The sequence below is a fragment of the Sphingobium sp. RSMS genome, from assembly GCF_005406185.4.
Lineage (GTDB): Bacteria > Pseudomonadota > Alphaproteobacteria > Sphingomonadales > Sphingomonadaceae > Sphingobium > Sphingobium fuliginis.
In genome coordinates, this window is the sequence record NZ_CM191257.1 from 1,024,865 (window position 1) to 1,080,674 (window position 55,810).

Here is a 55,810-nt window from a genome sequence, read left to right on the forward strand (position 1 = left end):
ATCGTCCGTGTGGCGCTTCACGGAACTTCGGAGATCGCGGGTACGCTGAAGGACCGCGGGGCAGAACTCCGCGATGAGGTTCGCGCGATCGCGACATCCATCTCGCCCGATCTCTGGATCGAGAAGGTGGTCAGCGAGGTGACCCCGCCGCATGCCGCCCAAGAGCCGGAAGCTGGTCTCGACTTCGCCGAGATCATCGATGAGGCGCATTCGGATCTCGAACTCATGGCGGAGCTGAGGACTGAACTCGAACCGTTCCTCGTGTCGGCCAGGTCTTCTCTCGGAGCACCCGACGAGGACGAACTGCGTGCGCTTGCCGAAGCCGGCAGCTGGGACCGCATCCTCGAAGCGAGCGCGACCGCACTGCGGGCTCGCCTGGTGGGAGACGCCTGATGCGGTTCGCCAAGCTCAGTCTGGAGAAGTATGGCCACTTCGAGGATCGCGTGCTCGAGTTTCGATCGGGCGCCTCCGACCTCCATCTCATCTACGGCGCAAACGAGGCCGGCAAGAGCACGTCGATGGCCGCGGTGACGGATCTTCTGTTCGGCATTCCCATGCGGTCGCCCTACAACTTCCGCTTCGACTACCCGCTGCTTCGAATTGGCGCCCTGTTGGAGGAGGATGACCGACAGACCGCCGTCCGCAGACGGAAGGGCGGCAGCGGGACGCTGGTCGACGCCGACGACAAGCCGATGGACGAGGCGCCACTCCTCGGCATGCTGCGCGGTCAGACGAGAGAGACCTTCGGCCGGTCTTTCAGCCTTGATCAGAGCGCACTGCGCGAAGGCGGCGAAGCGATGGTGAAGGCGAAGGACGACGCCGGGCAGGCGCTCTTCGCCGCGGGATCAAACCTGACGGCTGTCGCCTCGGTGCTGGCCACGCTCGAGGACGATGCTGACGCCATCTGGGGCAAGCGCGCCAAGGCCAGCCGCACCTACACCGCCGCCGAGCGCAACCTAGAAGCCAGCCTCCGCACGGTTCGAGACGCGAGCCTTAAGCCGAAGGCGTGGTCGGATGCGCGCGCAGTCTCAGAAGAGGCTAACGCGGCACTGAAGAAGCTCGAGGGTGAGCGGCTGGCACTGAAGCAGGAGCTGCGCTCTCTCGATCGCCTCCGAGGCGTCGCCAGTCTGGTCGAAGCCCGCGCCCGGACGCTGCTGGAGCTTGGTGAACTCGCGGACGTTGTCGTCGTCGGCGAGCAGATCGAGGCTCAAGCACGGGAGTGCCTTGACGCACTCGAACGGGCGGAACGCGACCGCACAACGGCGAAGCGGCTCCTGTCGGAGGCCGAAGAGCGAATAGGCGTCGTCGATCTCGACGACGCGGTCATCGACGCCTCGGAACAGATCGAACGGCTCCTCGAACGGCGCGGAGCCGAGACCAAGGCCGCCGAAGATCTGCCGAGACTTGCCGCGAGGCGTGAGCAGCTCGAACTTCAGGTGAGCAACCTTCACAAGGAATTCGGATCCGCGATTGCGGTCGTGCCAACACGCACTCAGGTGACCGAGCTCCGGCAGGTTCTCAATGGCATCGTATCCGCGCGCGCAGCTGCCGACCAAGCGGAATCGGATCTTGGGGACGTCCGCTCCAGGCTCGCGCGCCTGGAGCAAAGGCTCACCGAGCTACCCGCGGACGCGGCACTGACCACGCTCGTCTCCGCGGTCGATGCGGCCCGGCAGCTTGGCGCCGATTTTGACGAGCGCTGCGACGCGGCAGCCGAAACCTTGAACCGGACCGCTGCCCGACGGGATGCTCTGCTCGCCCAACTGAAGCCTTGGAGCGGTTCGGCCGGCGAGCTGTTCGGGCTACCGTCTCTGTCGGAAGCAGAACTGCAGCAGGCGCGGGATCGCCTCGCGGAACTGGAGGCCGAGCTTAAGAAGGCGTCCACCGCTGCCACACGGCTTCGGAACGAGGCCGAGACCCTATCGCATCAGATCGAGCGCGGAAGCGCCTCGGATGGAGCGGTGACGATGGAGGCGCTCGCAGCTGCCAGGCAGGTCCGGGACGCGGATTGGGATTTCATCCGAGAGGGACTGACGGCCGGAACTGTCATTGAGGACGGTCAACGGCGTGCAGCCGCATACGGCGATCTCGTCGAGAAAGCGGACACGCTCGCCGATAGGCGCTACTCGTCGGCCGAGGCATCCGGCCGCCTTGCGGAGATGGTCGACCTGCGCGATCGGCTCTCCTTAGAGTCAGAACAAGCCGGCCGCGCCGTGACACTTGCTGAGGCAGCTCTGAGCGACTTCAGACGCGGGTGGGACGACCGTCTCGCGCGCGTAGGACTTCCGCTTCTCGCGCCGCTCGCGATGGCAGCGTGGCAAGCGGCTCGCACCGAAGCGATCGAGGTATTCGAAGCCGTAGCCGGCGCCGAAGGCGAACTTGCACGTGCTCAATCCCGCCGGCGGGACGCGTTGGCGGCTCTGTGTCGGGCTCTGGACATCGAAGCTCCGACGAATTCGATAATCTTGCCGATCCTAACAGCAGCGGAAGCCGCGCGGACGACACGCGAGGAACAGGCGCTCGCGAGGAGGGAACTCGAACAGGAGATCGCGAGGCTCGTCAACGAGGCAGACGCCCTGACCAAGTCGATGACCTCCCGCAAGGGGGAGGAGCAGAGAGGCCGAGAGGCCTGGAAGGCCGTGTCGGAGCGCGCCGGGGTCGATCTGCCGGTTGAAGGCGCCGACCTGCGCTTCGAGATCATCGACGAGCTTCGCAGCGCCTCCGAGGAACTGGCCACCCTTCGAATCCGTGTCGCCGGGATCGAGCGCGACGCGAACGGCTTCAAGTCCGCCGTGGCGGAGCTCGCGGCCAAGCTCGACTGCGCCCCAGGGGGCAGCGACCCGCTCGACGTCCTAAAAAGTCGTCTTGCGAAGGCCCGCGCTTCCGAGGCTCAGGCCTGGGAGCTCAAGGGCGAGGTGTCGCGTCGATCGGCCGAGGAGGGCGAGGCCGACGCAAAGTCACAAGCGGCCAGAAGCGGCCTCGGGGAAGTCGTGAAACAACTCGCGATCGAGGACACCGACCTCCTCCCGGATCGCCTCGACGCATCATCGCAGGTGCGCGCTTTGCGCGCCAAGGTTCGTGAACTGGAGACGGAGATCGTCGCCAAGGGTGACGGATACGGGCTTGAACAGCTGATCGAAGCACTCGCCAAGACCACGCCCGACGAGATCGCGTCGCGCAGGGAGCAGGCCAGCAGCGAGGTCGACGCGCTCGACGACACGATCTCCAATGCAGCCAGAACCTACGGCGACACGCGCCGTAGGTTCGAGGACCTCGACGTCGACGGCCACTCAGCCGCAGACGCGCAGGCGGACGCCGAGGCGGCGCGTGCCGAGATGGCGGTGCAGGCGGAGGCCTATCTGATGAAGCGCACCCAGGCCGTCATGCTGCGGTGGGCGATCGAAAAGTATCGAAAGAGGCACCAGGACCCGCTGCTCGCCCGTGCGAGCACGATCTTCGAGACGCTAACGCTGGGCCGCTACAAAGGCTTGGATGCCGACATGCAGGACTCGACACCCAGACTGATCGGCCTTTGCGAAGATCGCAAGACGGTCGTGGAAGTGGGACAGATGAGCGAAGGAACGACTGATCAGCTGTTCCTGGCGCTGCGCATCGCGGCGCTTGAACAGTCTGTGGATGCCGGCGTGCGGCTCCCCTTCCTCGCCGACGACCTCTTCGTCAACTTCGACGACGATCGCTCTCGCGCCGGATTTCGCGTGCTAGCGGACTTGTCGCGATCAACGCAGGTCCTGTTCTTCACGCACCACGAGCACTTGGCGGCAATCGCCAAGGAGGTGCTTGGCAAGGAGCGATGTTCGGAAATCAGGCTCGCCTAGAGGAGCGTCGCGCCGACCGGATTCTCGAGGGCGGAACGCGCCACGGACGTCGCCTTCCGCCGCTTGCCGAGCTCTATCCTGAAGTCGTCGAGCACCTTCAGGTCGGCTTCCATCTCGTTAGGGGACGGCTGCGGGATGTCCCGGCCGGCCGACATGTCGTGGCCTGAGCGTTCCGAGGCTCGCTTCATTGCAAAGAAGATTGTCCGATAGTCATCGTCAGTGACGGTCACCTCCTTGAGCCTGCCTGTCATGACATCCGGCACGAACCTTACGACCGTCTTCGCGAAGACGACCTCCTCGACCGCCCGTTCCCAGGATTCGCGCAGGTCCGAGTAGAAGTCCTTCGTCTGCCGCCGATATTGGTCCGTGTCAAAGTCGGTTACGCCCTTAAGCTCCTTCGCGCGCGTCCGCAGCGTCTCGATCCGCGCGTTGAGGTCGGCGACCCAGGGCTCGCAATTCTCGCGGATCACGCCGAAGCCCTCAAATTGCGTCTTGGCGACGAGTGACTTGATCAGCGGCGCGGCGTCTCCTGCCCTGGCGGCCTCCGACACAACTTCGTTGAAGAATACAAGGTTGTGCGTGAAGATGATCACCTGCCGTCCCTTCTTCGCCTCGGCGACAAGACGGTGCGCGACCTTGCGGATGCGCAGGTGGTCAAGCGAGGAGACGGGGTCGTCGACGATGATTCCGTAGCGCGCGTCGTCGCCTCCGATCTCGGCGAGGAAGCATGCGAGCGCGAGCGCCCGCTGCTCGCCCTCCGAGAGCACCTGGTTGTTCTTCACAGCGCCAGCGCCGTGCAGGCCGACCGAGAACAGGCTCTTGCCGCCTGAGCTGGAGTCGCTGACCTTGAAAGGAAGATGGGTGAGGTCGAGCGCGCCGATCTCCTCTGCGATCCTCCGTTCAAGCTCCTCGGTGACGAGCTGCTTGCGCAGGGCGGTGATCTGCGTCGAGATCGAACGTGTCGCCACCTGGGCCTGGCACCCCGTCAGCGACCGTTGCTCCGTGACGTCCCGCAGGCGCTGCAAGACCGTCTCCAGGTCATTGGCGAGCTTCGCCCGGTCCTTGAGTTCGGCAAGCCGCGTCCGCTTGGCGTCCAGCGCCTCGGTATGCGAGGCGCTTCGCTGAAGCGAAGCGGCCTCGCCCTCGAGGCGCTTGAGTTCCGCCGCGACCGTCTCGGCGAGCGCGCTTACGTCCGGCGTCGGTGCAGACGTCGCTGTGTCGTCCAGCAGTGCGGCGCGCCTCGCCTCGAACCCGGCCAGCGCCTTGAGGATGTCGGCAACGGTCATGGCCCGGGTCTCATCGAGCTGTCCGTATCCGGCCAAGGTCTCCTCGACCAAGGATGCTTCCGGCACCTTCACCTGCTCGACCTGCGTCAGGAGCGCCTTGAGGGCGTCGCGCGCACCGTCGGCGCGCTTCGTGGCCTCGCCACTGACGAAGTCGTTGAACCGGGCCAGCCGGGCGGAGCCCGTCGGGGTGAGCGGCTCGAGGCAAAGGACGCACAGGTCGCCGGTTGCCTCAGGCAGACGCGCGGGCGGGGGTTCCACTCCGGCGGCGACGAAACGGCGCGCCGCCTCGAACAGGATCCGCCAGGCCTCGCCGCCGACCTCCGCGACGGGCTCGCCTGCGAAACTGGCGGCGGCCGCGATCCTCTCCGCCTCCACCGCCTGGGCCAGCTCGCGCCGAGCCGACGCGATCGTCTCACCGACCCTGTCCGAGAGTCCGTCTCGGAGGGTGGCCAGCACCTCGCCCACGCGCTTCAACACGGTGATGGCGCGGCGGCGGGTAGCCGCAAGCGCCACCGGATCGGCGGCGAGCTCGGCTTCGAGCCGGGCGAGTTCTGCGAGCTCCGTCTCGCTCAGGTCGGACAGCCTGCGGATTTCGTCCTCGGAAGGCAGCGAGGGCGCCTTGGGATCCAGTTTGGCAAGGGTCAGCGCGACCGTGCAACCTGGGGTGTATCCGGCCGGCAGCGCGACCCGCAGCCGCGGCGCGAGGGCCTTCTCGTCCGCCGAGAACCTCGTGGCCATCCGTTGACACAACTCGCCGTGGTGCTCGAGGATCGCGAGCTCGCGCGGCAGGTAGGCGATCCGGTTACCGCTATCGACGTAGAGCCGGGCGTTGTGGCTGTCGAACACCGATATCTGACGGAGCTGCGAGGGAGGTGGCGTTGCGGGATCCCAATCGATCTCGGTCACCGCGTCGTCGCCGACTTGGTAGCGCACCTGCACCCGCATCGGCCCGCCGCCGGCGTCGAACACGTTCCCCCGCAGCTGGTCCGAGGTCAGGCTTCGGCAAAGTCGCTTGGCGATGCGGGTGTATCCGCTCTTCCCGCTCCCGTTTTCGCCGTAAACCAACGTGATGCCCACACCGGCCATGCGCAGCTTCTGGCTACCGGCGAGGCGGTCAATGTTCTGCACGGGACCGAGCTGCGCGAGCACGGTTCGCCGCGCATCGCCTGAGCCGCCACCAAGATGCGAAGCGTCAATCGCGGTTATGGGGTGGGGTGAAGAGCCGGCGCCGGCCGCGGCACGCACGTTGTCGAGGATGCAGTCGGCGTCCTCCGGCTCCAGGGAGTGATCCGGTGCGACGGCGATCCGCCGCAGGCTGTCCTTCACCCAGTTAGGCTGCTCGGCAGCCCAATCCAATAGATTCTTGACCATTTCCCATCCCCCGTCGGTCCAGAATGATTAACTCTCGTGACGGACGCAAGCGGGGTTTCGCCCGTTGCGCCGGAAAGCGCTCTCGCGTCCAGCTAAGCGCGGCCCGTCTATTGAGCGGCAGCTCGCGGAAGCGCTCCGCGTCCTCTGGAACGGCCGCTTTGGGTCGAGGACAGAGGCGATTTATAGGGAGGCTAGATGAGTTTATCGAAATAAGCTAACTTTTGCCCCTGACAGAACGGCTCGCGATCTGCTGCCTCCAGCTTGTCTGAACGTTTCTGCCGTGGCCATGATGGCCACTGGAGAAGTGTCATGGGATTATCAGAATTTGATCCCGCTGCACGCGAACGAGTGTCGTGGAATTCGGGACGCAAAGTCGGCGCGAAGCGCGCATTGAAGCCCCGCCAGATTTGGGCAATCCGGTTCTTCCTTGATCAGCATGGACGGATCCGCGACCGGGCGCTGTTCGACCTCGCCATCGACAGCAAACTGCGCGGTTGTGATCTGGTAAAGATCAAGATTGGCGACATCGTGTGTGATCGGAAGATTCGAACGCGGGCGATCGTTGTTCAGCAAAAGACGGGGCGGCCTGTCCAGTTCGAGTTGGACGACGCTCGCGCCAGCCTGCTCCGATGGCTGGAACTGCGCGGCGGTTCCCTGGAGGATTATGCCTCCCCGAGCCGCACCGATCATTCGGCCCACATGAGCACCAGGCAATATGCCCGCCTTGTGGATGAATGGGTCACAGGGATCGGCCTGCCAAGCGAGGATTACGGCACGCACTCCCTACGGAGAACGAAGGCATCAATCATCTACAAGGCGACCGGAAACCTTCGCGCGGTGCAGATCCTGCTTGGCCATACGAAAATCGAAAGTACGGTCAGATATCTCGGCGTTGATGTGGAGGACGCTCTGACTTTGGCAGAAGGGACAGAAATCTGAAATCGGCTGGCTCCTCACACTGCGGGGAGCCAGCACCCAAATCACATCTGCAAGTCGCAACCGTCATTGGTGGCAATAGGAAAGCCGACGGAAAGCGGTCAGTCGCGGTCTCCGCTGAAACGAAAATGTTGCCGAACTTCTCCGTTGAGAGACCGCCATTCGCCGACCGCCTGCCGAATTATCTCCTCGCCGCCCCACAAGCTGAGCCCGGCCATGATGACCGCGACGATAATGTCTGGGAGGCCGGAGCCGGTGCCGAAAACCCCCAGTGCCGCGAAAAGGACTGCGAGGTTTCCGATGGCATCATTACGTGAGCAGATCCAGACCGAGCGCATGTTCGCATCGCCGGTCCGGGAGCGATAGAGCATGAGAGCCACCCCGCCGTTGGCGACGAGCGCTGCAAAGCCGACAATGCCCATTACCTCGGCTTGCGGATGCGTGCCGCGCGAGAGCGCCCAGAGCGCGCTCAGCAGCACATAGAGGCCGAAGCTGAAGATCGTGACGCCCTTCACCATCGCGGCGCGCGCGCGCCAGGCAAGCGCCAAGCCTGCAACACCGAGGCTGATCGCATAATTGGCGGCATCGCCCATAAAATCGAGCGCGTCCGCCTGCAGGGCCTTCGAGCCGCCGAGAAGGCCGGCGGTCAGCTCGACCGCGAACATCAGCAAGTTCACCGCCAGCGCGATCCACAAGGCGCGGCGCCACGCAGGGCTGTTGATATGGTCGGCTTTATCGGCCGCGCAGCTGGAACAGGCCATGAGGGCGGAGCTTTCTTTTCTGCGAGTCGATATCCTATATGCACCCTGTAGCAAGTACAGGGTCAAGAGGCAGGCAGATGATCACGCGAGGCAAGCTGGCCAAGGCGACAGGCACGAAGATCGAGACCATCCGCTTCTATGAAAAGATCGGACTTCTGGCGCCGCCCGAGCGCACGGCGGGCAACTATCGCGCCTATGGCCAGGACGATGTCGACCGGCTGAGCTTTGTGCGTCGCGCGCGCGATCTTGGTTTTTCGCTGGACCAGGTCCGCACGTTGCTCGATCTCGCCGATGATCGCAGCCGGTCATGCTGCGCGGTCGACGAGATTGCGCGCGCGCAGCTCAAGGCGGTCGAAGAGAAGATCGCTGACCTGCTGGCGCTGAAGCGGGAGCTCTCGAACCTGATCGAGCAGTGCGACCAGGGTACGATCGCGGACTGCCGGATCATCGGCGCCCTCGCGCCCGCCGAGGTTTGAGCGGGCACGGGCTCAAGAGGCCCGTGCCCGGGACACTCATTTCTTGCTGATCGCGGTGACTTCGCCGCCGCGGCCTTCCAGCTTCAGGTCGAAACTGACCTCGTCTCCAACCTTCACGCTGTCGATGAGCGCGGGCGCGGCCTTGAAGGCCATTGTCATGGCCGGCCAGTTTGCCTCTGCGATGGGGCCATGATCGAGCGTGATCGTGCCCGCGGCCTTGTCGAGAGCCGTTACCTTGCCTGTTCCCTTCGCCATCTTGGCGCCAGGCGCCATCGCCATGTTGCCCATGTCGCCATCCATCGTGTTCGTGGCCGCGGCGGGTGCTGCGCTATTGGTCTCGGCGGTGACGGGCGTCTCCGCCTTCTTACCACACGCGGCGGTGAGGGCGACGAGGCCGAGGGCTATGGTCAGTCTTGCATGCTTCATGGTTTTCTCCTTCAGGGTAAAACGGTGTGTGGGGTGGACGAGACTTGTCGCCGCCGCATGAGCAGATAGGCGGCAGGAATAACGAACATCGACAGGAGCGGCGCGGTCAGCATGCCGCCGACCATGGGCGCGGCGATCCGGCTCATCACTTCCGAGCCCGCGCCCGACCCAACCAGGATCGGGAGCAGGCCGGCGATGATCACCGCCACCGTCATCGCCTTGGGCCGGACGCGCAGTAGCGCGCCCTCGCGCACGGCCTTAGCGACGACATCGGGTGGCGGATCGGCTCCTCGTTGTTCGAGCGCGTCTTTCAGGTAGATCAGCATCACGACGCCGAACTCGGCGGCGACGCCGGCAAGCGCGATGAACCCGACCCCGGTCGCCACCGACTGGTGGTAGCCGAGCAGGTAGAGGATCCAGAATCCGCCGGTGAGCGCGAAGGGTAGCGTGCCCATGATCAGCAGCGCTTCGTCGAAGCGCCCGAAGATGAGGAACAACAGCACGAAGATGATGACCAGCGTCGCTGGGATGACGATCTTCAACCGGTCGACCGCGCGCTGGAGATATTCGAACTGCCCCGAATAGGCGATGCTGACGCCGGGCGAGAGCCTAACCTTGCTCGCCACGGCGTGGCGTAGGTCGCCGACCACCGAAGCAAGATCGCGCCCGCGCACATCGACATAGACCCAGGTCGAGGGGCGGCCATTCTCGGTCTTGAGCATCGGCGGGCCGTCCGCAACGGCGATGCGCGCGACCGTGCCGAGCGTGATCTGCTGGCCCGACGGTGTCAGCACCGGCAGCGCCCGCTGGGCGTCGATGCTGTCGCGGATTTCGCGCGGATAGCGCACATTGATCGGATAGCGGGCCAGCCCCTCGACGGTCTGCCCGACATTTTCGCCACCGACTGCCCCCGAGACGATCGCGTGCACGTCGGCGATGTTCAGTCCGTAGCGGGCAGCCGTAGCGCGATCGATGTCGACATCGACATAGCGCCCGCCGGTCAGGCGTTCGGCCAGCGCCGAGCTGACGCCGGGCACGGTCTTGGCCACGCCCTCAACCGCACGTGCGATGCGGTCGAGCTCGGCAAGAGCGCTGCCAGAAACCTTGACCCCGATCGGGCTCTTGATGCCGGTCGCCAGCATGTCGAACCGGTTGCGGATCGGCGGCACCCAGATATTGGCGAGGCCCGGCACCTTCACTGCCCGGTCCAAGTCATCGACCAGCTTGTCGGGTGTCATGCCGGGTCGCCACTGATCGCGGGGCTTGAAGCGGATCGTCGTCTCGAACATCTCAAGCGGCGCCGGATCGGTGGCGGTCTCGGCGCGCCCGGCCTTGCCGAACACGCTCTGCACCTCGGGCACGGTCTTGATCATCCGGTCGGTCTGTTGGAGCAGTTCCGACGCCTTGGCGGCCGAGAGGCCCGGCAGGGCCGAAGGCATGTAGAGCAGGTCGCCCTCGTTCATCGCCGGCAGGAACTCGCCGCCGAGGCGCGAGAGCGGCCAGGCGGTGGTCGCGAAGACCAGCGCGGCGATGACGAGCGTGGTCTTCGGCTGTTCGAGCACCCAGTCGATCGCGGGGCGATAGGCGCTGGTGAGCGCCCGGTTGATCGGATTGGCCTGTTCGGAAGGGATCCTGCCCCGGATCAGCCAGCCCATCAGTACCGGCACTAGCGTCACCGACAGGATCGCAGCGGCCGCCATCGTATAGGTCTTGGTGAAAGCGAGCGGCGCGAACAGGCGGCCTTCCTGCGCCTGGAGCGTGAACACCGGAACGAAGGAGAGGGTGATGATGAGGAGGCTGAAGAACAGCGCCGGGCCGACCTCCATCGCCGCCTCGGTCACGACGATCCAGTGCTGCGCCCCATGAAGATGTTCGCCGGGATGCTCGCGTTCCCAATGCTCGGTCTTCTTGTGCGCGTTCTCGATCATGACGATCGCGGCATCGACCATCGCACCGATGGCGATCGCGATACCGCCCAGTGACATGATATTCGCATTCACCCCCTGCGCGTGCATGACGATGAAGGCGGCGAGCACGCCCAGCGGCAGAGTGACGATTGCGACCAGCGCCGAGCGGACGTGCCAGAGGAACAGGGCGCAGACGATAGCAACGACGACGAACTCCTCGATCAGCTTGTGGGTGAGGTTCTCCACCGCCTGATCGATGAGCTGTGAGCGGTCATAGGTCGGCACCACAGCAACGCCGGGCGGCAGGCTCTTCTTCAGCTCCTCCAGCTTGGTCTCGACCGCCTCGATCGTGCTGCGCGCGTCCGCGCCCTGGCGCAGGATGACGACGCCGCCCGCCACCTCGCCGTCCCCGTCGAGTTCGGCAATGCCGCGCCGCATTTCGGGGCCAATCTGGACGGTGGCGACATCGCCCAGTGTCACCGGAACGCCGCCGGCCGCGGTCCGCAGCGGGATCGCGCGGAAATCATCGAGCGTCTTTAGATAGCCCGATGCGCGGACCATATATTCGGCCTCGCCCATCTCCAGCACCGAGCCGCCAGCCTCCTGATTGGCTTGGCTGATGGCCGACACCGCCTGTTGATGCGTGATGCCGAAGGCGGCGAGCTTCACCGGGTCGAGGACAACCTGATACTGCTTGACCATGCCGCCAATACTGGCGACCTCGGCGACGCCAGGCAGGCTTTTGAGCTCATAGCGGAGGAACCAGTCCTGAAGCCCGCGAAGCTGAGCGAGATCGTGTCCGCCGGTGCGGTCGACCAGCGCATATTCATAGACCCAGCCAACCCCTGTCGCGTCGGGACCGATGGCGCTTTTCGCCTGATCGGGAAGCCGGCCCTGGACCTGATTGAGATATTCGAGCACGCGGCTGCGCGCCCAATAGAGATCGGTGCCGTCCTCAAAGATCACGTAGACGAAGCTGTCGCCGAAGAAGCTGTAGGCGCGCACTGTCTTCGCGCCGGGCACCGACAGCATGGTGGTGGCGAGCGGATAGGTGACCTGGTTCTCGACGATCTGCGGCGCCTGGCCGGGGAGCGAGGTGCGGATAATGACCTGCGTGTCGGACAGATCGGGCAAGGCATCGATCGGTGTCGAACGAACCGCCCAGAGCCCAGCGAGCACCAGCGCAAGCGCGCCGAGAACGACGAAGAAGCGGTTCTGGACCGACCAGTGGATCAGCCGCCCGATCACTGGCCAGCCTCGCGCGCCATGGTCCTGACTGTCGGGCCGGATGGCAACTGGTCGAAGCTGAACCGGACCCGATCGCCGACCTCGTAACCACGGGCTAGGGTCGGAGTCGCCAGCCGGAAGGTCATGGTCATCGCCGGCCATTGCAGCGCCGGCACCGGCTGATGGCTGAAGGTGATGCTGGCCGCCTCGATCTTGTCGATCCGGCCGACCGTTGCATAAGCGCCGGCTTTTGCCGCCGCCGCTCGAGGAGGTGAGGCAGAGGATGTCGCGATCGGCCGCGCCTGAACGCCCGACAGGCTCGCTTCGGAATCGATCAGGAACTGGCCCGAGGCGACGACTTTTTCTCCTTGAGCGAGGCCCGCGAGGATCTCGGTCTGGCCGCCGCTCGTCTGGCCCGTCTGGACCTCGGCAGGCTGATAGCGGCCCTTGTTAAGTGCGAGCATGACCAGCGTCCGCTTGCCGGTCTGGATCACCGCCTCTGAGGGCACGAGCAGCGCCGACCGCGCACTACCGCCCAAATCGACAGTGGCAAACATGCCAGGCTTCAAGCGCCCCCCGCGATTAGGAAGCTCGATCCGCACGGTCAGCGTTCGGCTGTCGGCCTGGACGGCGGGCAGGATCGCGGCGACCCTACCGGCGAAGTGCTCACCCGGATAGGCGGCGAGCGTCGCGGTCGCGCTCTGGCCCGGGCGCAATTGCCCGGCGATCGCCTCGGGCACGGCCGCATTGAGCCAGACCGTCCCTAGCCCATTCACTTCAGCGAGCGTCTCGCCGGCGGAGACGGTCATGCCCTGGCGGACGCCGAGGTTCTTGATGGTGCCCCCAATTGGCGAGGAGATGGTGACGACATTATGCGGCCTGCCGCTGCGCTCGACGGCCGCAATTGTGCCCGCTGGCATGCCCAGCAGCGCCAGGCGCTGGCGCGCGGCGCGGGTCAGGCTGGCATCACCCGTCCGCCTGACCGCAAGATATTCGGCCTGGGCGCCGGCCCATTCGGGAACGAGCAGATCGGCGAGTAGCGCACCTGCGCCGATGACGTCACCTGGCGCGCGAGCATAGACGCGTTGGACAAAGCCTGCCGCACGGCTCTGGACCACGGCCACGTCACGCTGGTTGAAATCGATGCTGCCGGTCGCGGTCAGCGCCGAACCCATCGTGCCGGTTTGCGCCGCGACCACCCGCAGCCCCAGATTCTGGGTCCGTGCGGGATCGATGGCGATGCCTGCTTCCGCCGGTCCCTCGCCGGCATATTTGGGGACGAGCTGCATATCCATGAACGGCGACTTGCCGGGCTTGTCGAAATGCTGGCTCGGCACCATCGGATCGTACCAGTAGAGGACCTTGCGGCCGGAATCGGCTCCCTTGGGAGCGGCCCCTTCGCCGTGTCCGAGGGTGGCGATGCCATAGCCGGCCCCTCCCGCGACGACCGCTATAACCGTGGCGGCAAGACCGAGCCGCATTCGTGCTGAAATCCTGTCGCTCATTTGTCGTCATCCCCATAGGTCAGCACCAGGCGCGCCGCGTCGCGCGCCACTTCCGCCTCGCGATCCAGCGTCTGCAACTTGGTATCGGCCAGCATCGACCGGGACTGGATCACATCGACGAGGCCCGCGCGCCCAGCGCCATAGCTGGCCGTCTCGAGATCGGTCTTTCGCTGCGCGAGTGGCAGCAATGTGTCTCGCGCGCGCATCCACTGCTCATGGTGCATGACATGATCGGCAAGCCCGCTTTCGAGGTCGGCGGTAAGGCTGCGCCGCATGTCCTCCTGCTCGGCCATCGCCGCGCCAGCGGTCGCGACGCTGGCGGCGATCATCGGATCCTGGCGTTTCCTGGCAAAGAGCGGCAGGCTGACGGACACACCTGCCGACACCATATCGCCATAGCGGTCGGCGCGACGCTGATAGGCAACATCGAACCCCCAGTCGGGGCGCTTTTCCGCGCGGGCGACGGTGATGTCCGCTTCCGCCTGGCGTGTGCGGGTGATGGAAACGGCGAGATCGGGATGGCGGTCGATCGCAGCGCGCAGCGCGGCGGGATCGACCGTGAATTGGGGTATATCGCCCGCGAGCTCAACACTGCTGTCACCGGTCCAGCGCGTCAGCGTCGCTCTCGCCCGTCCCAGATCGGCGGCGACCTCGCTTCTCTTGTCTTCGAGCGCCGCCAGGGCCTGTTGGATGTCCAGCGCCTGCGCCAGACGCACCGTGCCCGAGGCGACCCCTGAGCGTGTTGCCCCTACCATTGGTTGCAAGTCGGCCTTGACCCCGTCGACCGCCGCAAGTCGGCGCTCGGCATAGGCGAGGCTGATCCAGGCGAGCGCGGTTGCCACCCTGACCCGTCGTGCCTCGGAGAGATTGCTCGCCTGCGCTGCCGCGACATCGGCCTCGGCACGGCCGGTACGGGCATGGCGCTTGGCGAGGTTGGGCACGTCCTGGCTGATGCCGACGCGCCCCATCGTCATGCTGTCTCCCGCGAAGGTGCCTGCGGGCGGACCGGAGACGGGGAAATTGTCGAGCCCGACGCCCAGCTTTGGATCGGGCAGCTGCCCGGCGGCCGTTGCCGCCGATCTGCGGGCCTCGGCCTCGAGCAGGCGCGCGCGAATGGATGGCGCCTGCCCTTGTGCGCGAGCGAGGGCATCTTCGAAGCTCAGAGGCTCGGCATGAGCCGCTGCCGCGCTGAGCGCCAGCAAGGGAAAAGCAAACAGAAATCGATACATGGGGGTCTCCCGATCGGGAGCCACCCGGCCTGAGAACCGTACCGCTCAGCGACGTGCGCCGACGCAACGGATAGGGTTGCGTCGGCGCAACGCGCCTGGCCATGGTTCTGCTTATCGGCCGGGAAGCTTGCTTCAGCCGGCCGAGGGATCCGAACGGCCCTCATGCATGGACTTCATGCAGTCGGCTGTGTTCATCGCCATCATGTCGCAATCGCAATGTGCCATCTGCGCCTGATCGGGAATCCAGACGCGCTTTTGTGAAGGCACGGTTGTGCGCGGCCCATATTGCGGCGCGGCTCGCCATTCCCAATGGCCTTGGGGTGCTGGGTGGCGTTCACCGGCCCAGGCGGGCGCGGCAAGGCTGAGGGCTGCCGCAAGGGCAGTAGCTGTCATCTTGAAAGTCATCACGAATATCCATCGACTGAAAATTGCAGGGGATCGCTGCTTCGACCTGCCGATGGGCGGGCGAAGGGAGCGATCGTTCAATCAGCCAAGGATCGTGGGTGGCTCAGGATCGGGCGCGAGATTTTGGCCGGCCAGCACGGGGGTCGTGGACCAGAAATCGGGCGCGTCATAAAGCAGAGGGGTCGCAACCGCGCTGCCCTGGTCTTCTGCGATCAGCGGCACAACGCATCCCATCGCCGCGATGCACTCCAGCGTGAGGCCCTTACACGGTTTCTCGGCGGGCGCAGGTTGCTGCGTGGCCATCATCGCCATGCAGTCGGCGTCCATCGTCATCGCTTCGGGCGCGGCCATTGTGGCCGGAATGGCATGCGCATAGGCCAGCTCTGCCCCAAAAAGGCCGAGCAAGGCTCCGAATAGGAGCAGGGCGGTGAGCAGACGTTTCACGACAGTACCGATCTACAGCAGCAAACCCGGTGCGACAATCATCAAACATGTGCCGTGCAGAAATGGGCGGCTTGGCGGCGGCGAAGTGGTTCCCCGCCGGTCATCCGCTTGGCCCCAATGAACGGCGAAGCATTCAACGGGCGATCAGCCCCATTCTTATCGCTGTTGCTCGGGCGCGCGGCAACCTAGCCACCGGCACCAGCAGCAGCCGGTGAACCAATGGCCATCCAAATTGGGGGCCTTTGTGGTTCCCCCCGTCATCATCTCAGCCCCTGACCGCCTTGATGGACGGATGTTCCGCCTCTTTGATGCCTGCGGCCTTTCGTTCGGAATAGCGGCTCACAAGCTGATCGGCGTGGGGGCGCATGAGAACCGTGAGCCGTACCAATTCCTCCATCACGTCGACAATCCGGTCGTAATAGCTGGACGGCTTCATCCGGCCCGCTTCATCGAACTCCTTATAAGCCATGGCGACCGACGACTGATTGGGGATGGTGAACATCCGCATCCAGCGGCCGAGCAGGCGCAGCGTATTGACCGCATTGAAGGATTGTGAACCGCCGGACACCTGCATGACCGCCAGCGTCCGCCCCTGGGTGGGCCGCATGCCCTTCACTTCCAGCGGCAGATGATCGATCTGCGCCTTCATGATGCCAGTGATGGCGCCGTGCCGCTCCGGGCTGCACCATACCTGGCCTTCGGACCATATGGACAGTTCGCGCAGTTCATGAACCGCCGGATGATCGTCGCCCTTCACCTGGTCGGGCAATGGAAGATCGGAGGGATCGAATATCCGCGTTTCCGCCCCGAAAAGCTGAAGCAGACGCGCAGCCTCTTCCACAGCGAAGCGCGAAAAGGAGCGCTCTCGCAGAGACCCATAGAGCAGGAGGATGCGGGGCGCCGGGATTAGTTCGCCCAGGCCGAGTGCCGGGGAACGCAGCAGATATTCCTTTTGCAGCGCGGGAAGGTGATCGACGTCAGACAGTTTGCGGAGCCGGGTCATTGCGGGCCTCATGCGAAGACGGGGAGAATAGCACCTGGCTCATGGCGTTCGCCGCCAGTGCGCCGACCAGTTGGGCGACAATGAAGGCAGGCACGCTGGAGGGGGCAATGCCCGCAAAGCTGTTGCTGAGCGACCGGGCGATGGTGATGGCCGGGTTGGCGAAGCTGGTCGAGGAGGTGAACCAATAGGCAGCAGTAATGTAGAGGGCGACGGTTGCCGGAACCCACTGCGGGCGCATACGCACCGTTCCCAATATCGTGAAGATGAGGCCAAAGGTGGCGACCGCCTCGCCCGCCCATTGTCCCGGGCCGGCCCGGAGTTTTCCGGATATCTGCCATATGGGCTGGTCGAACATGAAATGAGCGATCAAGACGCCGAGAATACCGCCTGCTAGCTGTGCAAAAACATGCGCCAATGCGGCACGGGTGTCGATCTCACGCCGCAGCCGGGCGACAAGCGTGACGACTGGATTGAAATGCGCGCCTGAAATGGCCCCTAGCACCGTGATCAGGACAAACAGGATTGCGCCGGTCGCCAGCGTATTGCCCAGAAGCGCGATGGCGACGTTCCCTCCGGCAAGTCTCTCGGCCATAATGCCGGAGCCGATCACCGTCGCGAACAGGAACAGGCTGCCGATAGCCTCGGCCAGCATCGTCCTTCGCAGGGGATGTTTGTTTGTCGTCACTGGTCGGCTCGCGGTCACGCGGTCACGCGGTTGCCATCCGCGTCGATCACCAATTCCCCATCTTCCTTCGCAAAAGGACCGCGCTGGGGCGCCGGCAGAAGGTCGAGCACTTCTTCGGACGGGCGGCACAGCTTCACGCCCAGAGATGAGATAACCAAAGGCCGGTTGATCAGGTCGGGATGCGCCATCATGGCATCGACCAGTTGATCGTCAGATAGCGTTTCGTCCTCGAGGCCCAGTTCTGCGTAAGGCGTGCCCTTTTCGCGCAGCAGTTCGCGCGGGGTCATGCCGGCGCGTTCCATCATCTCGACCAGCAGGGCGCGGGCAGGCGGGGTCTTGAGGTATTCGATGACATGCGGTTCGATTCCCGCATTGCGGATCATTGCCAGAGTGTTGCGTGATGTGCCGCAGGCGGGATTGTGATAGATGATGATGTCGTGGATCATATGGATACTCCTGTCGGCGTTGTGACGCCGTCACTTTGCGTATTCCCTGATGTATCGAGGTCATAAGACTTCGTTCAGCAGCAGGCGAGCTCTGCCAGCAATGGTTCACACAGTTCCGCGCGCCCCTCGCAGCAGTCTTTGGCGAGAAAGATCATAAGGCCGCGTAGAGCATCGATGTTCACACGCTGGATTTGCTGGCGGCCGCGCTTTTCGGCCGTCACCAGTCCCGCCTTCACCAAGATGGCGAGATGGGTGGAAAAGGTACTCTGAGTGAGGCCGCTTGCGTCGACCAATTGCCCGGTCGACAAGCCGTCGGGTTCATGTCGAACCAGCAAGCGGAAGGCGGCGAGCCGGGTGGGATGGGCCAGGGCCATCAGAATCACGAGGGCATTATCAGTGTTCATGCATCGGAAATAACCGATGAAACCGGCCTGTCAATATCCATCGGAAATTTCCGATAACACGGCTGCCTCCACGGGCTGCTGCTCGCTACCCCTGAGACTTGATCGCCGCGAAATAGCTGCCGTTCCGGAAACTGAAACGTGAATATTTGCGCTGAACGACCGGGATGGGCCGATTTTACTTCATTCGGAAGGTAATGGCTGACTACCGACGGCGAACAAAAAAGGTAAATAATGGCCGAGAAAAATTCAATCGACGAGCGACGCGAACACTTCGCTTATTGCGTTCAACTGTTTGGCGGAACCACTGCCTTCTCACGGCGCCTTGGCATAGACGAGCGCGCCATCCGCCGATTTATCAATGGCGAGCGGCCTCTTGGTGACGGACTTCTGGAAGACACCGCCAAGGCATTGCACCTGCTCATCGCTGAAGCTACCACTGCCGAAGGAAAGATCGCCGCCATATTGAGCTCTCTGCCGACCGATCCGTCCTAGAGCGCCCATCAGGCCCGTAGTGGTCAGCGTGCGACGGGTCGACGCTCAGGACGTGAGGATCGGAAATTTTGGCTGTGCAACCAATACGGTTCGCGAGCTGCCATGATCTCGCTTGCTCCGTGCATCGCTAGTGGCGGCTGGTAGGAATTAGGAATTGGTCTGTATCGGCGCGGATGACCGTCGACCACAGCCTCGTTTTCGTGAACAACTTATGGATCGGGTAAGGCTCGCCGTAACGTGTTTCATCCAGCAGGCCCAACCAACAGAGCGGGCGCAGGATATGGCTATACGCCACGGCGTGGACCCGATGGTTGTCGCTATCAGCATCGAACACCGCCTTCACGAACTGGTCATCGGTCACGCCCACATGAGCCTCAACGTTCAGGACGCCTAGGAAAAGTAGCCAGTCCTCATCCAGTTGGTCGCCATAGAGGGTGTATCGGGAGTGATCGAGGACGAACAGCAGATGGTGGGCGAGCGCAATCCAAAGATTGCCAGGATGCCCGAGCAAATCCTTCCCGGCTGCCGTGATATGCAGGAAGCCCTTCCGGTGACGTGCCAGCTTGGCGCTAATCAACAGGTCGTGCAGCAGCATCAAGGGCGGGAAGTCGGGTTCGTTGAGGACCTTGTTGACAGCGTATAAGTCTTCGGCGGTGTAGTAAGGCCATTCAAACGCTTCCGCCGCCCATGTGACGAACGTCCGCTTCAAAGCTCTATTCGGTGTCAGGCCAATGGGGCCGACGTCCAGCATATATTTGAGCATCAGGCGAGCGGCGCGCAGCATGTGCGCGTTCGGCAGTGCCGGGTCGTCGTGCTGAGGGGCAAAGAATTCGATCATGAGGTGCGCAGATTGCAACCTGTCAGGCTAGCAGGCAACCGTCGATGTTCTGCGGCGCTCAGGCTGGCCAAATGATGGCCGAGCGGGAACAAGCGGAATGTGAACTTTTAGGGAAGCGATCGTGAGCGTTGAGTGACGAAAATGGATCGTGCCTGGGTCGAAAGCTGTGGAAAAAACGCAGATGCGTGTAGACATCCAGCGCAATCACGCTCTACGCGGACGCGATGAGCATCGTTGCCACCATCATGAATTCGACCACCGGCCAACCCATACAAAAGATGACTTTTGGTCGGATGCCAAAGCCTTGGGCTACTTTTCATCTGGAGAACGGAGAGCGGGTCACCGCCGATCGCGTAAATGTCGGTAAACCTGCGCCAGGCAAGTTTGTTGCCCCTGTCGAAGTCTGGGTTACCCCCAAAACCTGAGGGTTCTATCGCGCATTGACCCTTTGCCTTTGCAGTTACAAAAGCGACGAAACCCAGTCATCCAGCGCATCAAGAGCTTCGGCTTCGGAATCGGCCGAACTTCTCCCACTTTTCCTAGCCACCTTGAAGCTGTGGTCGGCTTGATCGACCATATGTAGCCTGGCGCGGTCGCCGAGGTCGGAAATGACGGGCTGTAGCAGATCCATTTCCGCGAGCGCATCGCGCGAGCCGGAAATGAACAGCATGGGTATTTTGATGCAGGTGAGGTGATCGGCCCGTTCGATCCCCGGTTTCCCTGCCGGATGTAGCGGAAAGCCGAGGAAGGCCAGGCCTTTGACCGCTGGCAGGGGCTCCTCGGCCTGGGCTTGCGACGTCATGCGCCCGCCAAAGGATCGGCCGCCGGCGAAGAGGGGGAGTTCTGGCGCCAGTTCGACCGCTCGCGCTGCGGCCGCGCAGACGACAGCATGCGCGAGCTTGGGGCCATCGGGCCGCTTCGACCCTTTCTCCATGTAAAGAAATTGATAGCGCAGCGTTGCAATTCCTCGGGCAGCGAGCCCCTCGGCATTCGATGCCATCGCCTGATGGTTCATCCCCGCGCCGGCCCCATGGGCAAAGAGAAAAAGCGCCTTTGCAGTCGGGGGACGAAGCATCAGCCCCGACACTGCTTCCATTCCAACCTCGATGCGGACGGGCTTCGGCCCCATCTGACATGGCCTTTCGGTATCGGGAGAACTTCTGCCCGCGAGGACGCTAAGCATGAGAACCATTGGATCCGGCGCTAATGACGGCGGCGGCATTTCCGGCTGCACCCGTTGGCGAATGGAAAAGGGGACGCCATTGCGCCCCCATTCACGAAACTCAGGCAGGCGTTTCGGACTTGTTGCCTGAGCCCAGATGCGCGCCGGCGGCAGAAAGGGCTGCTTTCAATGATTTGGGTTTCGTCGCGGACTTGGCCTTGGTTGGCGCCTTCTTTTCCGTCGGCTTGGCGTCGCCGGCAGCGGGTGCAGGCTTGGCGGCGGGAGCTGCAGCCTTATCCTTGGGACCTGCAATGGAAAGGCGTTTCCGCTCGTCAGCCTTCGCCTTAGGTGCCTTGGCGCCGGCCGCCTTCGGCGCGCTCTTTGCTATCACAGCCGGTTCCGCCTTTGCCGCCGAGGCGGACTTCTTCGAGGGAGCCGACTTGGTCGTGCTCGCCGCCTTGGGCGCTGCGCTATCCACGGTCGGTGCGACATTTGACGGCGCTGCCTTCGCTGCATCCGTCTTTGGAGCAGCCGCGGAAACGGTGGGCTTTTTGCCAAGGCCCAGCTTTTGGGCAACGGCACGCCGCGCCTCGGAATAGCTGGCAGCTACAAGTGGGTAATCTTTGGGCAGTTTGTAGCGTTCACGATACTGCTCGGGCGTGAGACCATTGGTCGCCAGGTGGCGCTTCAGCGTCTTGTAGGGTCTACCGTCGATCAGGCTCAGAATGTGATCAGGAGAAGAGAGACTTTTGCGGATCGTGACCGCGGGCGTGAACGTCGGCTCGACTGCCAGATCGGCTTGCGCGGTCGGCGTTTCGACGAGCGCTGCGCGCGTCGTCTTGATCAGTTCTGCAAGGCCTTCGCTCGGCACCGTATTGCGAGACACATAGGCGCTCAAAAGCTGGACGGTAAGTGCGGTGATTTCAGTCTGATTGTCGTCGGCCATTATGCGATCCCATGCTTACTCAATAATTGAAGCTTTTTGCGTGCTACACGGTCAAATGTAAATATTGCCTGAGCGCTCATTCGAAAGGTCTATCTACCTTCATTTATCAATTAGCAACTTGGATATAACGCAAACCGCGAGGTCCAGCTGATCACTCAATTGCAGCGGCTTGACGCATCACGAACAGGACTGCATGGGCCCGGCCTATTCCATCCAAAGGAGCCCCATGTCCGACATCAATGCGCGTTCTGATCTCAGATCGCGCTTGGCCAGAATCTGGGAAACCCAGACGGAAAAGCCACGACCACTCATTTTTCTCGTATCGCCAGGGAAGGATCATGGTGACGACTTCCGACAAGCTGCCGATGCGCTCGGGGTTCATTATATTCGCCTGCACCTACAGCAAGTCGTGACCCCTGACCAACATGAGCTCTTCACGCAGGACAAACCCCGGCTGGTCGTGATTTCCGGCATCGATCAACTGACCCCCGGCGAGCGCGACGCGATGGTTCGGCTGCTTCAAAATGGCCCCCGGACACTCGCTGTAATCCTTTGTCAGGTTGAGGCTGACACCGCACGCAACATCATGTCCGCATGGCGAAAGCTGCGAGCAATCGAGGAAGCTCAGGCGCTGCGGGCGGCGGACACTGGAAAGGGCACTAACGCTGCAGCGAACAGGGTAGCCTCAGGAGCCGTCGCGTAGATGGGGATAAGCCGGTCCAGCGCCTTTTCGATCGTCTCCAGCCCATTGGAGGTAAGCCTCACCTCGATCCCTCTTTTATCGCGTGGAGCTGCCACCCTTGCTACGACCCCCTGCGCTTCCATCAGGTCGACCTTCCGCAGTGCTGTGGAAAGCGGAACATTGGCAAACATGCAAAGCGACCAGAGATATGACGGGCGTCCTTCTTGTGTCGCCAGGAAAAGTTGCAGCGCCATGTCCCATATCGGATTTGGGCAAAGGCCGTAGCCGAGACATTCCCCCACAACCTTGCGGGATGCGATCAGTTTCCGGCAAATATCCACGCGCATGTGCGGCATTTCGTGCATCGATGGACTCCCTTCATTTGAACGACAGAGGTTTCGTTTCGGCTTGAGTTCTCGTCACGGGGGCAGCGGCGAACCGCTTCAATCGGGCCGCTTCCAGGGTGTTCGGCTACCCGCGCATCCCGAATTCGAAAATGACCTTCCGTTGTCGGGCGCCGTACGTTGGTGCCCAACTGGACCTTGTCAGTCCCGTATCGCGATATTGGACCCGACCGGTAGCGCCCTGGACAAAGCTGGTTCGGGATCGACCGTTCAGTTTGGCCTTCGATCGCGCGCCGCCTTACGGGTTCTTGAGTTCCGGCGCCCCCGGATCAACAATCCGTTCGCCAGGGATCATCCGACCCGTTGCGGCGTAACCGGCCGCGATGGCGCCAGGTGGCGGCGATCAGCATCGTCTGCGCAACCCAGCTCCAGAAACCGGCGGCCTCCATATACGCTTCCGGCACGATGTCCGGGACGATGGCGCGGGTTAGATGAACAACCACTTCGGATCCCAGGATTCCCGCGATCCAGATCGGCCAGAACCTCGTGCTGCGGAACGAGAGCGCGAGGAACACGCCCAGCATCGCCAGGTCGACGCCCAATATGCCAGCCTCGACAAAGCGAAACCGGGCAGCGCTGGGCTGGACAAAGGCAATGCTCGCAAGAACACCGAGAACCAGGGTGGCCGCCGCGATCTGTTCGGGTCGACCACCCCTTGCAAAGGCATAGAGCGAGCTCATGATCAGAAGGCACACGAAGATCATTTGCCTGGTCATCACCTATTGAAGCGGGCAATATTACGGATAGTCAATGATTTACCGCGATTTAATCATGCTGCCCGCAGGTGCCGATCGGTGGCAGGCGGACCGTCCGCCGCGACCTTGAACACATCACCATAGGCTCGTTCGCCAAGCCCGATGTCATCGCTCGCCTGCTTCAGCCTGGCATGGGTTGCCACGATCTCCTCCCGCGTCCTGGCCACAAGAACTACCGCTGCCGCCGAGGATCGAAATGCGTCCTGTCCGATGGAAGCGGCAAGCCTGCATTCAAGCCGCGCCAGAGGAAGTGCGGCATTGAGTTCGGCTATCCTGGCAGCGGCGATGTCCAGGGCTTCTTCGGCCGCGAAGAGGCGCTGCGCAACCGAGTGCGCAATGATATGACGTTGTTTGGGCATAAGGTCTCCTTCGCGCAATCCATCCGGCTGCGCGTCGTGGGAATTGGTGCTGGGGAAATTCGCCTAGCGGCGAGCCATGCTGTCGAGGGCTGAGAGGAACGAGGCGGCTTGGCCAGCCGTGAATAGAGCGCCAGACCCAACCATCGCGACAGCGATCAAGATGTAATAGATGTTCAGGTCATTGCTCTGCCTCCGGTTGGAGCGGAGCGGCACATGTTCAAGCAGAGCGTGGATCGCATTCATCAGGATGTTATCACCCTGGGATGAAGCGATTGTCCGGTCCGGCATCAAGTGCGTATCCGCATCGTCTTCGACCGGGACAGAGGGGGCCATTTGCGGCGACGGCGACAGACCCATTGGTTGGGTACCTAAATTCTGGGGGGGTAGGGCGGACACCGTCGATGCGTCCTCAAAGGCGCGGACAATCCTTGCTGCGTCAAACCGATCCATGTCGCCCAACTGCGCGCGGGCCTTTTCGATGTGCTTGTCGACCGTCCAAGGCGATATTCTCAGCTCCTTGCCGATCTTTTTGGAATTGAGATTGTCGGCCACCAGATTCATGCACTGGCGCTGGCGGTCAGTGAGCAGCATGACTTTGGCGCGATAGGCCTCCAGTTCTGGAGGAATGGGCTGTTCTGGCACGAGAGATGCGACCTTCTGCCATGGCGGCCGCCGGGTGCAAAAGCCGGACGGCCAGTCCGTTGCGATAGGCAACGAGTGTCATCAATGCGTAATGTAAAATCAATCGCCCGGGACCGGTCCGGCCATAGTGGTTGCATTTTGGTCACAGCCCGCCGCTTCGCAGCTATTCGCGCTCGGGGTGCAGTTCGGGCTGCCAGCAAGCCGCTGGCGCGCAGGCTGAAGGGGAGGGGGGAGGGGCATGGTGTCACCAGAGGCAAGAGACCTCGCACCATGGGAACAAGCCGCCATGAATCTCTGGGTTTCCAATCCCTTCCGTATTGCGATTGCGGTCATTCAGGCCAGACGCGAGCAAAGGGCTTTTGCCGTCCTCGAGCGGATGCGGGAGTATCTGCGCTCGACTGACGAGAATATGAGCCCCTCATTCCCTGTTCTCCTGGCCGTTGATAACGGCAGAGCAGGTGTCGGGCAAAGCGGTCGGTGTAGCGCTCTGGCCGAATCGGTTCCTGAGCCACTGGCTTCAGGATCGCGCCCGCCAACATCGTTCCCGCTAGCAGCGCTTTCCAGCATGCCACCACTGACACGCTGCATATTGGTCTTGCGCGTTCGGCATCACATGCCTGCTGAGGAGATTTCTCGTCGCTTTACGATCAGCCGCAGGCAGGTGAGGCAGCATCTGCGAAGCGCGATTGCGCAGATTGCGATCTGCAGCGATCGGATCGGGCGGTGAGTGCCGACCTTGATCATGCAGGTGAGGCCATTGTGCGTCGGCTCGGGGGGCGATGGGTCAATGGCGGCGGCATGTGCCGATGTCCGGCTCATGCGGACAAAACGCCAAGCCTGTCGGTGAGGCGAGGAACCTCGACGCTCCTCTTCAAATGCTTCGCAGGTTGCACTTTCGGCGAGATTCTACAGGCGCTGCGTTCCGAGCGGTTTCAAGTCCCTCGTCAGGCGAGCGGCCTGCCCTATGTCGATCCATCACCCTGTCGACGGGAGCTGGCGTTGAAGCTCTGGCGCGAGGCTCAACCTCTCGCAGGCACACCCGCACAGCGTTATCTTGCGTCCCGCCATATCATGACCTGGTCCCCGGCACTTCGCTATCACCCCGCCACACCGCTTGGAGCCGGAAGAAACGTGCGGTTTCTGCCCGCGATGCTCGCTGCGATCACGCATGACCGCAAGCTACTTGGCATTCAGCGAAACTTCATTCAGCTGACCGGGCAGCCGGCTCCCTTGTCCAAGAACAAGCGGAGCCTGGGCACGTTGGGCCGCGGAGCGGTGGAACTCGCCGCGCCAATGGCCACTCTCGGGCTCGCAGAAGGCGTCGAGAATGCGCTTTCGGCCGCGATGCTGCTGGATATTCCGGTGTGGGCAACCCTCGGCGCAGAGCGATTCGCCCGCATTATCATTCCGCCAACCATCACCCGTCTCGTTCTTCTCGCCGATAACGATCCAGCGGGAGAGCGTGCGGTCGCGCGCGCTCGGGAGGCCTATGCGACCGACAATCGCGACCTGGTGACCCTGTGGCCGCCGCGCTCCTTCAATGACTGGAACCAACTGCTGTTGGCAGGAGGGGAGGTGGAGCGGTGGAGGGCGCGGCTTGCGGCTTGATGGTCAGGGCGCGGCGCGCACCGGAGAATGTCCATGACACAGAAGCCACAGATCATCTTCGTTCCCGCCACCAAGCTGACGGTTGCACCGACCAACGTACGCAAGCGGAGCGATCCCGTTGCCGATGAAGAACTAAAGGCCCTTATCCTCGCCAAAGGCGTCATCCAGAATCTGGTTGGCCTGCCGGTCCCGCGCAAGAAGGGTGAATATCTGATCACGGCCGGCGGCCGTCGCCTCAAGCAGGTCCAGGCGCTCATCGCAGAGGGCAAGTTCGACGCGGAATATACAGTGCCCGTTCTGGTGCTGGCCGACAAGAATGACGCGGTCGAGATCAGCCTTATTGAGAATGTCGGGCGGCTGAATATGACGCCCGCCGAAGAATGCCGCGCTTTCCAGGCCATCATCGAAATCGAGAAGAAAACGCCCGCCGACGTCGCCAAGCGCTTTGGCGTCACCGAGCGATTCGTACTCGGCAGGCTCCGGCTCGCTGGGCTTGCCGATGTCATCTTCGAGGCGCTGGCCGATGGCGAGATCACGCTCGACGTCGCCAAGGCCTATGCCAGCATCAGCGACACGGGTCGGCAGGCCACCGTGTTCGAGGAACTGGGCGATGGCTGGGGTGCGAACAACTGCGGCGAGATTCGCCGCCGCCTCATTTCCGGCTTCTATCGAGGCAGTGATCCCAAGGCCCTGCTGGTCGGGCGGGACGCCTATATCGCGGCAGGTGGCCGTATCGACAGCGATCTCTTCTCGGATGCTGCGAATGAGAACTGGATCGACAGCGAACTCCTCGAACGCCTCGCCGATGAGAGGATGCGGGCAGCGGCCGATGAGATCCAGGCCCGCGAGGGCTTTGGCGAACTGCGGGTCGTCTGCCACCCACGCGTGCCCTATCTGGACGTCATGCGGCTCGACGAGATCGAGGGAGAGCCCGTCCCACTGACCCAGGAAGAGGAAGTTCGCCAGCGCGCCATCGAGCAGGAACTCGAGGCGATCGCCGAGAATGCCGATGAAGACGGCTATTCCGATGAGGAGCAGCAGGTCATCCAGACGCTCGAAGCGGAATATGACGCGCTCAATGAGCGGCCGCCCGTTCTTACGGAGGATCAGAAGGCAACCTCGCTTGCCTATCTGGTGATCGGCCAGGACGGTAAACCGCGCCTTTATGAGCAATATTACGCCATCCCGGAACCCGAACCTGAAGCGGACGAAAGCGAGGGTGATCTTTCGGAAGATGTGGAGCAGGATGAAGAGCCGGTCGAGGAAGCCAGTTCGCGATCGCCGATCAGCCAGCGCCTCGCTGACGAGATGGCGATCATGAAGACCGAACTGCTCCGCGTCCATGTCGCCAGCGATCCACATTTCGCGCTCGACCTCGGCACCTTTTTCATGGTCGATGCCACACTCGGCTACCGCCATGACCTGCCTAGCGATTTGCGCGCGACGGCGCCCTGTTCGCGCGTGCCCGGGTTCGAGAGCGACACGCCAGCAGCGGAACAATGGGAAGAGCTGAAAGCGGGCCTCGATCGAAGTTGGGCAGACTCGCCCGATATCACCGATCGCTACGAAGCTTTCTGTGCCCTGGATGAGGACGCCCGCGCATCCTGGCTCGGTTGGGCGATCGCACGAACCCTCCACGCGGTGCCGGCCGGCGGCGCGGGTAGCGCGATGCTCGATCATCTCGGCCGCAAGCTCGGCATCAAGGTAGAGGACTGGTGGCGTCCGACCGCGCGCCGCTATTTCGACCGGGTAAGCAAGAACACGATCCTCGACCATTTCCAGGAGGTTGGCGGCGTCGAGCTTCGCAGCCGCTATGGCGCGTCGAAGAAGCATGACCTCTCGCTCTCGGCGGAAAAGCTGTTCGGCGGGCAGATCATCGTCGAAGCCGCCGTGAAGGAGAGGGCGCTCGCCTGGGTGCCAGAGGCGATGCGGTTCCACCATGATGGTGAACCGGCACGGGCCATCGACGGCGATGACGATCCTTCGGCCAGCGGCATCACTGACCAGGGCGCAACGGACGAAACCGGCGGGCTCTCCGAAGCCGCCTGACCTCCGACCGGGCCGGGGCTGCCTTCGCGCGGTTCCGGCCCCTTGCCGCACGCCATTTCTCCGTCCTCGAGGAGGAAGATGGGGAAGGGTGTGCGTCGGCGCTGATCGCGGCGCCCTTTGCTGGAGTTTCCCTATGACCCGTTCCCTTCTCGCGGCCCTCGAGGCCGGTTCCAATCCGCTTGACCAGAAGGTCTGGACGCTGGCCGCCGTTGCCAAGGCACTTGTGGATCTGATTTCGTCAGGACAGCCCATCAGCCGCCAGCGTCTCTCCCGTCTCATGGAAGTGCATTTCGGGGCAAGTGACGCCTGCGGTGCGTGGTCGCTCCGCGAGGCCTATGACGCCCTCGAGACCGCGCAGGTTTTGGCTTTGCTAGACGGCGGCATCGAACTGGCGAACCCGCCTTCCAAGGCCTTTTCGATCTTGAACGATTTGCTCGGTCGCCTGCCGACCCAGACCTACAGGTCCGAGCCGCAAATCGACATGCAGCAATTCTCGACGCCCGTCCCGCTGGCCTTTCTGGCGAACCTCGCAGCCGCCATCACGCCAGCCGATATGGTGCTGGAGCCATCGGCTGGCACCGGGCTGCTTGCGGTGTTCGCAAAGATTGCCGGGGCGTCGCTCCTGCTCAACGAACGCGATCCGGTCCGGGCGGGGGTGCTCGCCCAGGCGCTGAACCGCAAGGTCGCCAGCCATGATGCAGAATTCATCGATGACCTGCTCGCGGTGGATGAACAGCCGAGCGTCGTCCTCATCAATCCCCCATTCGCGCGCAGCGAAGGTCGGGGCAGGGATCGCCATGCCGGGGCACGCCATCTCCGATCGGCCCTGGCACGCCTGGCGCCCGGCGGCCGCTGCGTCGCCATCATGTCGCCGGCCTTCGCCCATGACGGCAGCGCGCGTAGTGGATACGAGGCGGTCGCGGCCCTTGTGCGGCCCCGCGTCGAGATCACGGTTCAGGGGCGCCCCTTCGCGAAACATGGCACCAGCATCTCGGTTCGCCTGATCATATACGACAAGGGCTGGACCGGCTCGCCCGACCGGCTGACCGTGAACAGCCTCGACGATCTGCTCCCGCATATCCTCGCGCTTCCGCCCCGGCTGTTTGATGATGGGCCGCCCGAACCGTCCCCTGAGCAGGCGAGGCCGCGGGTCATTGCTCCTGCCGCTCGGCCGACCGTCCGCCCGCTCTTCGCATCGGGCACGCGCCCGCCGATGCCACGGCCGAAGCCCCGACCCGTCGTTGCCGTCGACGGGATGGTCGAACCACTCTCCTACAGCGTCCGGGAAACGCCGCTGCCCGCTGGCGAGCAGATCGGCATCTACGTGCCCTGGCGTCTGTCGCGGATGGACATCCCGCAGGCAAAGCCGCATCCCGATCAGCTTGTTGAATCCATTGCGATGTCGTCGATCATCCCGCCGCGTCCGACCTATGTCCCGATGCTGCCGCGCTGCGCGGTAACGGCCCTCTCGGACGCTCAGCTCGAAACGATCATCTATGCGGGCCAAGCGTTCGAACGCGACCTTCCGGGCCTTCATGCCCCAAATGGCTCGGGTACGTTGCTGACGCCCGATGCCCATGGCGTCGCGTATCGCATGGGCTATTTCATCGGCGATGGCACCGGCGTCGGCAAAGGGCAACAGGTTGCCGGCTGCATTCTCGACCAATGGTCGCGCGGGCGGCGCAAGGCGGTCTGGATCTCGAAGAGCGCCGCCCTGATCGAGGATGCCCGGCGCGACTGGGCTGCGCTGGGCGGCCTACCCATCGATATCCAGCCGCTTGATGCCTTTGCCTTCGGTGCCCCGATCGCCATGGAAAGCGGCATCATCTTCCTCACCTATGCGACGCTGCGCTCGCAGCGGTATGATGAGGCGTCACGCCTGCACCAGTTGCTCGCCTGGCTGGAGGCAGATTTCGAAGGGGTCATCTGCTTCGATGAAGCCCATGAGATGGCCAATGCCGCGGGCACGGAAACCCAGTTCGGCACCCAGAAAGGCTCGGAGCAGGGGCTTGCCGGGGTCCGACTCCAGAATCTTCGCCCGCGCGCCCGCATCCTCTATGTCTCGGCGACTGGCGCGACTGACCCGGCCAATCTCTGCTACGCTATTCGCCTCGGCCTATGGGGACCGGGCACCTCGTTTGACGATCGCGCCGCCTTCATGGGCGGCATCGAGAAGGGCGGGATCGCCGCGATGGAGATCGTCGCGCGCGATTTGAAGGCTCTGGGCCTTTACACGGCGCGCGCGCTCACCTTCAGCGGCGTCGAATATGATCCGCTCGAACATCCCCTGACCCCCGGGCAGATCGAGGTCTACAACGCTTACGCGGACGGTTGGCAGGTGATCCACGCCCATCTCGACGAGGTATTGGCCCTCACCAACATCGTCGATCGTATGGAGAACAAGGCGCTGAACGCCCGGGCCAAGGGCGCCGCCCTGTCTCGGTTCGAGAGCGCAAAACAGCGTTTCTTCGCGCAGCTCCTGATCGCCATGAAGGTGCCGAGCCTGATAGCGGCGATTACCCAGGAGGTGGAAGCCGGGCACCATGCGATCGTGCAACTGGTGACAACGGCCGAGGCGATGCTCGACCGGCGTCTCGCGAGCCTGTCGGCGGACGAGCGGGCGCATCTCGATATTGAGCTATCTCCATCGGCGGCGATGGTTGACTACCTCAAGACCGCGTTCCCCGTTCGCATGATGAAGATCGTCAAGGGGAGCGACGATGTCGAACGCTCCGAACTGATGATCGACGAGCATGGCAATCCCGTCTTTTGTCAGCAGGCCCTGGCGCTTCGCGACGAGATGATCGAGCAGCTTTGCTCGCTCCCGCCCATCGGCCTGGCGCTGGACGAACTCATCCGTCATTTCGGGACGGACAGGATAGCCGAGGTGACCGGGCGCTCCCGGCGGCTGGTCCATGATGCGACCGGGCGGCAGCGCGTCGAGCGCCGGGGCGGCCGGAGCAATCTGGTCGAGGCCGAATCGTTCATGTCGGGCGCCAAGCCGATCCTTGTCTTCTCAGACGCCGGCGGCACGGGTCGTAGCTACCATGCTGACCGCAACTCCAAATCGGCGGACCGCCGCCGCATTCATTTCCTGCTCGAACCGGGCTGGCGGGCATCCAACGCCATCCAGGGTCTGGGCCGGTCAAACCGCACGAACCAGATGAGCGCCCCCGTCTTCCGGCCGGTCACCACCGATTGTCGAGGGGAGCGGCGGTTCATCAGCACGATCGCACGCCGCCTCGACAGCCTCGGCGCGCTGACCCGTGGGCAGCGGCAGACCGGCGGACAAAATCTGTTCGATCCCTCCGACAATCTCGAGAGCGATTACGCGCGCGATGCGCTCAACCAATGGTATCATCTGCTCTACCGGGGCAAGCTCACCAGCACCTCCTTCAAGGGTTTCGTCGACATGACGGGCCTCAAGCTGATCGACAAGGACAGCGGCGGACTGGTCGATGATCTTCCCCCGATCCAGCGCTGGCTGAACAGGCTGCTCGCGCTGCGCATCGAAACGCAGAACGCGATCTTCGAGGAATATATGGCGCTCATCCAGGCGCGGATCGATGCCGCGCGGGACGCCGGTACGCTCGATGTGGGCGTGGAGACGATCCAGACCGAGCGGACCGTCCTCCTCGATGAGCAACTGCTGTGCCGCGATCCGGTGACCGGGGCGGAGACGCGGCTTAGCCGTCTGGAGCTTCATTATCGGCGGCGCGCCACCGGCTTTGCCCAGCTCATGCGTGAGCATGGCAATGCGCCTGTCTCCTGGCTCCGCAACGGACGCTCGGGCCGCGTCGCGCTGCAGCGGCCGAGCTGGAGTATCATGGATGGGGAGGGCAATGCGATTCCCATGTGGGAGCTGATCCGACCAACAAGTCGTGAACGCATCCGGGATGTTGCCCTCAAGGAAAGCCATTGGGCGCCAATCGACGGTCAGGAATTTGAAGCGCTCTGGAATGCCGAGGTCGAAGAGGCGCGCGCCAGGATCGACATCGAAACCATCAATATGGCGACCGGGCTGCTGCTCCCCGTCTGGAACCGGCTGCCCGACGATGATCTGCGGGTCTGGCGAGTCTCGGACGCCCAGGGCAACTCGATCCTCGGCCGCATCATCTCGCCGAGCGGTGTCGAGAAGGTCACCAAGTCCTTCGGCGTCGACATGGCGATCACCCTTTCGCCTGCCGAGATGATCGCCGGCGCGCGCAATAGCGAGGGAGTCTCTGTGCCCGGAATGGATGCGACTCGCCTGATCTGGGTGCATGTTAACGGCAGCCGCCGCCTGGAACTGCGCGATTTTCCGCCAGCCCGGCGAGACTGGCTGAAATCGATCGGCTGCTTCACCGAGGTCATCCAGTACAAGACGCGGATGTTCATCCCCGCGGATCGGGCATCGACCATCGTCGACCAGCTCGTGCGAACGGGCACCGAATGGAATGTGCTGATCGCGTCGGGGTCGAGGGCTGCCTGACCCAAGCGGGAGGGAGGGGGAGAGGGAAGGTGCCGGTGAAAAGGATCATCGGCGCCTTTTTGAAAGATGCCTCATGACCGACCCCCTGAACGATGAAACGACCATCGCCCAGTTCAACCGCGACCTCGCCGAACGGGGATGCACGGCGCATGTCGCCCTCTTTGCTCTTGAAGACGCCAAGGTCGCGAGCGAGGGGGGATGCCCGCAAATCCTGGCCCTGATCGCCGACGAGGGGCGTTTCATCACCGAGCTGCCTCTCGCGGTTTCGTCCGAGATGGTGGCCCTGGCCTATTGCCTCTACGGCCGGGGTGTGACCTCCGGCGTCCAAGCTGGCGCAGACGCTGCCTGGGCGAAGCTACGGTTCCTGATCGGGGCAGCCGCCGCCTGATGATCGTGCAGTGATCTCGCGTCAGTCGGGGCCTCTTCCATTCCTTTGCAACAGGAGCTTTGCCATGGCTGACCGAGCCAGCGTCACGATATCGATCGGTGGCGTCCTTCCATCCTTTCTCATCGGCGAATTGTTCGCCGCGATCAGGCACGACGGAGCGGGCCGCGACTGGGACAGCGGCCCGTTTCTCGATGAGGACATCGTCGGGGGCGAGGTGCTCTTCCTTTGCGGGCATGAAATCGCCTGGGGCATGTTCGATGCGCTCGAAACATTCTGCCGGGTTCATGGTCTGCCATTCGCCCGCTGGTCTGGCAGCTGCCGAAGCAGTTTTGGACCGGAGCGGGTCGTTTACGACGGCACGAGCGAACCGAGACATTTCCTCGCGACGGACGATAACGAGATCCTCTTCTCAATGGAGGAGATTCAGCGGCTGGGATCGCTCGACGCGATCGAAGCGCATTATGTCTTTGCCAACCGAATCGTGCCGCCGCTGACCATCGATCCCACGCCTCCCGCCGAGAAGGGGTGATGGAATGGATATCACGGCCGCCCGCCGGACCGCTCCTGCCGGGACCGTGATCGGGTGACAGGAAGAGGAGGGGGAAGGGGATGAGCGCAGCCATGGATCGCTGTGCTCTTTGGGAGACCCATCATGACCCTTTCAACCACCGTTTCCACTTCCGTTTCGCAGGGTGCGATCACCAGGATCACCAGGCTATTCAATGGGACGCTACTCGATGTTCTGAACGAGCTGTTCCAGAACGGACGACGCGGAGCGGCCACGCAGATTTCCATCAGCACCATGACGGAGGGCGGCCGGACGCTCCTGTGCGTTGCCGATGACGGCACCGGAATCGATGATCCGGCCCATTTGATCACGCTGGGCCAGTCCGGCTGGGACGACGATGTCGCCCGCCGGGAAGACCCCGCCGGCATGGGCATGTTCAGCCTGGCGGGCCGATATGTCGAGATCCGATCCTGGTCGCCGCGCCATGCCACCGGCTGGACGATGGTGATCGGCCCCGATGACTGGGAAGCCAGCGCGCCGATTGCCGTGGGCACCAGTGCCATCGCTTCGGGGACCGAGATACGCGTCGAGCTATGCCCCGCCTGGGAAAAGGCCTTGTCCTATTCGGTCGCCGCTGCCGCCCGCCATTACCGGCCAGGCCATCGATCGGACGGACTGGCTGGCGGAGGCCGAGCATATCGAAACTGCCCTTGGGTGCCGCATCGGCGTGTTCCGCGGAAGGACAGCTTCCGACCAAGTCCCTCGGATCAACTTCCATGGGGTCACTGTCCCCTGCCGGCTGCCCAGCCTGATCGAATGTCAGCGCGAGGACCAATGGTCGGTGGGGATCGACATCATTGATGCCCCGCAGCTCCAGCTGGTGCTCCCGGCCCGCAAGGAAATCATCGAGAATGCAGGGCTGGAGGCATTGCGCTCCGCCGCCATGACGGCGATCTTCAAGGCCATCTCGAAACGCGACGGCCATTGCCTTTCGCATAAGGACTGGTTGCAGGCGAAGGAGCGCGGCGTCCTATTGCCCGAAGCCCGGCCTCGGCTTCGGCAATGGTCTCCGATGACCGGCGAATGTACGCGGTCCGGGACCGCCCGACTGATTGACGCGAAGGGCGCGCTCGTCACGCCCTGCCATAGTCCCAACTTTGCCCAGTGTCTGTCGCGCGCGCTTGAAGCCAACCCCGAATTTTCCACGCCGCTCGTTGAACCGGAACCGGGGTTCGCAGGCTATGCCTGGTATGACGCCCTGCCAAAAATCGAAGATTGCGAATTCCTGATCGTTCAGGATGGCAAGGAGCATCTGTTCGACGAGACCGATGATCGGCCTGATCTCAAATCTGGACGCGCGGATAGCATTACGGCGCTGTTGCATATCACGACCGCTGATGACGCGAAAAAGACCGTCCGCTTGGCCGCCGATCTGTTCATCTCCTATGACAGCTGCCTCGACTTCGAGATCGAGGACGCCGCGATTTTTCTGATGCGGGCTTGCACGATCGATGTCGATGTCCTGACCGACCTGCTGGAAGCCATCTGCTTCGAGGCCCATCGGGATGGCGACGCCGACAGCTGGGACACCCAACACGATCAATTTCTGCTCGACGCGCGGCAACTGGCCATCGAGCAGCTCCTCGACGCGGATGAAGCGCTGATCACCCGCTGCGGCACGGTTGTCTCCAAACATCTGCGGTGGCTGGTGCCGCAGGGCAGGATGATCACCATATATCTGGGCGCTGACCCGACCAGGATCGAAATCAGCGACATTCCCGCCGTGGAAACGAACGAACGCTGATCCGCGCTTCGTACGGCGGTCAGGAGGGAAGGGGGAAGGGAGGAGTGGCGATAGGCGAGGGCAGAAGCTCGGCGCGTGTTGCCCATCCCCCCAGCCCTGGAGGTTCCCATGACTGCCATCACCGCAACCGATCGTGCGGGTGTGCGCCCGTATCGGGTGGATATCTCGCGCGGAACGAATGTCTCCCGCGTCTCATCCGAATGGTTCAGCCGCCCGCAGGACGAGCGCTATCTCTCGCTCGGCGATCTGTACCACAGCGTTCGGACCCGAGCCGACCGCGCCACCACCCGCATCGTGGAAAGCCGCAATGTCCGGGTCGAAGCGCGCAGCGATGAACCCGAGCGCCTGTCGCTGATGATGCCGGGCGATGACGCGCCCATCGCGCCAACCAACTGGTCCTTTGGCCAACTTTGCAGCCTCGTCGGCGCGCCGGCAGCCTATCTCCGCCAACTCCCGGCCGCGCTCGCCGGCATCAATTTGCAGCATGGCCTGATCTCGCATTCGGGCGAACATGTGAAGCTGCTCCAGACCAGCGATGGCCGCAGCGAACTGCGCGCGGTAACCGGCCCCGACTATGGTCGGATCTGGGATCACGAACTCGTCGCGGCGGTGATGAAGATCGCGGGCAACGGCACGGGCGACACGCGCTGGAAGGTACCCGGCGTCCTCGATTGGAGCGCGATGACCTATAACCCCATGGTCGACATCACCCATGACACGACGACCCTCTACGCATCGGATCGTGACGTCTTCCTCTTTCTCGTCGACGATCTCCACCCCATCGAAGCGGGTCGATTGCCCAATGGAGAGTCCGATCTCTACTTTCGCGGATTTTACACCTGGAACTCGGAAGTTGGCTCCAAGTCATTGGGAATAGCGACTTTCTATCTTCGCGCCGTGTGTCAGAATCGAAACCTCTGGGGCGTGGAAAATTTCCAGGAAATCAACATCCGCCACTCCAAATTCGCGGCCAATCGCTTCGCGCATGAAGCAGCCCCGGCGCTCGAACATTTCGCCCAGAGTTCGCCCCGCTCCTTCATCGACGGCATCGCGGCCGCTCGCACGAAGATCGTCGCCCGCAAGGATGAGGACCGTGAGACCTTCCTGCGCAAGGAGGGTTTCTCGAAGGCCGAAACCGGGAAGATCATCGCGACCGTCCTTGCCGAAGAGGGGCATCCTCCGGCTTCCGTCTATGATTTTGTGCAGGGCATCACGGCGGTCGCCCGCAGCCGTCCGCATCAGGATGGCCGCCTCGACCTCGAATCCAAGGCGCGCAAGCTGATGGAACGCGCCTGCTGACCTCGTCTGGCCGGACGTCCGTGCCGGACCCTTTCACATTTTTTTCCGGAGAATGATCATGGCGACCACGCCCGTTTCCGCGCGCCTTTTTGCGGTGCGCATCCAATATTTCAGCGCCGGTGAATGCTATGCCACCGAGACCATCGACGTCGAAGTGCCCGACGGCGCCGATGTCTCGGCTGTGGTCCATGCCGCCGCGCAGGCCAGCACCTATCATGATGTGCGGATTCCCGAGCTCAGCTTCACCGTCGAATATATCGCGCCCGACCCGGACGATCCCGACCCGGCGCCGCGCGCGGGCCGGCTGAAGCCGGTCTGCGCCCACTGCGGATCGGATTCGATCGTTCGGGACGCCGCGGTCCGCTGGGAAATCGAAAGCCAGCAATGGGAGGTGACGAGCATCTTTGATTGCACCACCTGCGATCTCTGTGGCGCCGAGAGCGACGACCTCGCGACCTGGGTTCCAGCCGAACAGGTCACGCCGCCCGAGCAGTTCGAAATCGACCTCGCCGCCAAACTCGATACGCCCGAATTGCGAAGCGATGGGACCTTCCAGCAATTTTGCTTCGGGCTGTTCCTGACCCATTCGGTCGAGGATGCAGCCGTCGCATGGCTGTCCTCCGACCACAGCGCTCCGCGATAATGTCGCCGGTCGACTGGCCATCTTGGACAATGCCCGTTCCCACTTTCATGAGGAGCGATCCCATGACCATCACCATTCCCGACGATCCGCTCGTCGAACGCTTCAATGCGCGGCTCGTGCAGCTCAATTCCTCCGCTCGCGTGGCCCTCACGCGCATCGCTGGACACACCGGCATGCTGGAGCTTCGGGATGACGCGGAGAATTTTCTCGAATTCATCCCGGCCGAGGCGTCGCCTGAAATGGCCGCCATCGCCTTCCGCCTCTATGCCCGCGGCCTCAACCGGGGCGTCCGGGCAGGCGAGGAGGCCGCATGGGCGAAGCTGCGCTATTTGATCGGCGCTGCGGCCGCTCCTTCCCATTTCTGACCCTCAAGAAAGGCAGATGCCATGGCTGAGACCTATTTTTCCGCCTGCTTCACCTTCTGCTGCACCAACGCCGAAATGGCGTTGCTGGAGGAGGCTTTCAACGCGGCCGAAGATCTGAACTGTGAACTGGAGCCGCCCGCGCCGAGCAAGGAATTTCTCGAAGCCTTCCCGTCGACGCAGAGCAGTGACCCATGGAGCGGCCTCCTCGGCATATTCGACGATCCGAAATTTCCGATCCTGGGGGCTGAGCTCACCGGAGGAAATAGTTTCGAGGAGCCGACCGTCTCGACCCCCATGATATCGGGAACGGTCGATTTCCAGCCCTGGCCCATCGCCGAGCTTGTCCGGCGATGCTGCCCGGTCTCGCTCGCGAAGGCGCCGATCTGCTTTGAATGGGCGGTCACCTGCTCGCAGGCGCGGCCGGGTGAATTCGGCGGCGGCCGCTGCGTCATCTTTGTCGACAGGATCGATATCCAGTCCACCGGCGAGGCCTTAAAGGTGGCGCTGGAGCGCCCGATCGGCAGGACAGGTTTGCCGGCAGCTCTGCCTGCGGCCGATCCAGCGGATCGGCCGCTGGTCGGCCGGAGCCTGCTTATCAATGCGCCGGAATATTTCCGCGACCCGGCGTTCAAGGACTGGCTCGGCAACTCCCAGCCCAAATTCACATGGTATCGCGGCGGCGAGCCGGATGAATGGTCGGATGTGATCGTCATGGTCGATCCGAGCCTCAGCGGGGAAGGGAGCGACTCGGACATGCCCGCGCCCATCTGGGAACGGATCGTCGATGCTTGCCGGTCGTACCTCGGTCCCGGCCAGGGACCCTCGCCGCATTATATGGTGCGCCTGACCAATCTCGGAGAGTGAGGTAACCACAAACCCACATTTGTGCTAATCTGGGTTTGTGGTGAAAATTGCGAGGTCCCCATGAGTCGCCTGACGATAGATATTACCGAGCAGCAGCATCAGAGCCTGAAGGCGCTGGCGGCGTTGCAGGGCAAAACGATCAAGCAATATGCGATCGAGCGCCTCTTCCCTGTCGATGCAGGTGATGAAGAACCCTGGCAAGCGCTCAAGGCGCTCCTGGGCGAGCGAATCGCGCAAGGGCTGGCGGGCGGCATATCCGACAAGGATTTCGGTTCGATTGTTGACGAGGAACTCGGCAAGGCCAGCCACGCTTGACCGCTCCCTATGTCCTGACCGCGGCCGCGGCGGACGATTTGCGCGCGATCGTCCGTTACACAAAAAAGCAATGGGGCGACGGACAGGTGCGCTCCTATATGACCAAGCTGGAACGCGGTATCGTGCGTCTTGCAACGGGCCAGGGCGCGTCCAGGGATATGAGCGATCTCCATCCGGGTCTTCGCATGTCCCATTGCGAACATCATTATGTCTTCTGCTTGCCCCGGGGAGATGAGCCGGCGCTCATCGTCGCCATTTTCCATGAGCGCATGGATTTGATGGTGCAGCTGGAAAACAGGCTGGTTTAGGCGGCTTGCGAGGCGGAGTTCCCGCGACGGTCTGCCAATGCGATCACCCCAACAGGGTATGACAGCGATTGCGCCTGAGCCTATCGTATGTCTGCGACCCGAAGGCTCGTGGCTCTGGCCACCGAGGCTTCTTTCTGGCCCGATCATCCCAGCGATGATCGGGCCATTTTTCTGTCACTGATAGCGATCGCTCAGCCAGTGCCTGATAACCGCCACGATATAGCGCTGGTCCTGGGCACTAAGCCTCTGGTCGGCAGCGATACCATGCCATTTGGAGAGGCAGGTTCGGCAGCAGGTCGCCGTTGCATGCTGGGCGACGAATACCGGATGCCCGCGCATCGGTGTCTGTTTGCCGTCATTGAGCGGTAGCTCGGGAGCCAGCCGCTGGGCGATGAACTCTTCCGCATGGGTGAGGATCGTATCGAGGCCCCGCTCGGCTAGATAGGCCTGTTCCTTCGCGTTCAACCGGAAACGCGATCGGAATGCCGATCGGCCAAGGCGAGCGAAGAGCGGAGTGAGGTCGTCCATGCCGATGGCATATAGGGCGCCGCCACGATCTTGCATCGCTCCTCGCTGCAGTGGGCTGCTATTTCTTGCTGGCACTGGACATGGTGCCGTTGGCGGTGGCGAAGGCGCTCTCGTCGAGGAGGCGCCCCGCGCTTCACGCGCGGAGCGCCGGATCGATCAGCCGTTCAACTGATCCTTGACCGCCTTGGCGGGCGTGAAGGCAAGCTTCTTCGACGCCGCAATCTGGATCGTTGCGCCGGTCGAGGGATTGCGGCCTTCGCGGGCGGGCTGATCCTTGACTTTGAACTTGCCGAAACCGTTCAGTGAAATCTCTTCGCCCTTCGCTGCTGCGCCGGCGATATTCGCGAAGACCGCGTCGACCAGCTTGCGGGCATCGGCCTTGGTGACGTCATGCTCGGCGGCCAGTGCTTCAGCCAGATCGCTATTGTTCATTGGATATCCCTCTCAGAAGTGAGGCGCCCGCAATAGCGGCGGAAAAAGCGCTGGAACAACCATTTTCATGGTTATTCCTGCAGCCAGCGCGCTAATCGTCAGGCGGGATATAGTCTGGGTAGAAGCCGGTCTCATCATCATGGGGACACGGCTCTGGTTCGCGCGGGCGCGCAGGGGGCAGGACCGGATCAATCCCTGAGAAGCTGATGCGGATGATGGCGCCGCCTTTGGTCGCTTCCTGGAAGATAGCGCGAATCTCCTCGCCCTGGGCCATGCGCGACCCAATCCAGCCGCAGCGCTCGGCCGACAGATAGCCAATCTGAACGCCGCGCATGCTCCAGACCGCGATGGCTGACGGATCGAACGGGTTCTTTGGCTCGGGTACGAGATCGACAGCTTCGCCCGGCACACAGAGCCTGATCTCGAACAGCCGGTTGCTGCGGTCCTTATTCTCATGGATGGCGCCGACGACGGCGAGGCTCATGTCGGGACGACTCATGCGAGCTTCGATAGGTCGATGATCTCCTCCCGCCAAGCACTGTCCAACCTTGCCGATCGCTGATGTCATTGTCTCCATCGTTGGTTTAGCAACGGACAACATGACGAACAGCATTTCGCTTCGCGAGGCCCGGCGCATTGCCCTTGCCGCCCAGGGTTTCGGCCGATCCCGGCCCACGAACGTCGGTAAGGCGCATTTGCGGCGGACGACCGAACGCCTTGGGCTCCACCAGATCGACAGCGTCAATGTTTTGGCGCGGGCCCACTATATGCCGGCCTATTCGCGCCTGGGCGGTTATGATCCAGGCTGGCTTGACCAGGCCGCCTGGGGGAAAGCCCGCGACCGTCGGCTGTTTGAATATTGGGCGCATGAAGCTTCGCTTCTCCCGATGGACTATCACCCCTTGCTTCGCTGGCGGATGACGCGCGCCGATCGGGGGGAGACGGGATGGAAGGGCCTGCGCCTGTTTGCCGGCGAACGTCGGATTGAAGCCGAAGCGCTGCTCGCCCGGTTCTGGAGCGACGGTCCACTGGCAGCTTCCGACTTTGAGGGTTCGCGCAATCGATCGGGATGGTGGGAATGGGGCGAAGCCAAGCAGATGCTCGAATGGCTCTTCTGGGCCGGACACATCACCACGGCGACCCGCCGCGGCAGCTTCGAGCGCGTCTATGATCTGACCGAGCGGGTCATTCCGCCAGACATCCTAGGCATCCCGACACCGGAGCCTCGCGACGCCCAGCGGGCGCTCATCGAGCGATCCGCCCGCGCGCTCGGTATCGCCACCGCCGGCGACCTGCGGGACTATTTCCGGCTGAAGCCCGATGAGGCCCGCGATGCCATCCAGGATCTGAAGGACGAAGGAACGCTCATTCCTGTGTTGGTGGACGGTATCTCGCAGGCGGTGTTCCTGCATCGCGATGCCCAGGCACCACGCCGGATAGCTGCGCGGGCGCTCCTCTCGCCCTTCGATCCCCTGATCTGGGAGCGATCCCGAACTGAGAAACTGTTCGATTTCCATTATCGGATCGGCATCTACACCCCCGCGCACAAGCGGTCCCATGGCTATTATGATCTCGCTTTTCTGCTCGGTGACCGGATCGTGGCGCGGACCGATCTCAAGGCGGACAGGAAGACGGGAAGGCTGCTCGTGCAGTCCGTCCATCTCGAACTGGGTGCCCCGGCAGAGACGCATGAGGAACTGGCCGCGGAACTTCGGTTTCTCGCGCAGTGGCTCAAACTGGAGCCCGTCTTGCCGGAAATCTGACCCCGCATTTCAGGCGTGTTTTCGGCTCCACACTGATGGTTCGCGGCTGCCTGAAAATCGTCGAAAGTTGGCGTGAAAAGCCTTATGAGGTGGGGTGCGGTTGAGGCAGAGGAGCGCTCGATGGCCGAATTTCAAGGACGCGACCTGCACCTGGTCAAGAAGGCCCTGTGCATCGGTATTCTCACGATCGAGAGCCAGGAGGACGGACCGTTCAAGGCCGAGTCGGATCTTTCCGACATGAAGGCTCTGGCGGACGACCTGATGCCCGGCGGCGTCGAACTCCATCACTATATGCGCTCTGCGCATATTGCCCTTACCGGTAGACCGGACTGACGGACGCATATCCTCTGCCGGGCTGATGTCGCCTGGCTCGGTCCATGACTGGCTTGCGCTTTGAAAAACGCGGCGCCGGTAATCGTTGGCCTTTGCGCCACATGGCGTCGCGCCTTCTGCTCCAGATCTTTCATAAATGTTTGCCCCTGGCGCGCGTCCCTCACGTACAGGCGCGGGGTGAGGGAGGGAGCGGCGTCGGTGAGGTCGTGCCCTCATGCGAGGGCAGGGCTTGGGGCGCAGGCAGGGACCAGAGGGGAGGAGGATTTTGGAGGGTGTCGCTTTCGAATGGTCGAGAGCGGCATTATCCAAGGAGTTGAAGTCATGAATATCGGTGAAATCAAGCCCGTGAACGGCCGCCTGGAAGGACATATCGCGACCCGTCTGCTGGACTTGCCGAAGTTGGGATTGCGTCCCGTCCAGAGCACCAATGAGCGTGCGCCCGTCTTCGAAGTCGTCGCGCGCAATGTGGGCGGGCGCTGGGTCCAGATCGGCGCCCTTTGGGAAGCGACCGCCAATGTGAGCGGGGAGAGCTTCCTCCAGGGTTCGCTGGACGATCCGAGCCTCCCCGAACCGCTGCCGATCGCCCTGTTCGGTTCGGATCAGGAAGGCTATCGGGTCGCCTGGCGCCGGCGGGAGAACCGCGACGACTTCGGTGGCAGCCAGCGCAGCCCGCGTCGCGAAATGAGTGGCGGCGGGATGTCCGGCGGCTTTGGCGACAGCACCGCCGGCGCCGATGGCTCGCTCATGGGTAGGAATGATCTCGACGACGAGGTTCCCTACTGAGAATCCAGCGAAGCCAATATGGGCCGGGAGAGCATCCGCTTTCCCGGCCTTTTTTGCGTCCAGTTTCCGTCTCTCAACCGTGAAAGGACAGCGCCATGGCCAGTGCCCCGCGCAGCAGCATCGATCGCTTTGCCGATCTGCCGACCCTCTATGCCCAGATGACCGCGACCCCTGAATTCCAGGCAGCCTTTGGCGACCCGCTTGGTCTCTCGATTGTCTCGCCGGGTGAAGAACCGGCCGAATATGAGATGCCCGAACCCATCGCCGTGCAGGCCGAATGCGGCGGGATTGTCGCCGCCATCTTCGACCTGTTCTGCGATACCCGGCTCGAGACGCTTGCCCCGGAAATTGCCTGGGGCATCGTCAACAGCTTCCACTTCGTCGCCGGGAAGCTCGAACGGCAGGAGGACCGGCTTGCCGAGGAGGTGGGTGACCTGGCCCGTCAGCCGGACGTCAGCGAGGTGTACACGACCTCTCTGGAGGAAAAGCAACTTCTCTGCCAGTCCGTCGCGGAACAGCGCCATGCGATCGAGTGCATGCGCGACTATGCCGCCGAAATGTATCGTGCCCTGTCGGGATGGCCATGGTCGCCCGCGCGCGGCACCAGGGCGTCGACCGCATCAAGCGCGAGCCAGATCGCGGCGCTCGATTTCCTGCGTGCACGGACCCTCGCCACGCGCGAGAAGCATATGCCGCAGGGACCGATCGTCGTCGTGACCGGCCCTGCCGACTGGCACGACTGGAAACTCATCTGGGACCGGCTCGACCTCATCAAGGCGCGCATCCCGCACATGACCCTCATCACCACCGGGCAAAGGCGGGGTGTCGACCAGATCGCGGCAGCCTGGGCAGCGCGAACGGAAATAGGCGTCCCGGTCGTGGTCTACGGCCTGTATGGCTCGGGGCGGAAAACGGCTTTCAAACGGAACCGGAAAATTCTCGAACTGAATCCCGTCGAGGCGCTGCTTTGCGAAGGATCGGGCGTGCAGGCGAACCTCTACCAGTTGCTGCGGGAGGCTGATGTTCCGATCCACGCCTTCCACCGCGCGGACCAAGCTGTCGACACCCCCGTGCTGGCGCGGCAACGCGGTCAGGCGAGCAATCGAGGGGAGGCGGCACATGGCTATTCCCGACTATCTGCGCACTAATTTCCAGACCCTCCTGCGCGCGGCGGGGGACGGCAATCTCGCCCTCATGGAATGTCAGGATGCGCAAACGGGTGAACCGCGTTTCGTTATCTGTGCCGTCGGCCGGGATGGTCCCGAGTATGTGATGACCCCCTTCGGTCATCTGGCCGAAGGCGATCCTTATGACGCCTATGTCCCGCCGATCTGACGCGGCCGGGTCGAAACGAATATCCTCCAGGGGATCGGCAGCACCCCAACTGTCGGTCCCTTTTTTTATCCAATGGGAGAGGGCATCCCGCCCGCTACGGGTCTGTTGGGCGAATGCTGCGCCTGGACCCAGCCTCCATGGGGGCATCGAGCCCCCATGGAGGCTGCCTCTCTTCTTCTCTCAACAAGCGGGATGAGTTTACACGGGAAACCCCGGCGGCCTCAAGGACGACGGGGCCCCACCATTTTTTCTCGCGGGCGGGCGTCGGTACGCCCGTGCCACCTTCTCGCGCGCAAGAAAAAATCGTGACCCCCATCGCCGCTTCGCGGTCGTGGCTGCGCCACGATCCTTGACCCCGCCGAGGCGAGCCCGTGTCGAAGAGGAAACCTCTTGAAGAGCGAATGAAGGAGGTTCCGATGACTGACATGACCGACCGCGACGCTGCGCTGGATCGCTTCGCCGACACCTTTATCGAAACGACCGACGGTTACCGCATCACGCCCGGGGACGATGTGACGAGCGCGCCGATGCCCGACGCCGAACTGGTCGCCCGCGCCACCGAGTTGCTGGTCACGACCCTGTTCGACGTCCTGCGCGATACCCGGCTGGAAGCCATGGCGGACCGGATCGCGTGGGGGATCGTGCACAGCTTTCACAAGGTCGCTGGCCAGATCGAGGGGGAAGCGGACAAGGCGGCGATGGTCGTCCGTCGGCTCATCGAACAGAATGACGGGAGCGAGATTGGCAGCGTCGAGCTGGAAGAGGCACAGATGCTCTGCCAGTCACTCGACGAGACCCAGGACGCGCTGGCGTGCATGCGGGATTATGCCGCCGCGACCTATCATGCCGAGACCGGACGGCCCTGGTCAGCCCCGCGCGCTTCGCTGGTCTCCTCCAAGCGGACGGCATCGGTGCTGGCGGCGACCGACTTCCTGGCGGCGCGACGCAAGCGGCACATTGATGCGCGCGCGCCCAAGGGGCCGGTCGTGATCTTCTCCGGCGGACAGGTCTGGGAGGATCACCGGCTTCTATATGCGGCGCTCGATAGCATCAAGGAGCGGGTGCCAACGATGGTTCTCGCGACAACAGGGCAGGATAAGGGGTGCGACGCGATCGCGGCGGCTTGGGCGGCGCGTAACGCGTGTCATCTCATCCCCTTCAGCCTCGACCGGAAACTCGGAAATCGGGCGGGGTTCGCGCGGAACGAACAGCTGCTCCGGCTCCGTCCGGTAGAGGCGGTAGTGTGCCAGGGGTCGGGGCTGCAGAGCCATCTTGCACGCGAGGTGCGCAGGCTCGGGGTTCCGGCGCATTTCTTCGCCCTCGCAGATCAGCACCAAAATCGCGCAACCCGATAGGAGAGGTCGCGCAAAGGAAAAAGAGGCGGTGGAGCGCGCGACTCCGCCGCCTCTTTTTTTGTCGAGTGGGGGAAAGGTCGTCGCGCTCAGGGACCCGGACGAAGGCCGCAAGCGACCTCCGTCCGCGCCCGTCGCGCAACGATGCAGGGTCAGCCAGGCTGACCCTGGCCAGCTGCGCGCGGCTCCGCCGTGCTCGCTGCCGGGACAACCCTTTGGGTTGGTTTTACGGTGGGTTTATTGCCGGGTTCGGTCGCATCGATCGCGCGCAAGGCTTCCATCGCACGGTCGCCGCCGATGCGAATCGCGTGACCTAAAATATCGCGAAAGGCGCGCTCGCTCAGCTGCTCGGGTCGCGTCCGTCAATGTGGTGTAGAATTGGGTGTGGCCAGCGGGCTGCATTTTCAGGCGGCCTTGGGTGTAATCTGTAGCGGCTGTGCCTCCTCGATCATTGGTGTAGCAAGGGCGGCCATGCCCTCGATCTGCATGTAGCGGTGCTGGAGCTGGTATTCGTCATTCTGCTCCAGCAGGACGGCGCCGACGAGGCGGATGATGCTATCCTCGTTCGGGAAGATGCCGACGACATCGGCGCGGCGCTTCACTTCCTTGTTCAGGCGTTCCAGTGGATTGGTGGAATGTAATTTGACGCGGTGCTGCTCGGGGAAGGTCATGTAGGCCAGCACGTCGTGCTCGGCATCGTCCATGCAGGCGCCGAGCTTTGGCCAGCGGGTACGCAACTGGTCGGCGACCTGGCGCCAGACCTGTGTCGCGGCGGCATGGTCGGGCTGGAGGAAGACCTGGCGGATGGCAGCGGCGACGACGGTGTTCTGGCCCTTGGGCACGTAGGCCAGGGCATTGCGCATGAAGTGGACGCGGCACCGCTGCCAGGTGGCGCTGAGCACGCGAGTGATCGCTGCCTTGAGGCCCTCGTGGGCATCGGAGATGACCAGCTTCACGCCGGTCAGTCCGCGGCGTGCGAGGTCCTTGAGGAAGCTCGACCAGAATGGCTCGGCTTCGGAGGGTCCAATGTGAAGGCCAACGATTTCGCGCTTGCCCTCGGTGTTGACGGCAACGGCTATTATCGCGGCGACACTGACGATCCGCCCGCCCTCGCGCACCTTGAGGTAGGTAGCATCGAGCCAGAGGTAGGGCCAGTCGCCGGTGAGCGGCCGCTTAAGGAAGGCATGGACACGTTCGTCGATATCCTTGCACAGCTTGGACACCGAGGATTTGGAGATGCCGGTCATGCCCATGGCCTGCACCAGCTCGTCGACACGCCGGGTGCTGACGCCGGCGATCCACGCCTCCTGGATCACCGCGACCAGCGCCTTCTCGACGGTCTTCCTGGGTTCCAGGAAGCCAGGGAAGTAGGCGCCGGTCCGTAGCTTGGGAATCCTCAGGTTGAGCGTGCCGAGCCGGGTATCGAGGCTGCGGTCGCGGTAGCCGTTCCGCCAGGTCGTCCGGTCGCCGGAGCGCTCGTGTCGGCTAGCGCCGACCAGGCCATCGACGTCGGCCTCCATGATGATCTGTAATACGCTCTCGGCGATCGTGCGCAGGAAATCTCCATCTCCAGTCTTCGCCATCAGCTCGGCAAGCGGTAGTCTGTCGTCGGTCATCGGGATCAACTCCTCGGTGGGCGTGTGAAGTGTGGTAACTCCACCTTACCGATGAGCCCGGTGGCCACCGAGATCGAAATCGCATGGGGTGGGGCATGCCCCACCCCATGCGATCATCTCAATCTACACCAGAAATTACACCACGAGCGCGGACGCTAACGCTGCTCGACGGGGACATCTTCGATCATCGAGGCATATCTGCCGCGCAGAGCGCGGCGGGCATCCAGAACTTCTTGCGCGAGTTTGCGTTCCCTTGCTTCGAGATCGGCAAGGCGTTCACGCTCATTCATTTTGGGCATGCGTCATCCTTCACTATTCGGAAGGTCTGCCCGCCAGGCAGGATGATCGACGAAAGACGCTGGGAAGGCAAGGGCCATGATCGCTTCTATCTCGTAGCGCAGCGCTTGGGGGCACGGTCATAGGAAGCCTCCTGGCGCCCATCGAGGGCGCCCGAAGGCTGCTGCCGCGATATGGAAACTCTCTCTTATGAGTCCCAGCATGGCGGACGAAGCAGAGAGCCTCAAGGATCGACGGTTCCCCCAATTTTGCCGATCCCGGCGCTGCGCTTGGGCGTCGACAAAATCGGCACCCCCGTCGCCCGCTGCGCGGTCGCTGCGCGATCCTTGACCCTCTCTGCTTCGCCCACCCGCGCGCGCCTTCATTGCAAGAAGGAGCCGCAAGATGAACATCGTCGATATGACCATCCAGGAAATGGAGCGCCGCTGCTCGCATCTCGAAATGATCCTCGCCAGACGCGACATGTATGCCGAGATGATCGACTGGAGCGCGATGACGCTGCAGGAACGGGAATGGGACCGATGGGAGTATAGCTTCGAGATACATACGGAACTGTGGGAACTCGAGAACCGCCTCGAGACCTTGGTCGAACGCGAGAGCTGGACACCGTTCTGAGGGGGCTTGCCCCCCTTTTTTTTCCTGGTCGCGGCTTTTGCGGCCGGGTAGAAAATCCCCTTGCGGGGAAGCCACGCCCGTACCCGGTCGAGGCTGGCGCAGCGGCAAGCCGCAGCGAAGGCAGGACGCACGGCACTAGGCCGTTTTGTAATGCACCGTACGCACGGGTGCTGCGGGCGCGAATCGCCAGCATTTGCGCGGTTTTCCGGGCGAATACGCGTCGTCGCCTGATGGCACTGATTGACGCCGCCCGGCGCGCTTTGGCTGCCGTTTGGCGTGGGCGCTCGGCTAAGTGCTTGATCTTCCATGGCACCGTGTGGCTGCCGCCCTGCTTACATGTAATCAATTGAGAACAGGCTGAAATTCGAATATAAGGGCCGTGCTTCATCACGATTGGCCAGGCGACGAACAGGAGTTTGGCGCTTGCCCAGGATTACCATAAGGTTCAAGGACGCGCTCTTCGGGCGCCTTGTCTTCGGCGCTCAGGCGGCCGGCTCGACCATCCCCGACTATGTCCGGGACATCCTCAACCGCTATGAAGGCATGGACGCGGCGGGCTATCATGGCCGCTTCGACGAGGTGCAGGCGACCCTCATCCAGGTCTTCGCGATCCTCGCCGCATCCGTCGGCGCGCGTCGGCCCGATATCCTCGAGAAGGGGATGGAAGATGCCCGCGCCCTGCTCCTGGAACGGGGCCTTCTCGATCCCGAGGAGATGCAATCATGAGCATCTTCCGGAACGACACGCTCGGTTCATGGACGAGGGGCGGGCAGGCCATCGTCCACAATGTCCGCATGACGACGCAGGTTTTCTTCCAGACCTTGCTGGCGGGCATCGCCATCTGGGTCGGCGGAACCATCTGGTATGTGCTGGAGAAGTCCACCGACTATCAGCGGTTTGTGGCGGTCAAGATCGTCGAGGCGACGCTCAAAAGCGACGTACCCGGCGGTGCGCCGGTCCTGTTTCGGACGCCGTCGGGTCGGCAATATTGGACGACGTCCGATGCTTTGCTTGGCTCCCGCATCGCCAAGAAGACCCTGCAGGCGATGGAGCATCATCTGGTTTACGGCGCCGCTCTGGCGGGCGCCTTCGCCCTGCTGATGCTCGCCTGGGCCTGGTTCTATTTCACCCGGACGGGGAAGGGCCTCGGTTCTAACCAGTTCCTCCGTGGCGCCCGTTTCGGCACGGCCCGGCAGTTACAGAGGCTGTTATGGCGGAGCCGGAAGGGAAGCTTTGCGATCGGCGGCGTGCCCGTTCCCGATGCCTTCGAGCCCGAACATATCCTGATCTGCGGTGCCCCCGGAACCGGCAAGACCAACATCATCGTCAAGATGCTGGATGGCATGCGCAAGCAGGGCAAGCGGGCGATCGTCTATGATACGGCCGGCACCTTTGTCGAGAAATTCTACCGGCCGGGTCACGACATTCTGCTCAATCCGCTGGACGAGCGCGCCGACTGCTGGTCGCCCTGGGTCGATGTCCCGCGCGACTATCATTATGACCAGATCGCGGAATCGACGATCCCCGAAAAGGGCGGCGATCCCTTCTGGGCGAAAGCCGCGCGTGGAACGCTGGTCGCGGTCCTGCGCAAGCTTGCCCGGTATGAAAGGACGCTCGTGTCGGCGTTGCTCGAAACGGTGTTGCGCAGCCCCTTGAAGACACTGGCGAGCTTTGCCGAGGGGACGGACGCCGCCGCCTTCATTTCGATGGAAGGCGACCGGACGTCGGCCGGGATTCGGGCTGAACTGGCCTCAGTCATGCGCAGCTTCTCCTATCTCGATGATACCGCTGACGGCTTTTCGATCCGGGACTGGGTCGCCAATGAGGAGGATGACAGCTGGCTCTTCATCACCGTGAAGGCGGACCAGCTTCCCTCCCTCCGGCCCCTTGTTACCGTCTGGCTCGACATTGCGATCAGCGCCATCATGAGCCTGCCGCCCGACCGCAAGCGGCGTCTCTATTGCGTCATCGACGAACTCCCGACCCTTCAGAAACTGCCGTCTTTGAGCGACTTCCTCGCCCGCGCGCGCAAATATGGCGGCTGTGGAATTTTGGGGTTCCAGTCCTACCCGCAACTCGAGGCAACCTATGGCATTCAGGATGCCGCTGCGATCACCGGCTATTGCTCGACATGGGTGGCGCTCAGGGCCAATGACACCCCCACGGCCAAGCATGTCTCGGAAAATCTCGGACAGGTCGAGCAGGTCGAAGCCAATGAGGGCATGTCCTATGGCGTCAACGACATGCGGGATGGGGTCAATCTCTCCCGAATGCAGGTGACCCGTCCGCTGGTGATGCATACCGAGGTCACCAATCTTCCCAATCTTGCGGGCTACCTACGGTTCGGACGGAACCTCCCCGTGGTGCGGTTCACCGATCGCTACAACGCTCTGCCCAGTCCGCAGGCTGCGTTCGTCGAGCGGCTTGCGCCGCCCGTTCGATTGGACCCGGAAACTGAAGGGGAGGCCGCGTCCAAGCCTTCTGAATCGCCATCCAAGCGACGCCGACCGAAGAAAATGGAAGCGCCCGAACTCCCTCTTGAAGTGGACGATAGTGGCTCGCCCGCGCAGGACGAGGTCGGCCCGCAAGGTCCATCTTCCGATCCTGTGGAGGGTGACGCTGGAAACGTGGACAGTGGACTTCCCAAGCTGCTGGGACGGGCGAGCGGCTTTCGCCTCCGGCAGCATGGCCGCGCATCGGGTGACCGCAACGATGCGAGGCCGGCATGATGCATCCGCGCCGCCTCAAGGGCTCGCCGGGCAATATCGCCCGCTATTATGCCATCGGGGACTATTATACGAAGGGCGAGGCCGAGCATTCCTCCTGGGGCGGCAACCTGGCGGGCGAACTCGACCTTTCGGGCGATGTCGATCCTGAAACCTTTCGGTCCCTGCTGGCCGGCAAGGTCGCGGGCCAGCAGCTTGGCCGCCATCGGGCCGAGGGGATCGAGCATCATCCCGGCTGGGATTTCGCGATCAGCGCGCCCAAATCCGTTTCGGTGATGGCGCTGGCCATGGGCGACGAGCGGATCGTCCAGCTCCATGAACGCGCGGTCGATGTGACGCTCGCCTATCTTGAGGAGCATGCCCAGCTGAGGAAACGGGAGGAGGGCAAGATCGTCCATGAGACGACCGGCCGGCTGCTCTGGGCGCGGTTTACAGAGCATGCGAGCCGCGAACTCGATCCCCATCTCCACACCCATGTCGTTGTCCTCAACATGACGAACGGGCAAGAGGGCGATCCGATGGCAAGCCTCGAGACCCGGGCCATGTATGCCGTGCAGATGACCAACGGGCAGATCTACCGCAATGAACTCGCCCATGGTCTGCGGGAGCTTGGCTATGAGATCGACTTCGATCCGCGCCGGGGTCTTTTCGAAATCAGGGGCGTCCCCAAGACCCTCATTGAGGAGATGTCGCAGCGATCCCAACAGATCAACGAACATGCCCAGCAGCATGGCCTTTCCGGGCAAGCGGCACGCCGCCAGTCTTTCTATGCCACTCGCGGCGCGAAGGTGAAGATCGGGATCGACGAACTGCTGATCCAATGGCGTGGACGTCTGGGCCCCCATGAGAAGCCGCTCGAAGCCGTGCGGCAAGGCGCCGAACAAGTGGGCGAACATGCTGTCCCGGTCGACCGGGTCGATGCCGCGCGTGCCGCCTTGTTCGGGATCAAGCAGTCTGAGGGAAAGGAGGCGGTCAACGCGCTTGGCCGACTTTTTACCACTGGGCTGGCGTCCCATGTCGGGGAGGTTCGGTTTCAGGATCTCCGACCTCTGATCGAGGCCCATGAGGAAAGGCGCAAGCTCCTCGCGACCCGCGGACAGACAGGGGACGAGATATTGACGCGGGGCCGGACGAGCCGCCGGACGGTGCGTCTGGAGCAGTCGCTTGCCATGCATCTTGCCCTTGCCGTTGGGGATGGTCGGCCTGTGGCGAGCGCCGATCGTCTGCTTCCCGTGCTGGAACAGGCGGGGCTTTCCCCGGAGCAGGAACGTGCGCTGGTGGACATGGCGACATCGAGGGACCGGGTCACGGGCCTTCACGGCGTCGCGGGAGCGGGCAAGTCGACGCTCATCCGCTCCCTGAAGGACGCCGCGCTGCCGGGCACCACCTTCATCGCCCTGGCGCCGACATCCTCCGCGGCGGCGGAATTGGGCGAGAAGGCGCAGGTTGAGTCCCGCACCGTGGCGAGCCTTCTGGCGGGCGGTGGATATGGGATCAGCGGCAACCATGTGCTCGTACTCGATGAAGCAGGGCAGCTCGGAAACCGCCAGGCCTTGCGAGTGCTGGAGATCAGCCGGGCCACCAGCGCGCGCCTCATTCTCCTGGGTGACAATAAGCAGACGGGCGCGATCGAACAGGGAAAGGCCTTCTGGCTCATGCAGAAATTAGGGATGCAGACTGCCGAGCTTACCGAGTCGCGGAGGCAGCAAACAGAGGCGATGCGGGAAGCTGTCGCGCATGCTCGGGCAGAAAATTATGCCGCCTCGATCGGTCGGCTCGACAAGGTGGTGAGCGGCGAGGATGCCGCCGACCTCGCCAAGGGCGTGGTCGCGGAGTGGACACGTCTCAGCCCCAGGAGCCGCGCCGCGACCAACATTCTCGTTCTCGACAATGCGTCCCGCCTCATCGTCAACAGCAAGATCCGGGAGGTTCTCCAGCGCGAAGGCGTCGTCGCGGCCGAGGAGACCCGTTTTTCGGTCCTGACGCCGGGCGGGCATAGCGACCAGGAGAAGCGGCTGGCGCGCTTCTATTCGGGCGGCCAGGTGGTGACCTTCAGCCGCGATCAGGCAGGGGCGGGCCTCGAGCGGGATGCCGAATATCGCGTTGTCGGGGTGGTGCGGGACACGCAGGGGCGGCAACGCGTCCGGCTGGTGGACGAGCGGGGACGCACCCATCTCTGGGATCCCCGCATGGCCAAATCCTCGCAGGTCAATGTGTTCGTGGACGAGCAAAGGGACCTGAGCGAAGGCGACCGCATCCAGTGGCGCCTCGCATCGAGAGAGCTCATGCTCAAAAATGCGGAGCGCGGGACAGTCGAGAAAATCGAGGGGAGTTTGGCAACGATCCGCTGGGATCGCGGCAAGCGGGTGCAGACGGTCGATCTGTCGAAGCACAAGACATGGGATCATGGCTACAGCGAAACCGTCTATTCGGCACAGTCCAAGACCTATGACCGGGTCTATGTCCTTGCGCCGATCGGATCGCCGCTTGTGAATGCGCAGAATTTTTACACGGCCATTACCCGCGCCCAATACGGCGTGAAGCTCTGGACCGAGAATCCCGAGAAACTGGTCGAGAAGCTTGAACAGCGATCGGGAGAGAAGACGTCGAGCCTCGAAGGGCTCGGGCGCCTGGAACGGGACCATCGTGATCGCCTAGCCGCTCGTCATATGCGCCATCTCCAGCAGCTCAAGGAAGACCAGGAACAGGAAAGGCGTTTGCGGGCTGACCGCCAGCTTGAACGGCAGCTTCGCGCCCAAGGCTTCAGGGAAAGGGGTGTGGCCGATCGCCTTGCCGATCGAGCGCAAAAGGCGTTCGAGGCGTTAGACCGCCATCTGCAATCCTTTTTGAAAGGCCGTGAGAGCGAAAGAGCCGACGCCGTCCACGCGGTCGAGCAGCGAGCAGGCGATCGGGGACAGGAGGGTGGCCGTGGCCTGGATCGCTGATCGGCGCTGCGCCTGTTTGATCCCGCTTCTCCTGATGCTGTTGTCATGGTGCGAAGCGGCGTCAGCGGCACGGCCACCAGAACCCGAGGTCGCGCGCTGCATCCGACAAGCGGCGCGTGGGCAGCTATGGCTTGAAAAGACGCTCTGGGGATTGCGCGATCAGGAAGCCGGTTGGATCGGCTCGGAAATTCTGAACAGGGATGGAAGCCATGACCTGGGGCCTCTCCAGATCAACAGTTGGTGGGTGCCGAGGATCGCCGCGCTCATAGCTCGACGCGAGGGGGAAGTCCGGCGCTGGCTGCGATTCGATCCCTGTTTCAACGCCGAGGTGGCGCGCTGGATCTTTCTCGACGCACTCAAGATGAGCGGCAATTATTGGAAGGCGGTGGGCATCTATCACAGCCCAAACGGCATTCGCCAACGCAGGTATGCAGCGTTGGTTGCGGTTCATCTGCAAAGGCGGTTTGGGACCAATGTGTTCGGGAGGCGGGCCGTCACGCTGGCGCGGCCAGTTCCCTGATTTGCCTCCTGGGGAGAGCCTCCTTGGGAACGGAGGCTGAATGTCGCAATGTGAAACCGTGCGTTGGCGGAGAGGCAGGCGCGGTAATCTCAACGGTCCGCGGCCCCCATGAGACAAGGAGGTGTCCCGCTTATTCCTCCTGATTCGCGGCGGTTCCGTTGGCAAGCGCGTCGCTGATCATCGCCGCCAATGTTTCCTCGGCGCGACCGCGAGCGGCTGCATCCCTGGATCCCAGATCGTGACGCAGCCATTGCGGCGTGCGCTCGATAACTCTTAAGATCGTAGCGTTCATTTTTTCGTCCATCCGCGAAACCTATGACGGTGGAGCGACGGCTGTGCAATGGAGCAAAGCTTGCTAGTTCTGAGGGGGCTGCTGGGGTGCTTTGGCGCTTTTGGAAAGGCGTGGGTCGTACAGGCACAGTCATTTCACCGATCTGCACACCTTTTCGTATGGATCGGCCGCTGGCAGCGGCCGAGCTTTTGACTCAGTGTGTGCCGCTGGACATCCATGAGCAGGAGGTCTCGTTTCACTGGGCCCCTTTTTGCTATTCACTCGGTATTCACTCAGTTTTTTTGCGCGTTAGGCAGCCGACTATCCCTGGAAACTAACATTTCAAGGCTTGCGCCAAGAATTGTTGACTTAGCTTTCGCTCAGTCCTCTTGCCGTGACCAGCATGACGCAGATGTCGATTTCGTTTCAGTGAGCCAATAGTCATGAAGCAGCTAATCGATCACTGACGCACCAACCCTACGATGTCGCACTCGTAGATCGCAAAAACGCAACCAAAATTATTCTTGACGCCGGTTTGGTTAAACGACTGGGAAAGGTCCGTCACCTCACCCACCGCTGGCCCTTCATCGCTTCAATCCGATGATCACGCGCCGAACCGCAAGATATTGCTCGAGTTGAAGAACTTCTGAATCGGACACTAATAAATTAGCTTCTCTCGATATGATCGATATATTATTCTCGCGATCGGCTGGGAGAAAGTGAGGGGGAGCAACAGCTGATATGCTTACAAGACCTTATGATTCTGACCGTCATCCTGAGGGTACAAGCCTGGACTTCATATTCCCGCAGGAATTCGAAACGTCTCTCGAAGCGGCGAGGGCTACAGTTGGTGCGCGCTTTGAAGTCCGGCGGTTTTTCTGGCGAGAACGAAACGAGATCGTCTTCACGCCGCCCTGCAGCTATTTCGAATTGACCCGCTTCCCGTCTATGGGCAGATATCTCGCATCTGCTCGCGACTTTTGCGAGCAGGGCGAGGTACGCTTTTATCCGGCCGCGTGTCCGTTCCAAATGCATTGGCAGGAAC

At 62.9% G+C, this 55,810-nt stretch carries 56 protein-coding genes and 1 pseudogene (2 of these 57 cut by a window edge); 34 read left to right on the forward strand and 23 right to left on the reverse strand.

The annotated features are described in order from the left end of the window. Together EGM87_RS04745 and EGM87_RS04750 are read left to right on the forward strand one after the other, a co-directional pair. On the forward strand, nt 1–393 hold the final stretch of the coding sequence (locus EGM87_RS04745) for a metallophosphoesterase family protein (protein WP_171010024.1). 861 nt of this gene lie to the left of the window's left edge; 393 of the gene's 1,254 nt are visible here — the last part of the coding sequence; its start codon lies off the left edge, out of view; the stop codon is at nt 391–393. Beyond that, nucleotides 393–3,836, forward strand: a complete 3,444-nt coding sequence (locus EGM87_RS04750) for an ATP-binding protein (RefSeq protein ID WP_044662148.1) — start codon at nt 393–395, stop codon at nt 3,834–3,836. The genes EGM87_RS04745 and EGM87_RS04750 overlap by 1 nt, the downstream gene beginning before the upstream one ends. On the opposite strand, the gene EGM87_RS04755 is transcribed toward EGM87_RS04750, so the two are convergent. Beyond that, entirely contained in the window at nt 3,833–6,493 is a 2,661-nt protein-coding gene (locus tag EGM87_RS04755) for an AAA family ATPase (RefSeq protein ID WP_044662149.1), read from the reverse strand. The genes EGM87_RS04750 and EGM87_RS04755 overlap by 4 nt on opposite strands. Before the next feature lie 309 nt (nt 6,494–6,802). Between EGM87_RS04755 and EGM87_RS04760 the strand changes: the two genes are divergently transcribed. Beyond that, on the forward strand, nt 6,803–7,432 hold the full coding sequence (locus tag EGM87_RS04760; protein ID WP_044662150.1) for a tyrosine-type recombinase/integrase: 630 nt from the start codon (nt 6,803–6,805) through the stop codon (nt 7,430–7,432). Nucleotides 7,433–7,530: 98 nt separating this feature from the next. Here the strand turns inward: EGM87_RS04760 and EGM87_RS04765 are convergent, their stop codons facing one another. Continuing rightward, a complete protein-coding gene (locus EGM87_RS04765) occupies nt 7,531–8,190 on the reverse strand; it encodes a cation efflux transmembrane domain-containing protein (protein ID WP_044662151.1) in 660 nt (219 codons plus the stop codon). A gap of 77 nt (nt 8,191–8,267) precedes the next feature. Between EGM87_RS04765 and EGM87_RS04770 the strand changes: the two genes are divergently transcribed. After that, on the forward strand, nt 8,268–8,666 hold the full coding sequence (locus EGM87_RS04770) for a MerR family transcriptional regulator (protein ID WP_044662152.1): 399 nt from the start codon (nt 8,268–8,270) through the stop codon (nt 8,664–8,666). A gap of 36 nt (nt 8,667–8,702) precedes the next feature. Here the strand turns inward: EGM87_RS04770 and EGM87_RS04775 are convergent, their stop codons facing one another. The 9 genes from EGM87_RS04775 to EGM87_RS04815 all read right to left on the reverse strand — a co-directional run bounded on the left by EGM87_RS04775 (nt 8,703) and on the right by EGM87_RS04815 (nt 18,347). Next, nucleotides 8,703–9,092: a copper-binding protein gene (locus tag EGM87_RS04775; RefSeq protein ID WP_171010023.1), complete on the reverse strand. Its 390-nt coding sequence runs from the start codon at nt 9,090–9,092 to the stop codon at nt 8,703–8,705. 11 nt (nt 9,093–9,103) lie between these two features. Beyond that, nucleotides 9,104–12,247, reverse strand: coding sequence for an efflux RND transporter permease subunit (locus EGM87_RS04780; RefSeq protein WP_044662154.1), 3,144 nt, complete (start codon nt 12,245–12,247; stop codon nt 9,104–9,106). Then, nucleotides 12,244–13,731: an efflux RND transporter periplasmic adaptor subunit gene (locus tag EGM87_RS04785; protein ID WP_044662155.1), complete on the reverse strand. Its 1,488-nt coding sequence runs from the start codon at nt 13,729–13,731 to the stop codon at nt 12,244–12,246. The genes EGM87_RS04780 and EGM87_RS04785 overlap by 4 nt, the downstream gene beginning before the upstream one ends. Then, nucleotides 13,728–14,960 carry a TolC family protein gene (locus tag EGM87_RS04790; RefSeq protein ID WP_044662156.1) on the reverse strand — a complete coding sequence of 411 codons (1,233 nt, stop codon included), beginning with the start codon at nt 14,958–14,960 and terminating at the stop codon, nt 13,728–13,730. The genes EGM87_RS04785 and EGM87_RS04790 overlap by 4 nt, the downstream gene beginning before the upstream one ends. A gap of 486 nt (nt 14,961–15,446) precedes the next feature. Next, nucleotides 15,447–15,809: a hypothetical protein gene (locus tag EGM87_RS04795; RefSeq protein ID WP_044662157.1), complete on the reverse strand. Its 363-nt coding sequence runs from the start codon at nt 15,807–15,809 to the stop codon at nt 15,447–15,449. Nucleotides 15,810–16,074: 265 nt separating this feature from the next. Beyond that, nucleotides 16,075–16,812: an arsenical resistance protein ArsH gene (arsH, locus tag EGM87_RS04800; protein ID WP_044662158.1), complete on the reverse strand. Its 738-nt coding sequence runs from the start codon at nt 16,810–16,812 to the stop codon at nt 16,075–16,077. Continuing rightward, the gene (locus EGM87_RS04805) at nt 16,787–17,476 is read right to left on the reverse strand and encodes an aquaporin (protein ID WP_262857402.1); all 690 of its coding nucleotides are present in this window, start codon (nt 17,474–17,476) and stop codon (nt 16,787–16,789) included. Before EGM87_RS04805 ends, arsH begins: the two co-directional genes overlap by 26 nt. Nucleotides 17,477–17,511: 35 nt before the next feature. Further along, on the reverse strand, nt 17,512–17,943 hold the full coding sequence (arsC, locus tag EGM87_RS04810) for an arsenate reductase (glutaredoxin) (RefSeq protein ID WP_044662160.1): 432 nt from the start codon (nt 17,941–17,943) through the stop codon (nt 17,512–17,514). Between the two features lie 74 nt (nt 17,944–18,017). Beyond that, the gene (locus EGM87_RS04815) at nt 18,018–18,347 is read right to left on the reverse strand and encodes an ArsR/SmtB family transcription factor (RefSeq protein ID WP_044662161.1); all 330 of its coding nucleotides are present in this window, start codon (nt 18,345–18,347) and stop codon (nt 18,018–18,020) included. A gap of 231 nt (nt 18,348–18,578) precedes the next feature. Here EGM87_RS04815 and EGM87_RS04820 point away from each other — a divergent pair, with 231 nt between their 5' ends. After that, on the forward strand, nt 18,579–18,839 hold the full coding sequence (locus tag EGM87_RS04820) for a helix-turn-helix domain-containing protein (protein ID WP_044662162.1): 261 nt from the start codon (nt 18,579–18,581) through the stop codon (nt 18,837–18,839). 127 nt (nt 18,840–18,966) lie between these two features. On the opposite strand, the gene EGM87_RS04825 is transcribed toward EGM87_RS04820, so the two are convergent. Continuing rightward, on the reverse strand, nt 18,967–19,677 hold the full coding sequence (locus EGM87_RS04825) for a hypothetical protein (RefSeq protein ID WP_044662163.1): 711 nt from the start codon (nt 19,675–19,677) through the stop codon (nt 18,967–18,969). A gap of 224 nt (nt 19,678–19,901) precedes the next feature. Here EGM87_RS04825 and EGM87_RS04830 point away from each other — a divergent pair, with 224 nt between their 5' ends. Beyond that, on the forward strand, nt 19,902–20,102 hold the full coding sequence (locus tag EGM87_RS04830; RefSeq protein WP_076605733.1) for a hypothetical protein: 201 nt from the start codon (nt 19,902–19,904) through the stop codon (nt 20,100–20,102). A gap of 35 nt (nt 20,103–20,137) precedes the next feature. On the opposite strand, the gene EGM87_RS04835 is transcribed toward EGM87_RS04830, so the two are convergent. Both EGM87_RS04835 and EGM87_RS04840 read right to left on the reverse strand, forming a co-directional pair. Then, entirely contained in the window at nt 20,138–20,806 is a 669-nt protein-coding gene (locus tag EGM87_RS04835) for an alpha/beta hydrolase family protein (RefSeq protein ID WP_044662164.1), read from the reverse strand. Nucleotides 20,807–20,960: 154 nt separating this feature from the next. Next, entirely contained in the window at nt 20,961–21,785 is an 825-nt protein-coding gene (locus EGM87_RS04840) for a Ros/MucR family transcriptional regulator (RefSeq protein WP_044662165.1), read from the reverse strand. Between the two features lie 226 nt (nt 21,786–22,011). Between EGM87_RS04840 and EGM87_RS04845 the strand changes: the two genes are divergently transcribed. After that, on the forward strand, nt 22,012–22,488 hold the full coding sequence (locus EGM87_RS04845; protein ID WP_137709741.1) for a hypothetical protein: 477 nt from the start codon (nt 22,012–22,014) through the stop codon (nt 22,486–22,488). A 652-nt stretch (nt 22,489–23,140) separates the two neighbouring features. Here the strand turns inward: EGM87_RS04845 and EGM87_RS04850 are convergent. From EGM87_RS04850 to EGM87_RS04860, 3 genes are all read right to left on the reverse strand, one after another. Continuing rightward, on the reverse strand, nt 23,141–23,551 hold the full coding sequence (locus EGM87_RS04850) for a hypothetical protein (RefSeq protein ID WP_238320069.1): 411 nt from the start codon (nt 23,549–23,551) through the stop codon (nt 23,141–23,143). Nucleotides 23,552–23,640: 89 nt separating this feature from the next. Further along, nucleotides 23,641–24,003, reverse strand: a complete 363-nt coding sequence (locus tag EGM87_RS04855) for a hypothetical protein (RefSeq protein ID WP_253719145.1) — start codon at nt 24,001–24,003, stop codon at nt 23,641–23,643. 45 nt (nt 24,004–24,048) lie between these two features. Next, nucleotides 24,049–24,627, reverse strand: coding sequence for a helix-turn-helix domain-containing protein (locus tag EGM87_RS04860; RefSeq protein ID WP_137709740.1), 579 nt, complete (start codon nt 24,625–24,627; stop codon nt 24,049–24,051). A 409-nt stretch (nt 24,628–25,036) separates the two neighbouring features. On the opposite strand from EGM87_RS04860, the gene EGM87_RS04865 reads away from it, so the two are divergent. The 15 genes and pseudogenes from EGM87_RS04865 (at nt 25,037) to EGM87_RS04935 (ending at nt 39,249) form a co-directional block, all read left to right on the forward strand. Then, nucleotides 25,037–25,354, forward strand: a complete 318-nt coding sequence (locus EGM87_RS04865; protein ID WP_369118707.1) for a sigma factor-like helix-turn-helix DNA-binding protein — start codon at nt 25,037–25,039, stop codon at nt 25,352–25,354. Then, nucleotides 25,351–26,235: a DUF7146 domain-containing protein gene (locus EGM87_RS04870; RefSeq protein WP_253719147.1), complete on the forward strand. Its 885-nt coding sequence runs from the start codon at nt 25,351–25,353 to the stop codon at nt 26,233–26,235. Before EGM87_RS04865 ends, EGM87_RS04870 begins: the two co-directional genes overlap by 4 nt. A gap of 33 nt (nt 26,236–26,268) precedes the next feature. Next, nucleotides 26,269–28,284 (forward strand): ParB/RepB/Spo0J family partition protein, encoded by a 2,016-nt coding sequence (locus tag EGM87_RS04875; protein ID WP_044662170.1) that lies wholly within the window; start codon nt 26,269–26,271, stop codon nt 28,282–28,284. A gap of 1,345 nt (nt 28,285–29,629) precedes the next feature. After that, nucleotides 29,630–30,592: pseudogene (locus tag EGM87_RS04880) on the forward strand (strawberry notch family protein); the annotation flags it as partial. Nucleotides 30,593–31,084: 492 nt separating this feature from the next. Then, nucleotides 31,085–32,755 carry a strawberry notch C-terminal domain-containing protein gene (locus EGM87_RS04885; RefSeq protein ID WP_410483112.1) on the forward strand — a complete coding sequence of 557 codons (1,671 nt, stop codon included), beginning with the start codon at nt 31,085–31,087 and terminating at the stop codon, nt 32,753–32,755. A gap of 73 nt (nt 32,756–32,828) precedes the next feature. Further along, nucleotides 32,829–33,143, forward strand: coding sequence for a hypothetical protein (locus tag EGM87_RS04890; protein ID WP_197565229.1), 315 nt, complete (start codon nt 32,829–32,831; stop codon nt 33,141–33,143). A gap of 64 nt (nt 33,144–33,207) precedes the next feature. Beyond that, the gene (locus EGM87_RS04895) at nt 33,208–33,672 is read left to right on the forward strand and encodes a hypothetical protein (protein ID WP_044662172.1); all 465 of its coding nucleotides are present in this window, start codon (nt 33,208–33,210) and stop codon (nt 33,670–33,672) included. Nucleotides 33,673–33,795: 123 nt separating this feature from the next. Beyond that, a complete protein-coding gene (locus EGM87_RS04900; RefSeq protein ID WP_052628230.1) occupies nt 33,796–34,512 on the forward strand; it encodes an ATP-binding protein in 717 nt (238 codons plus the stop codon). Continuing rightward, nucleotides 34,493–35,455, forward strand: coding sequence for a hypothetical protein (locus EGM87_RS04905; protein ID WP_052628231.1), 963 nt, complete (start codon nt 34,493–34,495; stop codon nt 35,453–35,455). The genes EGM87_RS04900 and EGM87_RS04905 overlap by 20 nt, the downstream gene beginning before the upstream one ends. Nucleotides 35,456–35,563: 108 nt before the next feature. Beyond that, on the forward strand, nt 35,564–36,754 hold the full coding sequence (locus EGM87_RS04910; RefSeq protein ID WP_044662173.1) for a hypothetical protein: 1,191 nt from the start codon (nt 35,564–35,566) through the stop codon (nt 36,752–36,754). Nucleotides 36,755–36,812: 58 nt separating this feature from the next. Next, nucleotides 36,813–37,397 (forward strand): hypothetical protein, encoded by a 585-nt coding sequence (locus tag EGM87_RS04915; protein ID WP_044662174.1) that lies wholly within the window; start codon nt 36,813–36,815, stop codon nt 37,395–37,397. Between the two features lie 62 nt (nt 37,398–37,459). Next, a complete protein-coding gene (locus tag EGM87_RS04920; protein ID WP_235600727.1) occupies nt 37,460–37,762 on the forward strand; it encodes a hypothetical protein in 303 nt (100 codons plus the stop codon). Between the two features lie 21 nt (nt 37,763–37,783). Further along, nucleotides 37,784–38,626, forward strand: coding sequence for a hypothetical protein (locus EGM87_RS04925; RefSeq protein ID WP_044662175.1), 843 nt, complete (start codon nt 37,784–37,786; stop codon nt 38,624–38,626). Between the two features lie 60 nt (nt 38,627–38,686). Beyond that, on the forward strand, nt 38,687–38,941 hold the full coding sequence (locus tag EGM87_RS04930) for a type II TA system antitoxin, ParD family (RefSeq protein ID WP_044662176.1): 255 nt from the start codon (nt 38,687–38,689) through the stop codon (nt 38,939–38,941). Continuing rightward, entirely contained in the window at nt 38,938–39,249 is a 312-nt protein-coding gene (locus EGM87_RS04935) for a type II toxin-antitoxin system RelE/ParE family toxin (RefSeq protein ID WP_044662177.1), read from the forward strand. Before EGM87_RS04930 ends, EGM87_RS04935 begins: the two co-directional genes overlap by 4 nt. A gap of 174 nt (nt 39,250–39,423) precedes the next feature. On the opposite strand, the gene EGM87_RS04940 is transcribed toward EGM87_RS04935, so the two are convergent. From EGM87_RS04940 to EGM87_RS04950, 3 genes are all read right to left on the reverse strand, one after another. After that, nucleotides 39,424–39,813, reverse strand: coding sequence for a DUF4186 domain-containing protein (locus EGM87_RS04940; RefSeq protein WP_235600729.1), 390 nt, complete (start codon nt 39,811–39,813; stop codon nt 39,424–39,426). Nucleotides 39,814–39,933: 120 nt separating this feature from the next. Next, complete coding sequence (locus tag EGM87_RS04945) at nt 39,934–40,209, reverse strand: HU family DNA-binding protein (RefSeq protein WP_044662178.1); 276 nt, start codon at nt 40,207–40,209, stop codon at nt 39,934–39,936. Between the two features lie 91 nt (nt 40,210–40,300). Next, a complete protein-coding gene (locus EGM87_RS04950) occupies nt 40,301–40,693 on the reverse strand; it encodes an HIRAN domain-containing protein (RefSeq protein ID WP_101756454.1) in 393 nt (130 codons plus the stop codon). A gap of 115 nt (nt 40,694–40,808) precedes the next feature. On the opposite strand from EGM87_RS04950, the gene EGM87_RS04955 reads away from it, so the two are divergent. The 6 genes from EGM87_RS04955 (at nt 40,809) to EGM87_RS04980 (ending at nt 45,778) form a co-directional block, all read left to right on the forward strand. Next, nucleotides 40,809–41,972 carry a winged helix-turn-helix domain-containing protein gene (locus tag EGM87_RS04955; RefSeq protein WP_044662180.1) on the forward strand — a complete coding sequence of 388 codons (1,164 nt, stop codon included), beginning with the start codon at nt 40,809–40,811 and terminating at the stop codon, nt 41,970–41,972. A gap of 120 nt (nt 41,973–42,092) precedes the next feature. Continuing rightward, nucleotides 42,093–42,305, forward strand: a complete 213-nt coding sequence (locus EGM87_RS04960; RefSeq protein ID WP_044663138.1) for a hypothetical protein — start codon at nt 42,093–42,095, stop codon at nt 42,303–42,305. A 321-nt stretch (nt 42,306–42,626) separates the two neighbouring features. Further along, nucleotides 42,627–43,088, forward strand: coding sequence for a DUF736 domain-containing protein (locus tag EGM87_RS04965; protein WP_037544061.1), 462 nt, complete (start codon nt 42,627–42,629; stop codon nt 43,086–43,088). 95 nt (nt 43,089–43,183) lie between these two features. Continuing rightward, a complete protein-coding gene (locus EGM87_RS04970; protein WP_044662181.1) occupies nt 43,184–44,236 on the forward strand; it encodes a DUF2493 domain-containing protein in 1,053 nt (350 codons plus the stop codon). After that, nucleotides 44,208–44,423 carry a DUF6117 family protein gene (locus tag EGM87_RS04975; protein WP_037543859.1) on the forward strand — a complete coding sequence of 72 codons (216 nt, stop codon included), beginning with the start codon at nt 44,208–44,210 and terminating at the stop codon, nt 44,421–44,423. The genes EGM87_RS04970 and EGM87_RS04975 overlap by 29 nt, the downstream gene beginning before the upstream one ends. 416 nt (nt 44,424–44,839) lie before the next feature. Then, nucleotides 44,840–45,778 (forward strand): DUF2493 domain-containing protein, encoded by a 939-nt coding sequence (locus EGM87_RS04980; RefSeq protein ID WP_373886319.1) that lies wholly within the window; start codon nt 44,840–44,842, stop codon nt 45,776–45,778. Nucleotides 45,779–46,179: 401 nt separating this feature from the next. Here the strand turns inward: EGM87_RS04980 and EGM87_RS04985 are convergent, their stop codons facing one another. Next, on the reverse strand, nt 46,180–47,391 hold the full coding sequence (locus EGM87_RS04985) for an IS256 family transposase (protein ID WP_011950834.1): 1,212 nt from the start codon (nt 47,389–47,391) through the stop codon (nt 46,180–46,182). 155 nt (nt 47,392–47,546) lie between these two features. Beyond that, nucleotides 47,547–47,690, reverse strand: a complete 144-nt coding sequence (locus EGM87_RS04990) for a hypothetical protein (protein WP_157009832.1) — start codon at nt 47,688–47,690, stop codon at nt 47,547–47,549. A 382-nt stretch (nt 47,691–48,072) separates the two neighbouring features. Here EGM87_RS04990 and EGM87_RS04995 point away from each other — a divergent pair, with 382 nt between their 5' ends. The 5 genes from EGM87_RS04995 (at nt 48,073) to EGM87_RS05015 (ending at nt 54,494) form a co-directional block, all read left to right on the forward strand. After that, complete coding sequence (locus EGM87_RS04995) at nt 48,073–48,303, forward strand: hypothetical protein (RefSeq protein ID WP_044662182.1); 231 nt, start codon at nt 48,073–48,075, stop codon at nt 48,301–48,303. Between the two features lie 423 nt (nt 48,304–48,726). Beyond that, on the forward strand, nt 48,727–49,029 hold the full coding sequence (locus EGM87_RS05000) for a hypothetical protein (RefSeq protein WP_044662183.1): 303 nt from the start codon (nt 48,727–48,729) through the stop codon (nt 49,027–49,029). After that, the gene (locus EGM87_RS05005; protein WP_044662184.1) at nt 49,026–51,032 is read left to right on the forward strand and encodes a type IV secretion system DNA-binding domain-containing protein; all 2,007 of its coding nucleotides are present in this window, start codon (nt 49,026–49,028) and stop codon (nt 51,030–51,032) included. Before EGM87_RS05000 ends, EGM87_RS05005 begins: the two co-directional genes overlap by 4 nt. After that, complete coding sequence (gene mobF, locus EGM87_RS05010) at nt 51,029–53,974, forward strand: MobF family relaxase (protein ID WP_044662185.1); 2,946 nt, start codon at nt 51,029–51,031, stop codon at nt 53,972–53,974. The genes EGM87_RS05005 and mobF overlap by 4 nt, the downstream gene beginning before the upstream one ends. Then, nucleotides 53,958–54,494, forward strand: coding sequence for a lytic transglycosylase domain-containing protein (locus tag EGM87_RS05015; RefSeq protein ID WP_373886320.1), 537 nt, complete (start codon nt 53,958–53,960; stop codon nt 54,492–54,494). Before mobF ends, EGM87_RS05015 begins: the two co-directional genes overlap by 17 nt. 130 nt (nt 54,495–54,624) lie before the next feature. Here the strand turns inward: EGM87_RS05015 and EGM87_RS05020 are convergent, their stop codons facing one another. Further along, nucleotides 54,625–54,798: a hypothetical protein gene (locus EGM87_RS05020; RefSeq protein ID WP_171010022.1), complete on the reverse strand. Its 174-nt coding sequence runs from the start codon at nt 54,796–54,798 to the stop codon at nt 54,625–54,627. Nucleotides 54,799–55,506: 708 nt separating this feature from the next. Here EGM87_RS05020 and EGM87_RS05025 point away from each other — a divergent pair. After that, nucleotides 55,507–55,810, forward strand: the start of a protein-coding gene (locus EGM87_RS05025; protein ID WP_235600730.1) for an AraC family transcriptional regulator. It continues 590 nt past the right edge of the window; only the first 304 of its 894 coding nucleotides appear in the window; its start codon is at nt 55,507–55,509; its stop codon lies off the right edge, out of view.

Bases quoted from the DNA above. Each gene is read 5' to 3' on its own strand.
- EGM87_RS04960 (WP_044663138.1), top strand. From the start codon at position 42,093: ATGGCCGAATTTCAAGGACGCGACCTGCACCTGGTCAAGAAGGCCCTG.
- EGM87_RS04845 (WP_137709741.1), top strand. From the start codon at position 22,012: ATGTCCGACATCAATGCGCGTTCTGATCTCAGATCGCGCTTGGCCAGA.
- arsC (WP_044662160.1), bottom strand. From the start codon at position 17,943: ATGATCCACGACATCATCATCTATCACAATCCCGCCTGCGGCACATCA.
- EGM87_RS04895 (WP_044662172.1), top strand. From the start codon at position 33,208: ATGGCTGACCGAGCCAGCGTCACGATATCGATCGGTGGCGTCCTTCCA.
- EGM87_RS04950 (WP_101756454.1), bottom strand. From the start codon at position 40,693: ATGAGCCTCGCCGTCGTCGGCGCCATCCATGAGAATAAGGACCGCAGC.
- EGM87_RS04750 (WP_044662148.1), top strand. From the start codon at position 393: ATGCGGTTCGCCAAGCTCAGTCTGGAGAAGTATGGCCACTTCGAGGAT.
- EGM87_RS04840 (WP_044662165.1), bottom strand. From the start codon at position 21,785: ATGGCCGACGACAATCAGACTGAAATCACCGCACTTACCGTCCAGCTT.
- EGM87_RS04875 (WP_044662170.1), top strand. From the start codon at position 26,269: ATGACACAGAAGCCACAGATCATCTTCGTTCCCGCCACCAAGCTGACG.
- EGM87_RS04815 (WP_044662161.1), bottom strand. From the start codon at position 18,347: ATGAACACTGATAATGCCCTCGTGATTCTGATGGCCCTGGCCCATCCC.
- EGM87_RS04975 (WP_037543859.1), top strand. From the start codon at position 44,208: ATGGCTATTCCCGACTATCTGCGCACTAATTTCCAGACCCTCCTGCGC.
- EGM87_RS04930 (WP_044662176.1), top strand. From the start codon at position 38,687: ATGAGTCGCCTGACGATAGATATTACCGAGCAGCAGCATCAGAGCCTG.
- EGM87_RS04945 (WP_044662178.1), bottom strand. From the start codon at position 40,209: ATGAACAATAGCGATCTGGCTGAAGCACTGGCCGCCGAGCATGACGTC.
- EGM87_RS04830 (WP_076605733.1), top strand. From the start codon at position 19,902: ATGAGCATCGTTGCCACCATCATGAATTCGACCACCGGCCAACCCATA.
- EGM87_RS04915 (WP_044662174.1), top strand. From the start codon at position 36,813: ATGGCGACCACGCCCGTTTCCGCGCGCCTTTTTGCGGTGCGCATCCAA.
- EGM87_RS04890 (WP_197565229.1), top strand. From the start codon at position 32,829: ATGACCGACCCCCTGAACGATGAAACGACCATCGCCCAGTTCAACCGC.
- EGM87_RS04985 (WP_011950834.1), bottom strand. From the start codon at position 47,391: ATGACCGACGACAGACTACCGCTTGCCGAGCTGATGGCGAAGACTGGA.
- EGM87_RS05020 (WP_171010022.1), bottom strand. From the start codon at position 54,798: ATGGACGAAAAAATGAACGCTACGATCTTAAGAGTTATCGAGCGCACG.
- EGM87_RS04785 (WP_044662155.1), bottom strand. From the start codon at position 13,731: ATGAGCGACAGGATTTCAGCACGAATGCGGCTCGGTCTTGCCGCCACG.
- EGM87_RS04865 (WP_369118707.1), top strand. From the start codon at position 25,037: ATGAGCCCCTCATTCCCTGTTCTCCTGGCCGTTGATAACGGCAGAGCA.
- EGM87_RS04775 (WP_171010023.1), bottom strand. From the start codon at position 9,092: ATGAAGCATGCAAGACTGACCATAGCCCTCGGCCTCGTCGCCCTCACC.
- EGM87_RS04990 (WP_157009832.1), bottom strand. From the start codon at position 47,690: ATGCCCAAAATGAATGAGCGTGAACGCCTTGCCGATCTCGAAGCAAGG.
- EGM87_RS04770 (WP_044662152.1), top strand. From the start codon at position 8,268: ATGATCACGCGAGGCAAGCTGGCCAAGGCGACAGGCACGAAGATCGAG.
- EGM87_RS04940 (WP_235600729.1), bottom strand. From the start codon at position 39,813: ATGCAAGATCGTGGCGGCGCCCTATATGCCATCGGCATGGACGACCTC.
- EGM87_RS04920 (WP_235600727.1), top strand. From the start codon at position 37,460: ATGACCATCACCATTCCCGACGATCCGCTCGTCGAACGCTTCAATGCG.
- EGM87_RS04970 (WP_044662181.1), top strand. From the start codon at position 43,184: ATGGCCAGTGCCCCGCGCAGCAGCATCGATCGCTTTGCCGATCTGCCG.
- EGM87_RS04825 (WP_044662163.1), bottom strand. From the start codon at position 19,677: ATGATCGAATTCTTTGCCCCTCAGCACGACGACCCGGCACTGCCGAAC.
- mobF (WP_044662185.1), top strand. From the start codon at position 51,029: ATGATGCATCCGCGCCGCCTCAAGGGCTCGCCGGGCAATATCGCCCGC.
- EGM87_RS04755 (WP_044662149.1), bottom strand. From the start codon at position 6,493: ATGGTCAAGAATCTATTGGATTGGGCTGCCGAGCAGCCTAACTGGGTG.
- EGM87_RS04980 (WP_373886319.1), top strand. From the start codon at position 44,840: ATGACTGACATGACCGACCGCGACGCTGCGCTGGATCGCTTCGCCGAC.
- arsH (WP_044662158.1), bottom strand. From the start codon at position 16,812: ATGACCCGGCTCCGCAAACTGTCTGACGTCGATCACCTTCCCGCGCTG.
- EGM87_RS04910 (WP_044662173.1), top strand. From the start codon at position 35,564: ATGACTGCCATCACCGCAACCGATCGTGCGGGTGTGCGCCCGTATCGG.
- EGM87_RS04760 (WP_044662150.1), top strand. From the start codon at position 6,803: ATGGGATTATCAGAATTTGATCCCGCTGCACGCGAACGAGTGTCGTGG.
- EGM87_RS04965 (WP_037544061.1), top strand. From the start codon at position 42,627: ATGAATATCGGTGAAATCAAGCCCGTGAACGGCCGCCTGGAAGGACAT.
- EGM87_RS04790 (WP_044662156.1), bottom strand. From the start codon at position 14,960: ATGTATCGATTTCTGTTTGCTTTTCCCTTGCTGGCGCTCAGCGCGGCA.
- EGM87_RS04850 (WP_238320069.1), bottom strand. From the start codon at position 23,551: ATGAGCTCGCTCTATGCCTTTGCAAGGGGTGGTCGACCCGAACAGATC.
- EGM87_RS05005 (WP_044662184.1), top strand. From the start codon at position 49,026: ATGAGCATCTTCCGGAACGACACGCTCGGTTCATGGACGAGGGGCGGG.
- EGM87_RS04955 (WP_044662180.1), top strand. From the start codon at position 40,809: ATGACGAACAGCATTTCGCTTCGCGAGGCCCGGCGCATTGCCCTTGCC.
- EGM87_RS04765 (WP_044662151.1), bottom strand. From the start codon at position 8,190: ATGGCCTGTTCCAGCTGCGCGGCCGATAAAGCCGACCATATCAACAGC.
- EGM87_RS04925 (WP_044662175.1), top strand. From the start codon at position 37,784: ATGGCTGAGACCTATTTTTCCGCCTGCTTCACCTTCTGCTGCACCAAC.
- EGM87_RS04995 (WP_044662182.1), top strand. From the start codon at position 48,073: ATGAACATCGTCGATATGACCATCCAGGAAATGGAGCGCCGCTGCTCG.
- EGM87_RS04820 (WP_044662162.1), top strand. From the start codon at position 18,579: ATGGCCGAGAAAAATTCAATCGACGAGCGACGCGAACACTTCGCTTAT.
- EGM87_RS04835 (WP_044662164.1), bottom strand. From the start codon at position 20,806: ATGGGGCCGAAGCCCGTCCGCATCGAGGTTGGAATGGAAGCAGTGTCG.
- EGM87_RS04885 (WP_410483112.1), top strand. From the start codon at position 31,085: ATGATCGAGCAGCTTTGCTCGCTCCCGCCCATCGGCCTGGCGCTGGAC.
- EGM87_RS04900 (WP_052628230.1), top strand. From the start codon at position 33,796: ATGACCCTTTCAACCACCGTTTCCACTTCCGTTTCGCAGGGTGCGATC.